Source organism: Microbacterium sp. MYb45 (assembly GCF_002979655.1).
Classification (GTDB): domain Bacteria; phylum Actinomycetota; class Actinomycetes; order Actinomycetales; family Microbacteriaceae; genus Microbacterium.
Window position 1 is genome coordinate 797,263 of record NZ_PCPG01000001.1, and the last position, 55,216, is coordinate 852,478.

56 protein-coding genes and 4 tRNA genes (2 of these 60 running past the window's edge) are annotated in these 55,216 nt (G+C 68.2%); 32 read left to right on the plus strand and 28 right to left on the minus strand.

The annotated features are described in order from the left end of the window. From ruvA to CQ034_RS03800, 4 genes are all read right to left on the minus strand, one after another. Positions 1-165, minus strand: the 5' end (the start) of a protein-coding gene (gene ruvA / locus CQ034_RS03785) for a Holliday junction branch migration protein RuvA (RefSeq protein WP_105709975.1). 456 nt of this gene lie to the left of the window's left edge; only the first 165 of its 621 coding nucleotides appear in the window; its start codon is at positions 163-165; its stop codon lies beyond the left edge, outside the window. 27 nt (positions 166-192) lie between these two features. Beyond that, positions 193-759, minus strand: a complete 567-nt coding sequence (gene ruvC, locus CQ034_RS03790) for a crossover junction endodeoxyribonuclease RuvC (protein WP_105709976.1) — start codon at positions 757-759, stop codon at positions 193-195. A 45-nt stretch (positions 760-804) separates the two neighbouring features. Further along, positions 805-1,566 carry a YebC/PmpR family DNA-binding transcriptional regulator gene (locus CQ034_RS03795; RefSeq protein WP_029263315.1) on the minus strand — a complete coding sequence of 254 codons (762 nt, stop codon included), beginning with the start codon at positions 1,564-1,566 and terminating at the stop codon, positions 805-807. 108 nt (positions 1,567-1,674) lie between these two features. Further along, a complete protein-coding gene (locus CQ034_RS03800) occupies positions 1,675-2,277 on the minus strand; it encodes a hypothetical protein (protein WP_105709977.1) in 603 nt (200 codons plus the stop codon). A 68-nt stretch (positions 2,278-2,345) separates the two neighbouring features. On the opposite strand from CQ034_RS03800, the gene CQ034_RS03805 reads away from it, so the two are divergent. Both CQ034_RS03805 and CQ034_RS03810 read left to right on the plus strand, forming a co-directional pair. Beyond that, entirely contained in the window at positions 2,346-3,740 is a 1,395-nt protein-coding gene (locus tag CQ034_RS03805; protein WP_308737170.1) for an aminotransferase class V-fold PLP-dependent enzyme, read from the plus strand. A gap of 93 nt (positions 3,741-3,833) precedes the next feature. Continuing rightward, positions 3,834-4,781 carry an aminoglycoside phosphotransferase family protein gene (locus CQ034_RS03810; RefSeq protein WP_105709978.1) on the plus strand — a complete coding sequence of 316 codons (948 nt, stop codon included), beginning with the start codon at positions 3,834-3,836 and terminating at the stop codon, positions 4,779-4,781. Here the strand turns inward: CQ034_RS03810 and CQ034_RS03815 are convergent. Then, the gene (locus tag CQ034_RS03815) at positions 4,757-5,419 is read right to left on the minus strand and encodes a response regulator transcription factor (RefSeq protein ID WP_105709979.1); all 663 of its coding nucleotides are present in this window, start codon (positions 5,417-5,419) and stop codon (positions 4,757-4,759) included. The two genes, CQ034_RS03810 and CQ034_RS03815, sit on opposite strands and share 25 nt — an antisense overlap. After that, a complete protein-coding gene (locus CQ034_RS03820; RefSeq protein ID WP_105709980.1) occupies positions 5,400-6,683 on the minus strand; it encodes a histidine kinase in 1,284 nt (427 codons plus the stop codon). The genes CQ034_RS03815 and CQ034_RS03820 overlap by 20 nt, the downstream gene beginning before the upstream one ends. Before the next feature lie 123 nt (positions 6,684-6,806). Here CQ034_RS03820 and CQ034_RS03825 point away from each other — a divergent pair, with 123 nt between their 5' ends. The 4 genes from CQ034_RS03825 (at position 6,807) to CQ034_RS03840 (ending at position 11,314) form a co-directional block, all read left to right on the plus strand. Beyond that, positions 6,807-7,547 carry an ABC transporter ATP-binding protein gene (locus CQ034_RS03825; RefSeq protein WP_219860756.1) on the plus strand — a complete coding sequence of 247 codons (741 nt, stop codon included), beginning with the start codon at positions 6,807-6,809 and terminating at the stop codon, positions 7,545-7,547. After that, positions 7,544-8,887 (plus strand): FtsX-like permease family protein, encoded by a 1,344-nt coding sequence (locus CQ034_RS03830; protein WP_105709981.1) that lies wholly within the window; start codon positions 7,544-7,546, stop codon positions 8,885-8,887. The genes CQ034_RS03825 and CQ034_RS03830 overlap by 4 nt, the downstream gene beginning before the upstream one ends. 301 nt (positions 8,888-9,188) lie before the next feature. After that, complete coding sequence (locus CQ034_RS03835) at positions 9,189-10,559, plus strand: reverse transcriptase family protein (protein ID WP_105709982.1); 1,371 nt, start codon at positions 9,189-9,191, stop codon at positions 10,557-10,559. A gap of 74 nt (positions 10,560-10,633) precedes the next feature. Next, positions 10,634-11,314: an alpha/beta fold hydrolase gene (locus CQ034_RS03840; RefSeq protein ID WP_105709983.1), complete on the plus strand. Its 681-nt coding sequence runs from the start codon at positions 10,634-10,636 to the stop codon at positions 11,312-11,314. On the opposite strand, the gene pdxT is transcribed toward CQ034_RS03840, so the two are convergent. Further along, positions 11,311-11,922 (minus strand): pyridoxal 5'-phosphate synthase glutaminase subunit PdxT, encoded by a 612-nt coding sequence (gene pdxT / locus CQ034_RS03845; RefSeq protein ID WP_105710348.1) that lies wholly within the window; start codon positions 11,920-11,922, stop codon positions 11,311-11,313. The genes CQ034_RS03840 and pdxT overlap by 4 nt on opposite strands. Then, positions 11,912-12,805 (minus strand): pyridoxal 5'-phosphate synthase lyase subunit PdxS, encoded by an 894-nt coding sequence (gene pdxS / locus CQ034_RS03850; protein WP_029263308.1) that lies wholly within the window; start codon positions 12,803-12,805, stop codon positions 11,912-11,914. The genes pdxT and pdxS overlap by 11 nt, the downstream gene beginning before the upstream one ends. 90 nt (positions 12,806-12,895) lie before the next feature. Here pdxS and CQ034_RS03855 point away from each other — a divergent pair, with 90 nt between their 5' ends. Further along, positions 12,896-14,203: an aminotransferase class I/II-fold pyridoxal phosphate-dependent enzyme gene (locus CQ034_RS03855; protein ID WP_181156200.1), complete on the plus strand. Its 1,308-nt coding sequence runs from the start codon at positions 12,896-12,898 to the stop codon at positions 14,201-14,203. Positions 14,204-14,248: 45 nt separating this feature from the next. Beyond that, positions 14,249-15,100 carry a pyridoxal kinase PdxY gene (gene pdxY, locus CQ034_RS03860; RefSeq protein ID WP_029263306.1) on the plus strand — a complete coding sequence of 284 codons (852 nt, stop codon included), beginning with the start codon at positions 14,249-14,251 and terminating at the stop codon, positions 15,098-15,100. Position 15,101: 1 nt separating this feature from the next. On the opposite strand, the gene CQ034_RS03865 is transcribed toward pdxY, so the two are convergent. The 4 genes from CQ034_RS03865 to CQ034_RS03880 all read right to left on the minus strand — a co-directional run bounded on the left by CQ034_RS03865 (position 15,102) and on the right by CQ034_RS03880 (position 19,595). Then, positions 15,102-15,665: an HIT domain-containing protein gene (locus tag CQ034_RS03865; protein ID WP_105709985.1), complete on the minus strand. Its 564-nt coding sequence runs from the start codon at positions 15,663-15,665 to the stop codon at positions 15,102-15,104. Then, a complete protein-coding gene (thrS, locus tag CQ034_RS03870) occupies positions 15,662-17,587 on the minus strand; it encodes a threonine--tRNA ligase (protein ID WP_258134102.1) in 1,926 nt (641 codons plus the stop codon). Before thrS ends, CQ034_RS03865 begins: the two co-directional genes overlap by 4 nt. 170 nt (positions 17,588-17,757) lie before the next feature. After that, positions 17,758-18,441: a response regulator transcription factor gene (locus CQ034_RS03875; protein WP_105709987.1), complete on the minus strand. Its 684-nt coding sequence runs from the start codon at positions 18,439-18,441 to the stop codon at positions 17,758-17,760. Further along, positions 18,438-19,595 carry a sensor histidine kinase gene (locus CQ034_RS03880; RefSeq protein WP_105709988.1) on the minus strand — a complete coding sequence of 386 codons (1,158 nt, stop codon included), beginning with the start codon at positions 19,593-19,595 and terminating at the stop codon, positions 18,438-18,440. Before CQ034_RS03880 ends, CQ034_RS03875 begins: the two co-directional genes overlap by 4 nt. Before the next feature lie 165 nt (positions 19,596-19,760). Between CQ034_RS03880 and CQ034_RS03885 the strand changes: the two genes are divergently transcribed. From CQ034_RS03885 to CQ034_RS03895, 3 genes are read left to right on the plus strand one after another with little or no spacing between them, the layout of a single operon-like run. Then, entirely contained in the window at positions 19,761-20,711 is a 951-nt protein-coding gene (locus tag CQ034_RS03885) for an alpha/beta fold hydrolase (RefSeq protein WP_105709989.1), read from the plus strand. Positions 20,712-20,745: 34 nt separating this feature from the next. Then, positions 20,746-21,156, plus strand: coding sequence for a membrane protein (locus CQ034_RS03890; protein WP_029263300.1), 411 nt, complete (start codon positions 20,746-20,748; stop codon positions 21,154-21,156). Positions 21,157-21,195: 39 nt separating this feature from the next. Then, positions 21,196-22,545 (plus strand): deoxyribodipyrimidine photo-lyase, encoded by a 1,350-nt coding sequence (locus tag CQ034_RS03895; protein WP_105709990.1) that lies wholly within the window; start codon positions 21,196-21,198, stop codon positions 22,543-22,545. Between the two features lie 38 nt (positions 22,546-22,583). Here CQ034_RS03895 and CQ034_RS03900 read toward each other — a convergent pair whose 3' ends face one another. The 7 genes from CQ034_RS03900 to CQ034_RS03930 form a co-directional block, all read right to left on the minus strand. Continuing rightward, positions 22,584-23,528 (minus strand): DUF1254 domain-containing protein, encoded by a 945-nt coding sequence (locus CQ034_RS03900; protein ID WP_105709991.1) that lies wholly within the window; start codon positions 23,526-23,528, stop codon positions 22,584-22,586. Between the two features lie 122 nt (positions 23,529-23,650). After that, on the minus strand, positions 23,651-24,685 hold the full coding sequence (locus CQ034_RS03905; protein WP_105710349.1) for a zinc-dependent alcohol dehydrogenase: 1,035 nt from the start codon (positions 24,683-24,685) through the stop codon (positions 23,651-23,653). Between the two features lie 123 nt (positions 24,686-24,808). Next, positions 24,809-25,648 (minus strand): universal stress protein, encoded by an 840-nt coding sequence (locus CQ034_RS03910; RefSeq protein WP_105709992.1) that lies wholly within the window; start codon positions 25,646-25,648, stop codon positions 24,809-24,811. A gap of 56 nt (positions 25,649-25,704) precedes the next feature. Next, positions 25,705-27,087, minus strand: coding sequence for an MBL fold metallo-hydrolase (locus CQ034_RS03915; RefSeq protein ID WP_258134026.1), 1,383 nt, complete (start codon positions 27,085-27,087; stop codon positions 25,705-25,707). After that, a complete protein-coding gene (locus CQ034_RS03920; protein ID WP_258134027.1) occupies positions 27,084-27,665 on the minus strand; it encodes a flavodoxin domain-containing protein in 582 nt (193 codons plus the stop codon). Before CQ034_RS03920 ends, CQ034_RS03915 begins: the two co-directional genes overlap by 4 nt. Positions 27,666-27,871: 206 nt before the next feature. Beyond that, positions 27,872-28,540, minus strand: coding sequence for a response regulator transcription factor (locus CQ034_RS03925; RefSeq protein ID WP_105710351.1), 669 nt, complete (start codon positions 28,538-28,540; stop codon positions 27,872-27,874). Next, a complete protein-coding gene (locus CQ034_RS03930; RefSeq protein WP_105709994.1) occupies positions 28,537-30,234 on the minus strand; it encodes a GAF domain-containing protein in 1,698 nt (565 codons plus the stop codon). Before CQ034_RS03930 ends, CQ034_RS03925 begins: the two co-directional genes overlap by 4 nt. A gap of 127 nt (positions 30,235-30,361) precedes the next feature. Between CQ034_RS03930 and CQ034_RS03935 the strand changes: the two genes are divergently transcribed. The 3 genes from CQ034_RS03935 (at position 30,362) to CQ034_RS03945 (ending at position 32,409) form a co-directional block, all read left to right on the plus strand. Then, entirely contained in the window at positions 30,362-31,120 is a 759-nt protein-coding gene (locus CQ034_RS03935; RefSeq protein ID WP_105709995.1) for a universal stress protein, read from the plus strand. Between the two features lie 64 nt (positions 31,121-31,184). Further along, positions 31,185-31,649 (plus strand): universal stress protein, encoded by a 465-nt coding sequence (locus CQ034_RS03940; protein ID WP_105709996.1) that lies wholly within the window; start codon positions 31,185-31,187, stop codon positions 31,647-31,649. Between the two features lie 100 nt (positions 31,650-31,749). Continuing rightward, positions 31,750-32,409, plus strand: coding sequence for a response regulator transcription factor (locus tag CQ034_RS03945; protein WP_105709997.1), 660 nt, complete (start codon positions 31,750-31,752; stop codon positions 32,407-32,409). 5 nt (positions 32,410-32,414) lie between these two features. Here CQ034_RS03945 and CQ034_RS03950 read toward each other — a convergent pair whose 3' ends face one another. Together CQ034_RS03950 and CQ034_RS03955 are read right to left on the minus strand one after the other, a co-directional pair. After that, positions 32,415-33,083, minus strand: coding sequence for a BON domain-containing protein (locus CQ034_RS03950; RefSeq protein WP_105709998.1), 669 nt, complete (start codon positions 33,081-33,083; stop codon positions 32,415-32,417). Positions 33,084-33,087: 4 nt separating this feature from the next. Beyond that, on the minus strand, positions 33,088-35,574 hold the full coding sequence (locus CQ034_RS03955; RefSeq protein WP_105709999.1) for a phosphoketolase: 2,487 nt from the start codon (positions 35,572-35,574) through the stop codon (positions 33,088-33,090). Positions 35,575-35,856: 282 nt separating this feature from the next. Here CQ034_RS03955 and CQ034_RS19520 point away from each other — a divergent pair, with 282 nt between their 5' ends. Further along, positions 35,857-36,315, plus strand: coding sequence for a pyridoxamine 5'-phosphate oxidase family protein (locus tag CQ034_RS19520; protein WP_181156201.1), 459 nt, complete (start codon positions 35,857-35,859; stop codon positions 36,313-36,315). On the opposite strand, the gene CQ034_RS03965 is transcribed toward CQ034_RS19520, so the two are convergent. Further along, entirely contained in the window at positions 36,309-36,974 is a 666-nt protein-coding gene (locus CQ034_RS03965) for a BON domain-containing protein (RefSeq protein WP_105710001.1), read from the minus strand. The genes CQ034_RS19520 and CQ034_RS03965 overlap by 7 nt on opposite strands. A gap of 153 nt (positions 36,975-37,127) precedes the next feature. Between CQ034_RS03965 and CQ034_RS03970 the strand changes: the two genes are divergently transcribed. From CQ034_RS03970 to CQ034_RS03995, 6 genes are all read left to right on the plus strand, one after another. Further along, positions 37,128-37,598 (plus strand): universal stress protein, encoded by a 471-nt coding sequence (locus CQ034_RS03970; RefSeq protein WP_105710002.1) that lies wholly within the window; start codon positions 37,128-37,130, stop codon positions 37,596-37,598. Between the two features lie 72 nt (positions 37,599-37,670). After that, a complete protein-coding gene (locus CQ034_RS03975) occupies positions 37,671-39,581 on the plus strand; it encodes a heavy metal translocating P-type ATPase (protein ID WP_105710003.1) in 1,911 nt (636 codons plus the stop codon). Between the two features lie 162 nt (positions 39,582-39,743). Next, positions 39,744-40,349: a hypothetical protein gene (locus CQ034_RS03980; protein WP_105710004.1), complete on the plus strand. Its 606-nt coding sequence runs from the start codon at positions 39,744-39,746 to the stop codon at positions 40,347-40,349. Positions 40,350-40,468: 119 nt separating this feature from the next. Continuing rightward, on the plus strand, positions 40,469-41,086 hold the full coding sequence (locus CQ034_RS03985) for a copper resistance CopC family protein (RefSeq protein ID WP_105710005.1): 618 nt from the start codon (positions 40,469-40,471) through the stop codon (positions 41,084-41,086). Positions 41,087-41,097: 11 nt separating this feature from the next. Next, entirely contained in the window at positions 41,098-41,631 is a 534-nt protein-coding gene (locus tag CQ034_RS03990; RefSeq protein ID WP_105710352.1) for a copper chaperone PCu(A)C, read from the plus strand. Beyond that, positions 41,631-42,863, plus strand: coding sequence for a Dyp-type peroxidase (locus CQ034_RS03995; protein ID WP_105710006.1), 1,233 nt, complete (start codon positions 41,631-41,633; stop codon positions 42,861-42,863). Before CQ034_RS03990 ends, CQ034_RS03995 begins: the two co-directional genes overlap by 1 nt. 223 nt (positions 42,864-43,086) lie before the next feature. On the opposite strand, the gene CQ034_RS04000 is transcribed toward CQ034_RS03995, so the two are convergent. The 3 genes from CQ034_RS04000 to CQ034_RS04010 all read right to left on the minus strand — a co-directional run bounded on the left by CQ034_RS04000 (position 43,087) and on the right by CQ034_RS04010 (position 43,383). Then, positions 43,087-43,158: transfer RNA gene (locus tag CQ034_RS04000), tRNA-Val, on the minus strand. 27 nt (positions 43,159-43,185) lie between these two features. After that, positions 43,186-43,256: transfer RNA gene (locus tag CQ034_RS04005), tRNA-Cys, on the minus strand. A 54-nt stretch (positions 43,257-43,310) separates the two neighbouring features. Beyond that, positions 43,311-43,383, minus strand: a tRNA-Gly gene (locus CQ034_RS04010). Between the two features lie 151 nt (positions 43,384-43,534). On the opposite strand from CQ034_RS04010, the gene CQ034_RS04015 reads away from it, so the two are divergent. Next, positions 43,535-43,610, plus strand: a tRNA-Val gene (locus tag CQ034_RS04015). Positions 43,611-43,719: 109 nt separating this feature from the next. Here CQ034_RS04015 and CQ034_RS04020 read toward each other — a convergent pair. Continuing rightward, positions 43,720-44,955: a multidrug effflux MFS transporter gene (locus tag CQ034_RS04020; RefSeq protein ID WP_105710007.1), complete on the minus strand. Its 1,236-nt coding sequence runs from the start codon at positions 44,953-44,955 to the stop codon at positions 43,720-43,722. Between the two features lie 187 nt (positions 44,956-45,142). Here CQ034_RS04020 and CQ034_RS04025 point away from each other — a divergent pair, with 187 nt between their 5' ends. After that, positions 45,143-46,024 carry a helix-turn-helix domain-containing protein gene (locus CQ034_RS04025; protein WP_105710008.1) on the plus strand — a complete coding sequence of 294 codons (882 nt, stop codon included), beginning with the start codon at positions 45,143-45,145 and terminating at the stop codon, positions 46,022-46,024. On the opposite strand, the gene CQ034_RS04030 is transcribed toward CQ034_RS04025, so the two are convergent. Next, the gene (locus CQ034_RS04030) at positions 46,002-47,087 is read right to left on the minus strand and encodes a sorbosone dehydrogenase family protein (RefSeq protein WP_105710009.1); all 1,086 of its coding nucleotides are present in this window, start codon (positions 47,085-47,087) and stop codon (positions 46,002-46,004) included. The two genes, CQ034_RS04025 and CQ034_RS04030, sit on opposite strands and share 23 nt — an antisense overlap. A gap of 137 nt (positions 47,088-47,224) precedes the next feature. On the opposite strand from CQ034_RS04030, the gene CQ034_RS04035 reads away from it, so the two are divergent. Genes CQ034_RS04035 through CQ034_RS04045 form a run of 3 tightly spaced genes read left to right on the plus strand, consistent with a single transcriptional unit; the run spans position 47,225 to position 49,332 of the window. Further along, on the plus strand, positions 47,225-47,776 hold the full coding sequence (locus CQ034_RS04035; protein WP_146114792.1) for a TetR/AcrR family transcriptional regulator: 552 nt from the start codon (positions 47,225-47,227) through the stop codon (positions 47,774-47,776). Between the two features lie 25 nt (positions 47,777-47,801). Then, entirely contained in the window at positions 47,802-48,851 is a 1,050-nt protein-coding gene (locus CQ034_RS04040) for a 2,3-butanediol dehydrogenase (RefSeq protein ID WP_105710011.1), read from the plus strand. 40 nt (positions 48,852-48,891) lie between these two features. Further along, positions 48,892-49,332 (plus strand): GIY-YIG nuclease family protein, encoded by a 441-nt coding sequence (locus CQ034_RS04045; protein WP_308737175.1) that lies wholly within the window; start codon positions 48,892-48,894, stop codon positions 49,330-49,332. 68 nt (positions 49,333-49,400) lie between these two features. On the opposite strand, the gene CQ034_RS04050 is transcribed toward CQ034_RS04045, so the two are convergent. Beyond that, entirely contained in the window at positions 49,401-49,787 is a 387-nt protein-coding gene (locus tag CQ034_RS04050; RefSeq protein WP_105710013.1) for an SPW repeat protein, read from the minus strand. A 190-nt stretch (positions 49,788-49,977) separates the two neighbouring features. On the opposite strand from CQ034_RS04050, the gene CQ034_RS04055 reads away from it, so the two are divergent. The 6 genes in view from CQ034_RS04055 to CQ034_RS04080 are tightly spaced (at most 2 nt apart) and all read left to right on the plus strand, a layout consistent with a single transcriptional unit that may run on beyond the window. After that, positions 49,978-51,036, plus strand: a complete 1,059-nt coding sequence (locus CQ034_RS04055) for an ABC transporter substrate-binding protein (RefSeq protein ID WP_105710014.1) — start codon at positions 49,978-49,980, stop codon at positions 51,034-51,036. After that, positions 51,033-51,797 carry an ABC transporter ATP-binding protein gene (locus CQ034_RS04060; RefSeq protein ID WP_091036603.1) on the plus strand — a complete coding sequence of 255 codons (765 nt, stop codon included), beginning with the start codon at positions 51,033-51,035 and terminating at the stop codon, positions 51,795-51,797. Before CQ034_RS04055 ends, CQ034_RS04060 begins: the two co-directional genes overlap by 4 nt. Next, on the plus strand, positions 51,794-52,609 hold the full coding sequence (locus CQ034_RS04065; RefSeq protein WP_105710015.1) for an ABC transporter permease: 816 nt from the start codon (positions 51,794-51,796) through the stop codon (positions 52,607-52,609). Before CQ034_RS04060 ends, CQ034_RS04065 begins: the two co-directional genes overlap by 4 nt. Next, a complete protein-coding gene (locus CQ034_RS04070) occupies positions 52,594-53,610 on the plus strand; it encodes an Ldh family oxidoreductase (protein ID WP_146114793.1) in 1,017 nt (338 codons plus the stop codon). The genes CQ034_RS04065 and CQ034_RS04070 overlap by 16 nt, the downstream gene beginning before the upstream one ends. Continuing rightward, positions 53,607-54,992 carry an acyl-CoA thioesterase/bile acid-CoA:amino acid N-acyltransferase family protein gene (locus CQ034_RS04075; protein WP_105710017.1) on the plus strand — a complete coding sequence of 462 codons (1,386 nt, stop codon included), beginning with the start codon at positions 53,607-53,609 and terminating at the stop codon, positions 54,990-54,992. Before CQ034_RS04070 ends, CQ034_RS04075 begins: the two co-directional genes overlap by 4 nt. A 2-nt stretch (positions 54,993-54,994) precedes the next feature. Then, positions 54,995-55,216, plus strand: the beginning of a protein-coding gene (locus tag CQ034_RS04080; protein ID WP_105710018.1) for a DUF1684 domain-containing protein. 654 nt of this gene lie beyond the right edge of the window; the window shows 222 of its 876 coding nt (coding positions 1-222); its start codon is at positions 54,995-54,997; its stop codon lies beyond the right edge, outside the window.

Sequence of the window (55,216 nt, forward strand, 5' to 3'; positions counted from 1 at the left end):
GTCCTCACGGACGATGAGGCTCGTGTGCAAGAGGAGCTTCTCCCCCACGGTCGCGGTGTGTGCGACATCGGCAGGGACGGCGACGGCGAACCCGACACCACCCACGTCGATGACGACCTGATCGGACGTCGCATGCTGGACGACGCCGTGCAGTGAGGAGATCATCCCCTCAGCCTAGGGCGTGGTTCGGACCTATGTTCGAGCGACACGCTTCTCGGCGTCCGCCCAGGCCCGTTGCGCGGGAGTGAGCGCCCCCTGCCCGGATGCCGTGGGGCCACCGCGACGCCAGGCATGGCACAGCGCGATCGCCAGAGCGTCCGCGGCGTCAGCCGGCTGCGGAAGCGCATCCAGGCGCAGGATGCGCGCGATCATGGTCTGCACCTGCCGCTTGTCGGCCGCGCCGTAGCCGGTCACGGCCGCCTTGACCTCGCTCGGCGTGTGCGTGGCGGCGGGCAACCCGGACTCGGCCGCGATCAGCAGCGCGACTCCGCTGGCCTGAGCCGTCCCCATCACGGAGTGGGTGTTCTGCTGGGCGAAGACGCGCTCGACGGCGACCGCGTCCGGGCGGTGCTCAGCGATCACGGCGCGGATGCCAGCGGCGACGATCGCGAGACGATCGCCGGTCTCCGCGTCCGGCGATGACCGGATCACTCCCACGTGCACCAGCGTGCCGCGACGCGAAGGATCGACGTCGACGATTCCGACACCACAACGCGTGAGCCCGGGGTCGATGCCGAGCACGCGCAGAGAGGAGGTCACTCCCCCAGGCTAGGCGCGCGAGGAGACACCGGCCGTCCGGCGCGCCTACGCGTCGTCGTTCTCGAGCTCGGCCTGCACCTCGGCCGACAGGTCGAAGTTGGTGAACACGTTCTGCACGTCTTCGCTGTCTTCGAGAGCATCGATCAGGCGGAAGACCTTCCGCGCGGTGTCGGCGTCGATCTCGACCTTGAGGTTCGGGACGAACTCGACGTCCGCCGACTCGTAGTCGATCCCGGCTTCCTGCAGCGCGCTGCGCACGGCCACCAGGTCGGTCGCCTCGGTGATGACCTCGAAGCCCTCGGCATGCGGCTCGATCTCCTCGGCTCCCGCCTCGAGCGCCGCCATCATGACGTCGTCCTCGGTGGTTCCCTCGGAGCCGACGACGATGACGCCCTTGCGGCTGAAGTTGTAGGCGACGCTGCCGGGGTCGGCCAGAGTCCCACCGTTGCGACTGAGGGCAGTGCGGACTTCAGCGGCTGCGCGGTTCTTGTTGTCGGTCAGACACTCGATCATGAGGGCGACGCCGTTGGGTCCGTAGCCCTCGTACATGATCGAGAGATACTCGACGGCTTCGCCACCGATGCCCGCACCGCGCTTCACCGCGCGGTCGATGTTGTCCTTGGGGACGGACGTCTTCTTGGCCTTCTGAACGGCGTCGAAGAGCGTCGGGTTGCCCGCCAGGTCGGGTCCGCCGAGCTTCGCGGCGACCTCGATGTTCTTGATGAGCTTGGCCCAGGACTTCGCGCGCCTGGAGTCGATGATGGCCTTCTTGTGCTTCGTGGTCGCCCACTTGGAATGCCCGGACATAAGTCTCCGCTCGTCGTATCCGCCCCGGAACGTGCCCAGGGCGTCGTCCATTCTATCGAAAAGCCGCGGTCGACCGAGCGGCGTCCACCGCGGCCGTCCGCGCAGCCCTCATTCGCGCGGGTCGCGGCCCTGCAGGGTCACCGGGGCCGCACCGATCTGCAGCAACATGCGCGATTCATCGCCGCGCGCGACGCGCACATGTTCGGTGATGTACCCCGCGACCTCGTCGCTCGGCTCACCCTCGGCACAGGTTCCGACCGCGGTGTTCGCCTGCCGGACGAGCGCCATCATCATGGGGACGCGCTGGAGGAGGCGATCGGCTTCCTCCGGCTTGCCGACCGCTTCGGCGATCGCCCGCTCGCCCTTCGTCTGGTAGTCGCAGGCGAGCACGTGGGCTGCTCCGAACGCGGCCTGATCCCGCAACGGGGCGGTGGGATCGTGCAGGGCGTAGTAGCGGGCGACCTCGTCACGGAGCCACGGCACCAGCGGCAGGAGAGACTCCTGCGTCGCCTGATCGAGTTCTCCGCCCTGCAGCACCGGCTCCATCGCCGCCACGACCGCGTCCATCCATCCGCGCAGCGCAGTGGTGCGCGCCTCGTCTTCGGCGGCCCCGTTGATCATCGCCGACGCGCGATCGTAGACATGCAGTCGCTGCAGATTCATGTAGAGGTTGTTCAGGCCGATGAGTTGCCATTCCCGTGCGCCGATCATGCGCTCAACCCTACCGAGGCGTCGCGCGACCTCTGGCGCGAGAAGACACCCGGGTGTAGGCCTGAGGCATGAACGAGATGGCTCCTGACGACAGGTCGCGCGCACTGGATACCGCGCATCACGCCGCCCTCCGCTTCCTCGACTCGGTCGCCGAGCGACCGGTGTGGCCACGGGCTTCACTCGACGACATGCTGACGACCTTCGGCGGCCCGCTCCCGGAACACGGCATGGATCCCGCGACTGTGGTCGAGGAGATGGCCGTGCTCGCCGATCCCGGCCTCGTCGCGATCCCCGGCGGCCGCTTCTTCGGCTTCGTGATCGGTGGCACCCATCCGGCCGCCCTCGCCGCCGACTGGCTCGTCTCGGCGTGGGATCAGAACTCGGGCTCGTCGACCCTCACACCCGCCACGGTCGCGATGGAACGCGTCGCCGGGCAGTGGATGCTCGACCTCTTCGGCCTCCCCGCGACCGCCAGCGTCGGTTTCGTCACGGGCGGGCAGCTCGCCAACTTCACCTGCCTCGCCACCGCTCGACATGCGGTGCTGGCGCGCGCAGGGTGGGACATCGCCGAGCAGGGATTCCACGGTTCTCCCCCGCTGCGGTTCGTCGTCGGCGCGGACCGGCACGGGTCCATCGACCGTGCCGCACGCTTCCTGGGGATCGGGCGGGCGGAACTGACGGTCGTCCCGTCCGACGATCAAGGGCGTATGAGCCCGGATGCGCTCGAGCAGGCTCTCGCCGGCGGCGACGGCCCCCTCATCGTGTGTCTGCAGGCCGGAGAGGTGCACACGGGCGCCTTCGACGACTTCGCCGCGCTGATCCCCATCGCGCGACGTCACGGCGCCTGGGTGCACATCGACGGCGCGTTCGGGCTGTGGGCGGCGGCGTCTGCCGGGTTGAGCCACCTCACCGCCGGCATGGCGGATGCCGACTCCTGGGCGACGGACGCCCACAAGACGCTGAACGTGCCGTACGACTGCGGCATGGCGATCGTGCGCGACCCGGCGGACGCCATCGCGGCGTTCCGCACCGGAGGTGACTATCTGATCTATTCGGGGCTCGACCCGTGGGATGTGACGCCCGAGCTCTCGCGACGCGCCCGCGGGGTTCCCGCGTGGGCCGCGCTGCGCAGTCTCGGACGCTCGGGCATCGCCGAGCTAATGGACCGTCTGCACGCGAACGCCGTCGCGATGGCTGCGGGGCTCCGATCCGTGGAGACAGTGGAAGTCATCAACGACGTCGTCTATACCCAGGTCATGTTCCACCTCGGCTCCGACCGGGCGACGCGCGCGCTCGGCGCGGCGATCCTCACCGAGGGGACGGCGGCCATGACGGGTGCCGAGTGGGGCGGCCGTGCGGCCCTGCGGTGCTCGATGTCTTCGTGGGCGACCACCCCGGAGGATGTCGACCGCACCGTCGAGGCCATCCGCGGCCTGGTCGCCGCGGGTTCACGCGCCGAATGATCGAGATCGTTGGCCCTGCCGCCGGCTGCTGCTAGCGTCGAGGAACCCGTGCCCCGGGGATGCCGCGACGCTGCGAGCGAAGGGAACGACACGATGAGCGCAGGCGCCGATCGCCTTCGACCGGAGTGGACCGCACTCCCCCTGGTGCTGCGCGCGCGCATCGTCGACAGGATCGGAGGACGATTCGTCCGCGATGAACCGGCCCAGAGCGGATTCAGCGCGTCCTACGCGGGTGTGGTCACCACCACGAAGGGAAAGGCCTTCGTGAAGGCCTGCGCGCGGGACTGGCATCCTGATTCCCTGCACTTCCTCCGTGCCGAGATGCAGGTGCTCGCGACGCTGCCACCGACGGTCGCCCCGGCAGTGCTGGGCGAGGTCGACGAGACTGCCGGTTCCGCGCTCGTGCTCGAAGCGATCGACGGACACCACCCCGGCAGCCCCTGGTCGGCGGATGATCTGCATTCGATCGCTGCGACCCTCCGCATCGTCGCCTCGACGAAAGCGCCGCTCGATCTGCCTGACGCGGCCGACAGCATGTCCGACTTCACCCGATGGGAGGTTATCTCCCTCGATGAGCGTCTGCTCGCAGGTCTCCCGGCCATGGTGCGTGGGCGGATGACCGACCTGCTGCGCATCGAACAGGGCTTCCGTGCTGCGGTCGGCGGAGACGTCATCGCCCACGACGACGTGCGGGCCGACAACATCCTCATCAGTGATGGGCACGCACGATTCGTAGACTGGCCGCACGCCCGCCGCGGAGCCCCCTGGATCGATCTCCCCTGTCTGCTGCCGAGCGTCGAGGCATCGGGCGGTCCCGCGTGCGAAGAGACATGGCCGCTGTTCGAAGAGCACGGAGCCCCGCCCGTTCACGACATGCTGCCGGTCATCTCGGGCTTCGCGTCTTACCTCTGGTTCGCACAGGCACAACCCGAGATTCCGCAGCTTCCCGGACTCCGCGCATTCCAGCGGGCGCAAGCCGGACCCGCGCTGCGGTGGCTCGCCGCCCTGCTGCAGGTTCAGGATCGCGCGGCGTCGAGGTAGGTCAGCACCGCTCGCACTCGGCGGTTCTCCTCGACAGGTCCGAGACCGAGCTTGGTGAAGATGTTGCCGATGTGCTTGCTCACGGCCGCGTCCGTCAGCGTGAGTGAGTCGGCGATGTCGGAGTTCGACTGTCCGTCTGCCATCAGGCCGAGCACCTCACGCTCGCGACCGGTGAGCGCGTCGAGCGGTCCCTGGCGCGAGCTGCTCAGGAGGTGCTGGACCACGTCCGGGTCGATGACGGTGCCACCCGCTGCGACCGTGTCGAGTGCGACCGCGAAGTCGCGGACACGGCTCACCCGATCTTTCAGCAGATAGCCGATGCCGCCACCCGGAAGCGTGAGCAGTTCTCGCGCGTACGTGTCCGCGATGTACTGGGAAAGCACCATGACCGGTTGCGCCGGGTGCAGGGCGCGGATGTCGAGCGCGGCGCGGAGCCCATCGTCCGTGTCGTCCGGCGGCATGCGCACGTCGGTCACGACGAGGTCGGGCGCATCGCCGGCCGCGGCCAAGCGCTCGAACGCCTCCCGTAGCTCGGGCGCCGACTGCGCGGTCGTGACGACGACGTGGCCGAGCCGTTCGAGCAGAGCCGTGAGCGCCTCACGCAGCAGAGCGGAGTCTTCAGCGAGCAGCAGACGCATCCGGCACCGCCCATTCCCTATGCAGCGGCATCGTCATGTGGAGCGTCGTCGGCCCGCCGTCCGGGCTGTCGATCGTGAACCGACCACCGAGGGTGGCGGCGCGTTCGGTGAGTCCTCGCAGGCCCGTTCCGCCATTCGCATCCGCTCCGCCCTGTCCGTCGTCGGTGGCGAGCACGTCGAGGACGTCGTGCCTCACCCCGACACGCACGGTAAGCCTGGTCGCGACAGTGTGCTTGGCCGCGTTGCTGATCGCCTCCGTGACGAAATAGTATGCGGCTGTCTCCACGGGCGCTGGAAGCCTGCCCAGGTCCGAGATCTCGAGCCGGAGCGGGATCGGCGCCCGGTCGGCCAACTCGTCCAGGGCCGCTCGGAGACCGTGATCGGTGAGAACGGCAGGGTGGATGCCGCGCACGGTGTCCCGCAGCGTCGCCATCGCGTGCTCCGCCTGTCCCTGGGCGGCGTCGAGCGCACCGCGGACCAGGGCAGTGTCCGAACCCGTCGCGTCGAGGTCGTCGAGTTCGAGACTCACCATGCCGAGGCGCGCGGCGAGCGTCACGAGCTCTTGCTGGACGCCATCGTGCAGGTCGCGTTCGATGCGCCGCCGCTCCGCCTCGAAGGCTTCGACCAGCGCAGCGCGCGACTGCACGAGACGCTCCACGTTGCGCGTCATCTCGTGCAGTCGAGGACCGCAGAGCGAACGCAGCAATGTGGCCTGGCCTGCGGCGAGCACGGCGTTGGCGTAGGCGAACACGCACAGCGAGAGCGCGGCGATCGGGACGAGCAGCAACCAGGTATGAGGAGTCGCGACGATCCAGACGTCGCCGAAGAGGTTGAGCCGCGTGGGTCCACGCACGCCGGACACGGCGACGTAGACGAGGAGCACGAGCAGCAGGCCTTGGAAGAACAGCACGGCGAGCACGAGCCAGCCGACGACCAGATCGACCAGCAGCGCGACGGTCTCCCTCCAGGTCGCTCCCTCGTTCATCCGCACGGACAGCCAGATATGACGTTGGTCGCGCCGGAGGGGAACGTGACCGGACGGCTGAGCAGGAAAACCCAGGAGCCGGGTACGTCGCCGCTCGAGCGCGCCGATCACGATGCCCCACAGGGGCAGAAACAGCAACGTCAGGATGGCGATCGGCAGCAGCAGAAGACCGATCGCAACGCTCGCCGACAGGTAGCCGAGCGCGCGCCATGGCCACGCGCCGAACAAAAACCGCCAGGGTGCGCGCATCACCGCGTGCCACATGGTCGGCGCTCTCATGCCTCAACCCTACGGATCGCGGAGCCGGGCAGTGGGCGATCGAGCGAAGAGTAGAGCCAGCTCTACCGCGACTGTCCACTCCGGTCTCTCGCGCCGCCTCCCGGTGCGCGCTCGAATGGGGGCGTGATCGAACCATTGATTCGCGCCGCGAACCTCGAGAAGACATTCCCCGGAACCGGTCGGAAGGAGCCGCGCGTCCCCGTCCTGCGCGGGATATCCCTCGATGTGCATCCCGGCGAGATGGTGAGCATCGTCGGTCCGAGCGGTTCCGGCAAGTCGACCCTGCTCTACTGCCTCTCGGGTCTCGAGCCCTACGACACCGGGAGCGTCCACCTCGCAGGACGAGAGCTCTCGTCCCTTCGGCGCGGCGCGCTCGCCGCCCTGCGTCGCCGTCACGTCGGATTCGTGTTCCAGTCCTTCAATCTCATCCCCTCGCTGACGGCGCGGGAGAACATCGCGCTTCCCGCCCGGCTTGCGCGGCAGAGCGTGCAGCGCGCGGACGTTGACCGTGCGCTCGCCGACGTCGGCCTGACGGACCGTGGCGGGCATCGCCCCGGACAGCTCTCGGGCGGCCAACAGCAGCGGATCGCCATCGCCCGCGTGCTCGCCCTGCGGCCGGACATCGTGTTCGCGGATGAACCCACCGGATCGCTCGACACGGCCACGGGCGCCGACGTGCTCCGCCTGCTTCGCGCATCTGCGGGCGATGGCAGATCCGTCGTCATGGTCACCCACGATCTCGAGGCCGCCGGGCTCGCCGATCGCGTCCTCGTGCTCCGCGACGGGAGCATTCATCGAGAACTGCGACGGCCCACTCCGGAACAGGTTCTCGAGGCGATCACTCTCGCCGGGGCTTCGGCATGATCGCCCTGATCGTCTCCGATCTGATGTTGCGGTGGCGCGTCTGGTTCGGAGTGCTCACTGTGACCGTCACCTCCGGATTCGTCGGTGCGCACGCCGCCGGTCTGCTCGAGACCGGTGCCTTCCACGGTGGCGCCGTGCAGGAGGGGCTCGCCAGCACCAGCTCCGCTGTGATCATGTTCGCGGCCATCACAGCGCTCATCGTGCTCGGTTCCACGGCGAACCTCACGATCGCCCTGCAGCTGCGGGACTACGCGCTGTGGCAGCTCGTCGGCGTCCGGCCCGCGCTGGTCGCCGTCGTCGTTCTCACCCAGCTCGGCGTCATCGGCATCATCGGCGCGTTCGTCGGCTGGCTCCTCGCGCTGCTGATGTTCCCGTCCCTCTTCGTCTGGGTGTTCCGGGAGTGGCCCGAGATGCAGGGCGTGAGCCTCCACCTCGGTATCGGCAGCGGCCTCATCGTGATCGCCGCGGTTGCGCTCACCGTGGTTCTCGGAGGACTGCGCAGCGCGCGACGGGCGAGCCGGACCCCGGCCATCGAGGCGCTGCGTGATGCGGAACCCCCGCGGATCCGGATGGGATGGTTCCGCATCATCCTGACCGTGTCCGCGCTCGGAGGCACCACGGCGCTCGCGATGAACCTCGACGGCGACGCGTCGATGTCCGCTTTCTCGGGGCAGGCCATCCTGTTCACGCCGTTGATCGCGGCCGCCCTCGCCGCCGCGGGGCCGGTGGTGTTCCCTCTCGTCCTCCGCGGCTGGACTTCGCTACTGCCGACAACGGTCTCCGCGACGTGGTTCCTCGCCCGGAACTCCGCCCGTTACCGCCTGGCACGCTCGAGCGCGGCGATCGGTCCGCTCATGGTTGCGATCGCCCTCGCGGGCGGGCTCTACACGACCGGCGCCACGATGGCCGCAGCGGAAGCCGCGCGAAACGGCAGCGACGCGGGATTCGATCTCGCCCCCGAGGGAGTCGTGATCCTCCTCGGCGGGCCCCTCCTCCTCGCGGGCGTGGCGGCCGCGGCGACCGTATTCATGTCCGGTCATACCCGCGAGCGGGAATTCGCGCTCATCCAGGCCGTGGGCTCCACGCGCGGTGCGATCGTGCTCACCGCGATCTGGGAAGCTGTGGCCTATGCGGTCACTGCGGCCATGTTGGGGGTGGCCGCCACTGCGGTCGGAGGCCTCGTCATCGCCGGAAAGCTCTCGCTGCCCGGCCCCGTCATCGCGTTCCCGACGATCGGGCTGATCGCCGGCGGTGGACTCGCCCTGCTCCTGGCCGCCACGGTGCTGCCGACGGTCACCGCGCTCGGCACCGAGATTCCCCGCTCCCTCGCCGTGGAGTAGACACAGTCGCGATCCGAGCGCGGCCGCAGGGGCTGACGCGCTCGCATACTCGCGAAGGGCCGCGACGCCATCCGGACGTTGGTGTTCCTTGCTATCGTGGCCGCGTGCGATGGCTTGCGGACGAGGCGAGTGGTTCACGACGTGTTCCGCTCTCTCCGGGGTCACCCCGGGGTACGCAGTCTGACCTGGAACGAACGCCGCAGGCGCCTTACTGCGCTTCGCGCAGACCGGTGCCCGCACTGATGGACGAGTCGTACGCAGGCCATCGCACGCCCGGCGCCCGTTCCGCGGCTGCCCTCTGATGGCGCCCTCCACCGCATCACGCGTGCTGGGGCGCACGCCGCGACCGTTGCCGTCGTTGGTGGCCGCCTCTCTGGCCGACGCTTTCCTCGCCTCACAGGTCTGGGCGAAGGAGCAGCTCGTCGAGGCCGGCGCGTACGTCATGGGAGCGCGTCGCCGTTGGCTCTCTCCGCTCGTCGGCGACGTGTTGACCGCCTTCGTCCGCCCGCCTGTCGATGCCCCGCGACTGCTGACGTCGGTGATCCTCCGTTCGCCCGATTTCGCCGAAGCGGTGCGCAAAGCCGACGAGCGCCGTTCGCCGCTGCGCATCCACCACCACGTAGTCGGTCCGTCGTCGTCGCAGCCGCCCTCGGGCGCTCTTCCCCGCATCGACAGCATCCCGGATCTCGCCGCCATGCTCGATCTGGACGTCGGCCGGCTCCAGTGGTTCGCCGACACCAAAAACTGGAATCGGCGCGCGCGCACAGGGGCCTTGCACCACTACCGGTACGAGTGGCGCACACGGCACGGGCGGATCCCCAGGTTGCTAGAGATCCCGGAGCAACGGATGCGCCGTGTGCAGCGCAGTCTCCTGGAACAGGTGCTCGGCCTCATAGCCGTGAACGATGCCGCCCACGGTTTCATGCCCGGTCGCAGCGCGGCCACCGGGGCGGCGCTCCACACGGGGGCCGACATCGTCATATCCCTCGACCTCACCACGTTCTTCTCACGCGTGACGGGCGGTCGCATCTACGGAACACTTCGGCAGTCGGGACTGTCCGAACCCGTCGCGCACGTCGTGACCGGGCTGTGCACCAACGCCGTTCTTCCGCGCGTGCTTGCTGCCATGCCACCGGGCGGATCATCCGACGAGCGGTTCGCCCTGCGTCGGGCTCTGGCCACGAGTCATCTGCCGCAGGGCGCTCCCTCCTCGCCGATGCTTGCCAACCTCGCCATCCGGCGCCTCGACTCACGGCTGACGGGATGGGCGGATGCCGTCGACGCGACCTACACGCGATACGCCGATGACCTCGCGTTCAGCGGCGGTCCGAGACTCGCGAAGCGACCTGATGCCTTCATCCGTGGTGTGCAGCGGATCATCGAGGACGAGGGGCACGTTGCCAACCCGCGCAAAACGAGGGTCCGACGCCAGGGCGTCAGGCAGAGCGTGACCGGAATCGTCGTCAACCAGCGAACGAATGTCTCACGAGACGACTATGACCGGCTCAAGGCGACGATCCACAACTGCGTCGTGCACGGTCCGCGCAGTCAGAATCACCGCCGACTCGACGATTTCCGCGCACATCTGCTCGGCCGCATCTCGTGGGTCGAGAGCCTGAACCCCCAGCGAGGCGCGAAACTCCGGGCGGAGTTTCTGCGTATCCGTTGGTGACCGGTGCGACCAGGCACGAGTGGCCAAGTGACCCTACCGTCGGACGACCGGCACGGATGGCGCAGGATGGAGGCATGCGCAGATCACGACACATCACTCCTGCCGTTCGCACGTCGGACGTGCGCGACGACGCGCCGACCCCGGCAGACGTACTGCGGTATCTCGTCCACCTTCCGGATGACTACGACTCCGACCCGGGCAGGCTCTGGCCTCTGGTGCTGTTCCTGCACGGTGCGGGCGAACGAGGTTCCGACCTCGACCTCGCCGCGGTGCATGGCCCGCCGAGGCTGGCGGATGACGGGCACGAGTTCCCCTTCGTCCTCGTCACCCCGCAGTGCGGTGAGTCGAGTCAGTGGGTCGCGGAGCTCTCGACCTTGTCCGGGCTGGTCGACGAGGTCGTCTCGACGCACCGCGTCGATCCGGCCCGCATATCGGTGACCGGGCTCAGCATGGGCGGCTTCGGGACCTGGAGCCTGGCGGTGCGCTATCCCGAACGGTTCGCCGCGATCGCACCGATCTGCGGTGGGCTCTGGATGCAGAGTGCTGAGCCGATTCGTCACCTGCCCGTCTGGGCTTTCCACGGCGACGCCGACGATGTCGTGCCGATCTCCGCCACGGAGGAGATCACCACCGAACTTCGGACACTCGGCGCCGACGTGCGGTTCACGCGATACGCCGGCGTCGGCCACGACTCCTGGACCGAGACCTACGACAACCCCGAGCTGTACGACTGGCTGCTCTCCCACCGGCGCTAGCGCGCGTACGTCCCCGCACGGGTCCGGGCCTTGTCGAGGAAGCGCTCATGGAAGCGCGTCTCGCCATCGACCTCCGGGTGGAAGCTCGTGCCGAGCAGGCTGCCCTGCTCGACGGCGACCACCGTGCCGTCCGTGAGCGATGCCAAGACGTCGACACCGGGGCCCACACGCTCGACCACCGGGGCGCGGATGAACGTCGCGCGCACCGGAAGCTCCCCCAGAGCGGGGACGGCGAGTTGCGTCTCGAACGACTCCGTCTGGCGCCCGAAGGCATTGCGACGGACGTCGATGTCCATCCCGCCGAAGGACTCCTGGCCGTCGATCCCGTCGAGCACCGTGTCCGCCAGCAGAATGAGTCCGGCGCACGTGCCGTAGACGGGCAGTCCGGCACCGATCGCGGCGCGGATCGGCTCCTGCATCCCGAAGATGCGGGACAGCTTGTCGATCACGCTGGACTCGCCGCCGGGGATCACGAGGCCGTCGACGGACGAGAGCTCTTCCGGTCGGCGCACCAGCACGACGTCGGCGCCCAGATGCGCGAGCAGGGCGGCGTGCTCGCGCACGTCGCCCTGCAGCGCGAGGACTCCGACGCGGGTGTTACCAGCCACGCTCGGCGAGACGGTGCGGCGCCGGGAGGTCACTCACGTTGATGCCCACCATCGCCTCGCCAAGCCCGCGCGAGACCTCGGCGATCACCTTGGCGTCGTCGAAGAACGTGGTCGCCTTGACGATGGCCTTGGCACGTTCGGCGGGGTTGCCCGACTTGAAGATGCCCGAGCCCACGAACACGCCGTCTGCTCCGAGCTGCATCATCATCGCGGCGTCCGCGGGGGTCGCGACTCCTCCGGCCACGAAGAGCACGACGGGGAGCGTGCCGGTCTCGGCGATCTCGGCGACCAGCTCGTAGGGCGCCTGCAGTTCCTTGGCGGCGACGTACAGCTCGTCCTTGGGGAGAGCCGCGAGGGCCGCGATCTCCCCACGGATCTTGCGGATGTGCTTCATCGCCTCGGAGACGTCACCGGTGCCGGCCTCGCCCTTGGAGCGGATCATCGCGGCGCCCTCGTTGATGCGGCGGAGTGCCTCGCCCAGATTGGTCGCACCGCACACGAACGGCACGGTGAACTCGTACTTGTCGATGTGATTCACGTAGTCGGCCGGCGAGAGCACCTCGGACTCGTCGATGTAGTCGACGCCGAGCTCCTGCAGCACCTGGGCCTCGACGAAGTGTCCGATGCGCGCCTTCGCCATCACCGGGATCGAGACCGCGTCGATGATGCTGTCGATCATGTCGGGATCGCTCATCCGCGAGACCCCACCCTGGGCACGGATGTCGGCCGGCACGCGCTCGAGCGCCATGACGGCCACGGCGCCCGCGTCTTCGGCGATCTTCGCCTGCTCAGCGGTGACGACGTCCATGATGACGCCGCCCTTGAGCATCTCGGCGAGGCCGCGCTTGACGCGCGAGGATCCGGTGGTTGTCTGCTCGGTCATGGGGAACTCCTGTCGGATGCACCGAAGTGGGTTTTGATCTAGATCAAACGTAGCACTGTCCGATTCGACCTAGAATCGCTGAGGAGGATCATGAGCGACCAGATCACAGGTACCACCGCGTCGGAGATCGCCGACAGCGTGCGTTCGCTGCGCGACCGCGGATCCCTGCAGCCCGGTAGCCTCCTCCCCCCGGTGCGCGAGCTGGCCGCCACCCTCGGCGTGAATCGCAACACCGCCGTGGCTGCGTACCGCCAGCTCGCTCAGGCCGGTCTCGTGGTCTCGCGCGGGCGTGCCGGCACCGTGGTCGCCGGCCTCGAAGCCGTGGCTCAGGAGGGTTACGCCCCCGACACGGTTCTCCGCGACATCGGCACCGGCAATCCGGACCCTCGCCTCATCCCCGACCCGGCACCCGCACTGATGACCATCGCCTCGCGCCCCGTCCTCTACGGCGAGCCCGTGATCGATCGTGGTCTCGAGGATTGGGCACGGCGGTGGATCGCCGCCGACCTCGACGACGTCGACTTCCGCATCACCGTCACCAGCGGCGCCGTCGACGCGGTCGAGCGGCTGCTTGCGCAGGCGCTGATGCGCGACGATGCCGTGGCGCTCGAGGACCCGTGCTTCCTGGCGAGCATCCACACAGTGCGACTCGGCGGATACCGGGCGGTTCCGGTGCCGGTCGACGCCGAGGGCATGACCGTCGACGGGTTGCGTGCGGCATTGGACGCCGGAGTCCGCGCGATCATCTGCACCCCGCGCGCGCAGAACCCCACCGGAGCGAGCCTCACCGCGACGCGGGCCGCCGAACTGCGAGCGGTACTGGCCGACCACCCCTACGTGCTGATCATCGAGGACGACCATTTCTCGATGCTCTCGCAGCGCCGGTACGAGTCACTCATCGGTCCCGACCACCGTCGGTTCGCGCTCGTGCGCTCCGTGTCGAAGTTCCTCGGACCCGACATGTGCCTCGCGATCGCGGCGACGGATGCCGAGACAGCGGAACGGCTCGCCATGCGTCTGAGTCCCGGAACCACCTGGGTGAGCCACCTGCTGCAGCGTCTCGCGTTGACGCAGCTGACCGACGACGGCGTGATGACCGAGGTCGCCGCAGCAGCTGCCCACTACGCGGAGCGGAATGCCGCCTTCGCGGAGCGGCTGCGCGCCGGCGGCATCGATGCGACCGCATCCGACGGTATGAGCCTGTGGGTCGAACTGCCGCAACCCGCGCGCCTCGTCGCCGATCGGCTGATGCGCCGAGGGTGGCTGGCCCGCACCGGCGACGACTTCGCGCTCGACGACCGCGCGGACCCATCCCACCATCTGCGCCTGACCGTGCACGACCTGTCCGATGACGAGGCCGAAACCCTCGTCGCCGACCTCGTCGCCGGCGGGCGATGACCATCCTCGCGGGCACCCGCCTGCCCTGAACGAAAGAGCCGGAGAATGAAGATCCTCTCCATCCAGTCAGCCGTCGCCTACGGGCACGTCGGCAACTCCGCCGCGGTGTTCCCCCTGCAGCGCATCGGCGTCGAGGTGCTCCCGGTCTACACCGTGAACTTCTCCAACCACACCGGATACGGCGCCTGGCGCGGACCGATGATCGCTCCGGACGACGTCCGCGAAGTCATCACCGGCATCGAGGAGCGTGGCGTCTTCGGCCAGATCGACGCGATCCTCAGCGGCTACCAGGGCGGCGAAGGCATCGGAGACGTGATCATCGACGCGGTCGCCCGTGTGAAGTCCGCGAACCCGAGCGCCGTCTATGCCTGCGACCCGGTCATGGGCAACGCCAAGTCGGGGTGCTTCGTGGCCCCGGCGATCCCCGTGCTGCTGCGTGAGCGCGTCGTCCCAGTCGCCGACATCATCACGCCGAACCAGTTCGAGCTCGGCTTCCTCACCGACACCGAGCCGGACACGCTCGAGTCCACCCTCGCCTCCGTCGACCTCGCCCACGCGATGGGTCCGAGCACCGTGCTGGTGACGAGCGTCGAGCGGCCCGACCGCGAAGAGGGCACCATCGAGATGCTCGCCGCCGACGCGCAGGGTGCCTGGCTCGTGCAGACCCCGCACCTGCCGATGAAGGCGAACGGCTCCGGGGATGTGACCGCGGCACTGTTCACGGCGCACTACGTCGAGACCGGCAGCGCGAAGATCGCTCTGGAGCGCACGGCATCCAGCGTCTACGACCTGTTGAAAGCCACGCTCGAATCCGGTGAGCGCGAGCTGCAGCTCGTCGAGGCGCAGGAGTTCTACGCGAACCCGCAGATGCAGTTCACCGCCCGTCAGGTGCGCTGAGCTACTCCGCAGTAGGCTCCGACGCCGGCCAGGCGTTCGCCACGGCCTCCCGCACCTCGCCGAGGAGCTGCGGAAGCGCCTTGGTCTTCGCGATGATCGGGAAGAAGTTGGCGTCCGATGTCCACCGCGGCACCACGTGCTGGTGCAGGTGGGCGTCGACGCCGGCGCCCGCCACCGCGCCCTGGTTCATGCCGATGTTGAAGCCGTCGCAGCGTGACACCTCGCGCAGCACACGCATGGCCGTCTGTGTGAGGGCACCGATCTCGGCGACCTCGGCGGGCGTCGCCTGGTCGTACGTGGCGATGTGGCGATACGGGCACACGAGCAGGTGCCCCGAGTTGTACGGGAACAGGTTCAGCAGCACGTAGGCCGTCTCGCCGCGCGCCACGACCAGCCGCTCCTCGTCCGGGAACTTCGGCGCCTCGCAGAACGGGCACTCCTCCCGCAGCGGCTCCGGCCCCGCCTGGATGTACGCCATCCGATGCGGGGTCCACAGCCGCTGGAACTCGTCCGGAACGCCGGCGAGGCGCCCGGCGTCTTCCAGCGGCCGCTCCCCCTCGGTCACGCCAGGTCCCCTGCCTTCAGCACGAGCGCGTGCGAGGCGATGGCGGCGCTGATCCGACGTACCGCATCCGCCACCGGGACGCCGTTCTCCTGCGTCCCGTCTCGGAAGCGGAACGACACCGTGCCCGCGGCTCGATCCTGCTCCCCGACGATGAGGATGACGGGGACCTTCGCCGTCGTGTGGTTGCGGATCTTCTTCTGCATGCGGTCGTCGGAGTGATCGACGTCGGCCCGGACGCCCGCCTCGCGCAGCTGCGCGATGACGTCGTCCAGATAGTCTCCGTACTGCTCCGCGACCGGGACGCCGACAACCTGACTGGGCGCGAGCCAGAGCGGGAAGTCGCCGGCGTAGTGCTCGAGGAGGATCGCGAAGAAGCGCTCGACCGAACCGAGGAGCGCGCGGTGGATCATGACCGGCCGGTGCTTCTGCCCGTCGGGTCCGGTGTACTCCAGCTCGAACCGGTCGGGCTGGTTGAAGTCGAGCTGGATGGTCGACATCTGCCAGGTGCGTCCGATCGCGTCGCGTGCCTGTACGGAGATCTTCGGACCGTAGAAGGCGGCGCCGCCGGGGTCGGCGACGAGTTCGAGTCCGGACTCGATCGCGACCTCACGCAACGTGTCGATCGCGGTGGTCCACTGCTCCGGCTCGCCGAGGAACTTGGGGTTCCCCACCTCGTTCGTCGACAGTTCGAGGTAGAAGTCGTTGAGGCCGTAGTCGCGGAGCAGGTCCAGGACGAGGTTCAGGTTCGTCGTGAGCTCTTCCTTGACCTGGTCCTGAGCGACGTAGATGTGGGCGTCGTCCTGTGTCAGGCCACGCACGCGGGTCAGACCCGACAGCGTCCCACTCTTCTCGTAGCGGTAGACCGTCCCGAACTCGGCCAGACGCAGCGGCAGCTCGCGGTAGGAACGCCCGCGCGAACGGAAGATGAGGTTGTGGAACGGGCAGTTCATCGGCTTCAGGTAGTAGTCCTGCCCTTGACGGGTGACGTTGCCCTCCTCATCGACGACCTCGTCGAGGTGCATCGGGGGGAACATGCCGTCCGCATAGGTCTGCAGGTGACCCGACGTCATGAAGAGGTCCTTCTTCGTGATGTGCGGGCTGTTCACGAGGTCGTATCCGTTGCGCAGCAGGTGCTTGCGCAGGTTCTCCTCGATCTCGTAGCGGATGATGCCACCCTTGGGGTGGAACACCGCGAGTCCGGAGCCGATCTCGTCCGGGAAGGAGAACAGGTCCATCTCGGCACCGAGCTTGCGGTGATCGCGGCGCTCCGCCTCGGCGATGCGCTCCTGGTAGGCACGCAGCTCGTCCTTGGTCGGCCACGCCGTGCCGTAGATGCGCTGCAGCTGCGGGTTCTTCTCGCTGCCGCGCCAGTAGGCGGCGGCGATGCGGGTGAGGTCCCAGCCGTTGCCGATCATGCGCGTGTTGGGCAGGTGCGGCCCGCGGCAGAGGTCCTTCCAGACGACCTCGCCATCGCGGGTGGTGTTGTCGTAGATCGTCAGCTCACCCTCGCCGACCTCGACGGAGGCCCCCTCGGCGGCTTCCTTCCCGCCTTTGAGCCCGATGAGCTCGAGCTTGAACGGCTCGTCCGCGAGCTCGGCGCGCGCCTCGTCGTCGGTCACGACACGGCGGACGAAGCGCTGGCCCTCGCGGACGATGCGCTGCATCTCCTTCGTGATGGCCTTGATGTCGTCAGGCGTGAACGGGGTCTCCACGCCGAAGTCGTAATAGAACCCGTCGGTGATGGGCGGGCCGATGCCGAGGTTCGCCTGCGGGTTGATGCGCTGCACCGCCTGCGCCAGCACGTGGGCAGCCGAGTGGCGGAGGATGTTCAGCCCATCCGCACTGTCGATCGTGACCGGCTCGACCTCGTCGGTGTCGGTCACGGTCGTGGCGAGATCCTTGAGATCGCCGTTGACGCGCATCGCGACGACGTTTCGGTCAGTGAACAGGGCGAAGCCATCGTGCGGCCGGGCGTTTTCAGGCACAGAAACTCTCCATCTGGGTCGGTGTCCAGGTTACTCGCATGATCACGGGGTCCTGACCGCTTCGCGACGGTGTCGGACACCGTGACCGGTGCCGCCGTCGGTCACCCTCAGCCCGGCTGGTCGGCGCCGCGCGAGGGGACGATGATCCCCGACTCGTACGCGTGGATCACGAGCTGCGCACGATCGCGTGCGTGCAGCTTCGACATGATGCGGTTCACATGGGTCTTCGCGGTGTGCGGTGAGATCACGAGGCTGTTCGCGATGTCCTGGTTCGACGCCCCGCCCGCCACGAGGAGCAGCACCTCGCGCTCCCGCTCCGTGAGCTGTCGCAGCGGCTCGGTGTGCCAGGCATCGGCTCGCGGATGCTGCGGCAGCACGGAGCGCTCGATCAGCGACCGTGTTGCCGCCGAGGACAGGAGAGCCTCACCGCGGTGCACCACTCGCACGGCGCTGACGATGTCGTCCGGCTCGGCCCCTTTGCCGATGAAGCCACTCGCACCGGCGCGGAGTGCGGCGACCACGTAGTCGTCCTCCTCGAAGGTCGTCAGGATGAGCACGCGGGTCGCGGTGGACTGCGCCGCGCTCATGATCTGCGCGGTGGCGGCGATGCCGTCGAGCTCCGGCATCCGGATGTCCATCACCACGACGTCCGGCATCGACTCGCGCACCGCGGACACCGCCTCACGCCCGTTCGCTGCTTCGCCCACCACCTCGATGCCGCCGTCGACGAGGATGTCGCGGACCGCCTGCCGCACCAACGGCTGATCGTCGACGACGAGCACCCGGATCATCGTGCACCTCCGTCGAGGGGGATCCGCACCTCGAGGCGGAACGCGCTTCCATCGCGGCCGGTCTGCACATCTCCCCGGACCGCGACCACGCGCTCGCGCAGTCCACGCAGCCCGTGGCCACCCGCACGCGACACCGCCTCGGATTCCGTCGCCACCTGATTGTCGACGACGACACGGAGCGACCCGCCGTCCGCTCGGAGCCGCACGGTCGCCGCGCCATCCGCTCCGTGCTTGTGCGCATTCGTCAATCCTTCGAGGACCACGAGGTAAGCCACATGATCACTGGCCGGCGACAGAGCAGGCCGATCGGGATCGTCCTGGAGATCGACGCGCAGCCCCGCCTCGCGGAACTGCACGACCAGCTCGTCGAGACCGGCGAGGCCGACCTGCGGACGAAGGTCGCGAACATCATCCGGATCGTCGGAGCGCAGCAGCGCCATCAGCCCACCGATGTCGGCGAGCACGGTGCGAGAGGAACGGCGGATGGTGCTCAGTGCCTCCCGCGCACGCTCCGGGCGGGTCTCCAACGCGGATGACGCGACGCCCGCATTGAGACTGATGACCGAGATCTGGTGCGCGACCACGTCGTGCAGATCGCGCGCGATGCGCACCCGTTCTTCGGCGACACGTCGTCGCGCTTCCTCGTCCCTCCCCCGCTCGGCCCGCTCCGCGCGTTCGGTCATGGCGGAGACGAACTCGCGTCGTGACCTGGTCGCGTCCCCCAGTGCTCCGGCGAGGGCGATGATGAAGACGAACTGCAGCGCGCGGGCATCGAAGAGATCCCCGCCGAGCGGGATCGCGTTCGAGAAGAAGACGATCGCCGTCGCCGAGGTCACGGCGATGATCCCGACGAGTCGCCCTCGACGGTCCACGACGGCGTAGGCACTGATCGCCATGGCGATGAGCGCGCTCGGCGACAGGACACCCGCGAATGCCAGGACCACTGCGCACAGCAGGCTGACGACGAGCACGACGAGGGGATGCCGGCGGCGGAACGGCATCGCGGCCGCGGGGACGAGGGCGACGACGAGCAGCCATCCCGTCGCGCGGAACGCCTCGTCCGGGAAGGGTGACACGGCGAACACGACCACCACGACCACAGCGATCAGGTCGGAGAGCGGCGCCGCGATTCCTGGAGGACGAGGTGCCGGCATCACACCAGTATTCACCGCGACGCCGACTCCCGGATCCTCCGCCGGGATGAGCTGTGTGTACTGCGATCGCAGTACACGTTTGTCTGCGGCAGGGCGACGCGGCGGCGGATGCCGCGCGGCACGCTGGGATGAGGGCGCACAGCGCGTGCGCCGAGAGAGGTCGGCATGAAGAAGCCCGTCAAGAGAGTGCTCATCGCACTCACGTCCGTCGTCGCCGTCATCGCGGTCGGACTGGTGGCCACCACGGTCGGCAATGCGGTGGCGACCGCGGTCGAACAGGATCGCATCGAGCCGTACGGGCAGAAGGTCACCGTGGACGGGCACGAGATGAACGTCATGATCACCGGTGAGGGCTCGGAGGACATCGTTCTCCTCCCGGGTTTCGGCACCGCATCCCCGGTGCTCGACTTCGAGCCGCTCGTCACCGAGCTGGCCAAGGACCATCGCGTGATCGTCGTGGAGCCGTTCGGTTACGGGCTGAGCGACGGTACGGATCGCGCCCGCACCACCGACAACATCGTGACCGAGACGCATTCCGCTCTGCAGGAGCTCGGCGTCGACGACTACGTCTTGATGGGGCATTCCATCGCCGGCATATACGGCATCCAGTTCGCGAACCGCTATCCCGATGAGGTGCGGGCGTTCGTCGGAATCGACAGCAGCGTCCCCGGACAGCCCGGCTCGGACACCGAGCTGCCTGTCGGGCTCTTCGGTGCGGCGAAGAACCTGGGGCTGGTGCGACTGATCGCATCGTTCCGTGGCACGGGCTACGACGAGTCCGTCTACTCCGTAGAGGCGCAGGAGCAGTTCGCCCTGCTCACCAACCGGAACACGCTGAGCCCCACCTACCTGAACGCGATGTCTCTGCTCCACGCGAACTTCGAGGATGCGCTCGGCACGAGCTTCCCCGAAGACCTCCCCCTGCTGCTGTTCGTCGTGGCCGACAATCCGACGGTCCCCACCTGGGTGGATCTGCACGAGGAGCAGGCCGCGGCCGTCGACGATGGAACGGTCGTGCCGCTCGATGGGACGCACTACCTCCACCACACGCACACGCCGGAGATCGTCGACGGGTTCCGCTCGTGGGAGCGCACCAGGATGCCCGCCGCGGAGTGACGCCGGAGCTCTGGACATCACGTAGCGTGAACGGATGGACAGAGCAGTCGCACGATGGATCCTGGCGGTCGCGCTCGGCGCGATCGGTGTCGGCCACTTCCTCAGCACCCGCGGGTTCCGGGTCGTGGTGCCCGATTGGGCCACTCGCCTGACCAGGCTCGACAAGGACACGATCGTGATCGCCTCGGGCGCCGCAGAGGTCGCGCTCGCGGCGGGGCTCCTCGCGCTACCGAAGGAGCGCCGCCGCATCGGCTGGGCGACGGCCGCATTCTTCGTCGCCGTGATGCCCGGGAACATCCACCAGTGGCAGACCAAGCGCTCGACGCCGGGACTCGACACGGATGCTCGGCGGTTCGGCCGGCTGTTCCTGCAGCCGGTCCTGGTGCTGTGGGCGCTGTGGTCGACCGGCGGCGAGACGCCCCGCCGAAACCACCGTCGGCGTTGAGAGACAGACCATGCCCGTGAGCTCGAAGAGAATGGTCCCATGACATCCCCCTCGCTGGTGTGGTTCCGCGACGACCTCCGCCTCGCCGACAATCCGGCGTTGCGCGCCGCGATCGATCGAGGTGAACCGGTCATCGCGCTCTATGTGCTCGACGAGGAGTCGCCGGGCATCCGCCCCCTCGGCGGCGCAGCCCGCTGGTGGCTGCACCACTCGCTGGCGTCGCTCGACGCGCGTCTGCGTGAGCGCGGCGGGGCACTCGTGCGGCGGCGCGGCCCCGCCGCGCGCGTCGTGCGCGAGACGGTGGCGGATGTCGGCGCCGGCGCCGTGTTCTGGAACCGACGGTACGGGGGCGCCGAGCGCGAGATCGACTCATCGCTGAAGTCGGCACTCCGGGCCGAGGGGCTCGAGGTCGCGTCCTTCGCAGCATCCCTGCTGCACGAGCCGTGGACCGTGACGACCGGCAGCGGCACGCACTATTCCGTCTTCACCCCGTTCTGGCGCGCGTGTCTCGCGCTGCCGGCACCACGCGCGCCGCTTCCGGAGCCACGGACAGTCGATGGCCCGGATCATGTCCCCGCCTCCGATGCTCTCGACGACTGGGATCTGCTGCCCACCCGGCCGGATTGGGCCGGGGGCCTGCGCGACACCTGGGAGCCTGGGGAACCCGCCGCCCGGCGACGCCTCACGGAGTTCCTCGCTCACGACCTCCCCTCGTATGACCGCGCGCGCGACGAACCCGCTGCCGGTGCGACCTCGCTGCTCTCCCCGCGGCTGCGCTGGGGAGAGATCAGCCCCTTCACGGTCTGGCACGAGGCCGTCGGCGTGGACGGTGCCGGCGGATTCCTCTCCGAGCTCGGTTGGCGGGAGTTCGCTTGGCACACGCTGTACCACTCCCCCGACCTCGCGACCCGGAATCTGCGTCGCGAGTTCGACGCATTCCCCTGGCCGCCCCTCGATCCCACGCATCTGGAAGCCTGGCAGCACGGCGAGACCGGAGTGCCGCTGGTGGATGCGGGAATGCGGGAGCTCTGGCACACGGGCTACATGCACAACCGCGTCCGGATGGTCGTGGCCTCCTTCCTCGTGAAGAACCTGCTGATCGACTGGCGACTCGGCGAGGAGTGGTTCTGGGACACGCTCGTCGACGCCGACGAGGCCAACAACCCGTTCAACTGGCAATGGGTGGCGGGCTCCGGTGCCGATGCGGCCCCGTACTTCCGCGTTTTCAATCCCGAGCTGCAGGCGAAGAAGTTCGACCCGCAGGGGCTCTACATCTCGCAGTGGGCCTCCGAAGCACCGACCGAACCGATCGTCGACCTCGGTGAGACCAGGAAGGCCGCCCTCGCGGCGTACGACGAGGTCAAGCGGGCGCCACGAGCGCCTTCCTGATGCTCGAAGACGGCGAGGTCTGCACCGCCGGGGTGTGGTCAGCCGGCGATGATCTCCGGCAGCTTCCATGAGGCGAGCTCACCGAGCCGCGGCCGGTAGAGCCGGATCAGGAGGTTCCAGCCCTCCGGGAGGGGAATGGAGTTCGCGGCATCGTCGCCGTGGTCGCCGAGGCGCACGGTGGTCGATCCGTCCTCGTTCTTGGTGGCGAACACCGAGTTGACGTTCGTGGCGCCGATCGGCCCGGGTTCGAAGTAGCCGGCCGCGTTGTAGACGCTGACCGACCAGAACGCGTCGGCGGGCACGTCTCGGAAGGTCATGGTGTAGCGGCCGACGGGAAGCTTGGGGTCGATGTTGATGTACGACGCCTCCGCATCGGGAAGGCCACCCCAGCCGAGCGCCGTGCCGACCAGGTGACGCACGGGGTCGACGTCTTCCTTCGCTCCGAAGCATCCCGACAGTCCACCCATCGTCTTGCCCAGCACGAGCAGGGCTTCGCGAACCTCGACGTAGCTGTCGTGGTCGTATTCGGGGTGAGAGAACTCCTGCGTACCGCTCGCGGTGAGAGTGATCTGGTCCTGGATCGCATTCACCGCTTCGAGGTCGCTCGGACTTGCCGGGTCGAAGAGGATGCGTGCCGCGGCGATGACGTGCGGGGTCTCGAACTCCTCGATCGTGAGGGGATAGGAGCCGGCCCGATGGAAGACACGGTTGATGTAGTGGTCCTGGTTGATGATCATGACCGAGACGTACCGGTCTCCGACCTCCGGCAGCGTGAGGGTGACGGGGCCCCCACTGAGATCGATGATCGCGACCGAATAGAGCGTGTCGCGGTTCTGTCGAATCACCGGTTGCTGCTCCAGGGGCGGGAGCGCACGGTCGTGGTGGAACACGCCCACCCCGCCGATGATCGGCAGCATCCGGTCGATCATCGTGTCGGTTTCTACCCGCGTGAAGTTGTCGACATCGACGATCTGGGCACTCATCCGGGGCTCCTCGCTGCTCTGTTGCCCACACACTATCGGGTGGGACAGTCGCCCGCGGTCATCGGCGAGGCGCGCGGATCGTCGGTGCGTGGGCGGGATCGTCGAGCAAGGGCAGCGGCGCCTCAGACGGGCACGATGTCGGCGGTGTGGTACTGGAACACGAGGCGCGCGGGAACCGCACCGGCGAGTACCTCGTCGACGGACGAGTTCACCTGCTGCAGCTCGCGGGCCTCTGTGACGACTCTGGTGCGCCCGGCGGCATGCAGAGCGAACACCTCAGCGAGGTCCTGTCGCGTGCCGACGATCGAACCGATGATGCTGATGCCTTTCAGGACGGTGTCGAAGATCGGAACAGTCAGTTCCCCGCCGGCCGGCAGCGATACGAGGACCAGACGACCCCCGCGATTCAGAGAGGAGAACGCCTGATCGAAGACCGCGGGAGCGACGGCGAGCACCACGACGACGTCAGCTCCACCGAGGCTGCGGATCGCGGTGATCGGGTCGGTGTCGTGGGCGTTGATGACGTGGTCCGCTCCCAGCTCCGTCGCCAGCTCCAGCTTCTCGTCGGTGACGTCGACGGCGATGACCTTCGCACCGACCAGGCGAGCGTATTGGACGGCGAGATGCCCGAGCCCGCCCACGCCGAAGATCACCACGGTCTCCCCCGGCGTGACCCGTGCATTCTTGATGGCGGCATAGGTCGTCACGCCGGCGCATGTGAGCGGCGCGGCGTCCATGGCGGTGATGCCTTCGGGAACGGCGACGGCGAAGCGGGAGTCCGCGAGCATGTATTCGCCGTAGCCGCCATCGACCGCATAGCCGTTGTTGTACTGGCTCTCGCAGAGGTTCTCTCGCCCGTCGACGCAGTACCGACACTCACCGCAGGCGTGACCGAGCCAGGGCATCGCGACACGCTGCCCGACAGCACGGTTGGTGACGCCCGTGCCGAGTTGCTCGACGATTCCGACGCCTTCGTGCCCCGGGATCAGCGGGAGGGTGGGCTTCACCGGCCAGTCTCCTCGCATCGCATGGATATCCGTGTGACATAGTCCGCACGTCTCCAGGCGGACCAGTACCTGTCCCGGACCGGGCTCCGGCACCGGGCGCTCCTCCACCTGCGCCGGCGCACCGAACTCTGTGACGACTGCTGCTCGCATCATTCCTCCTTGACGAAATCGTGGGTGTCTGAAGCCTGAAGCCTGAAGCCTGCGGCGCCTCCCGCACGGACCGAAGGTCCTGCTGCGACGGACCGACGGGCGCAGAGACCGAACTCACGTCGGTCACCGGACGATCACTGTCACTGTGGATGGTCGCGAGACGATCGCCTGGCTGGTCGACCCGAGAAGGAAGCGAGCGATCGCTCCGCGCCCGTGCGAGCCGATGACGGCGAGGCGAGCGTCGCTTGCGAGCCGATTGATGATGACCTCGGCGTAGCCTCGCTCGACGACTCGACGCACTTCCAGCTGCGGGTGGAGTCGGGGAATCGCCGCCAAGGACTCCGCGAGAGCATCCTCCGTCAGCTTCTGCATGCCCCTGAGGTAGTCCGCCGGATAAGCGGACATGTTGAGCGGCAACGGAACCGTCACCCAAGCATTGACGACCGTGAGCGGATCCCCGGTGATCGCCGCTTCGGCCGCGGCGAAGTCGATCAGCTTCCGAGAGATCGAGGAACCGTCGACCCCCACCACTACCCCTCTCCGACCGGAGAGGTCGATGTCCGGCACGACGACCACCGGGCAGTGCGCACCGGCGGCCACTCGGATACCGTGGGGGCCACGCCGTGATTCCGTATCCGATCCCTGGAAGTCACTCCCGATGACCAGAAGATCGAACACCATGGACGCGTCGATCAGCTCCTCCACGGGGTTTCCGCGTGCGACTCTGATGTCCGCCTTCACACCGTGGGCTCGGACCCGCTCTGCTTCGCGCGCGAGCAGTGCGCGCGTCAGTCCGATCGCCTCTGCGACGACGTTCCCTTCGCCCACCGCACCGATCGCGCCCCCCACGACTGAGATCAGTTCGACCCTGCTGAGCCGCTCCTCGGCGCGGCGCGCCGCCCATTCGACAGCCCGCTGGGATGCGCGGCTGTCGACGACTCCGACGAGGATGCTCTCTTCCATGTGCGGTTCCTTTCAGTGGAGGCGCCCCTGCGGGAACGACCGGGGGCCGACCGGGGCTAGATCCGAACTTCTTCACCGTGGTCGGGTACGCGCGCCGGCCACCCGAGCTCGCGCTCGATCCGCAGCCGCAGTGTGTCCGCGGAGGCGGGCTCGCCGTGCGTCACGTACACCGCATCGGGCGCCCGTTCCGCCGCGCGCATCCAGCGGACGATCCCGTCGGCATCGGCATGTGCAGACATCGAATCGATCGAGACGACTTCGGCCCCGACGGCGATGTCCCTGCCGAAAACGCGCAGTGTGCGCTCCCCGGCGAGCAACCGCGCCCCGCGTGTGCCGCCGGCCTGGAAGCCGGTCAGGACGATCGCGTTGCGCTTATCGGGGGCGTAGGCCAGAAGATGGTGCAGGATCCGCCCTCCGGCGAGCATCCCGCTGGCGGAGATGATGATCATCGGGCCCCCGCGCAGATTGAGGAGCTTCGAGTCGTCGACGCTGTGGACCGGAGTCGCAAGGTCGTACAGGCGTTCGACCTCATCCGCGGAGAGACGATGCTCCTCGGGGTGCCGGCGATACACGTCGGCGACGCTGATCGCCATCGGACTGTTCACGTAGATCGGCACGTCGGGGATCTCGCCGCGCTCGCGCAATCGAGAAAGGTGGAGCAGCACGGTCTCGGTGCGGCCGACCGCGAACGCGGGGATGAGGACGACACCGTTGCGACGAACCGTGCGCCGGACGACATCTCCCAACTGCGATTCGGGATCGACCGGGCTGTGCGCTCGGTTTCCGTAGGTCGATTCGGTGACGAGGATGTCCGCACCTTCGAAGGGATGCGGAGGTCGCATGAGTGGATCGTCGCTCCGCCCCAGGTCACCCGTGAAGCACACGAGCCGCTCGCCGACATCGATGTACGCACTCATCGCTCCCAGGATGTGACCGGCCGGATGCAGGACCGCGGTGGTCGCACCGGCGATGTGCGTCTCCTCCCCCTCCGGCACCACGACGAACCGTTCCAGAGCACGCTCTGCATCCTTCACCGTGTACAGCGGTGTCGGATTCTCATGTCGAGACCATCTGTGCTTCGCCGCATGCCGTGCTTCTTCTTCCAGCAGATGTGCGCTGTCGATGAGCATGATCCGGCAGAGGGAGGCCGTGCCTTCGCTTGCATACACAGAGCCTCGGTAGCCCTCTCTGACGAGGGCCGGCAGGTAGCCGGAGTGATCCAGGTGTGCGTGCGTGAGGACGACGGCGTCGATGGTGCGTGGGGGAACGGCGAGCGGAGCGCGGTTGCGCTCTCGGAGCACCTTGTATCCCTGGAACAGCCCGCAATCGACGAGTATCCGTGCGGACGGCGTGCTGAGCATGTAGCGCGACCCCGTCACCGTGTCTGCGGCACCGAGAAACCTCAACGTCGCCGCGCTCATACTCGTGGCCGCGGTCATGGTCGTTGCTGGCCACTCGCGGCGAGCTGTGTCGACAGTACGGCGACTGCGATCGTGGCTCCCCAGGCGTGTGCCCGCTCGAGCTCACCGGGGAGGAGATGGCTGTCCTTGTCGACCAGGAAGCTCTCGGGGCGGACCAGCTCCCGCCTTCCCGTCTTCTGAAGTCGCTTCGCGATCGCGGCCGCTGCCGACCCTGTGAAGATCCTCGGCATGTCGACGCGCGTGTCGAACGCGGCGTATCCGAAGGTCGCCGTGGGGCCGGTCTCGATCCACTCCCGGATCCCCGTCTCCTGGCTGCCGTGCTCGAGCACCAGGTGCTTGCCGGGGTCTCTGGCCCAGATCTCCGCTTCTCGCCGCGAGGCGGGTCTGCTCAACGAATGGGCATGAGTGGGCGCTCCGACCACCAGAACCTGGTGGTGCCCCGCGGGCTTCGCCTGTCGCACGTCGACGAGTCCGGCGGAGAGATGCTCCTGCATGCCGTCGGCGATCGCCTCGGCCACGCGGCGGGTGTTGCCGAAGAACGACTCGAAGACGATCTCCGCGTTCGGGGCACGATTCGGCACGGGTTCCGTCATCATGGTCGTGGTCCCGCCTGCATGAGATCACTGATGTCGATCGGCTGCGTCGGTGGGAGATGAAGGTCAGCTGGTCCGATGGTGAGTGGACGTGACTGCGCGAAGGTCGAGTCGGCCATGATGCTCCTTTGTCGGCGGCGAGGTCCCCCGATACGGGGAGCTTCCCTGGCGCCGGCGGCGCGGCGAGGGTCGAACGTCCCGTGGAACGCTCACGACCGATCGGAGCGATCCCCTGTCGCTCGAGCGGAGAAGCGCTCTGCGGCGCCGTAGACAGCCGCTTGTGTCCGTCGCTGCATGCCGAGTTTCGCGAGCAGCGCCGAGACGTAGTTCTTGACGGTCTTCTCGGCGAGACCGAGATGCTCGCCGATCTGACGGTTCGTCAGCCCTTCCGCTATGAGCCGCAGGATCTGGCGCTCCCGCAGACTCAAGGGCATGTCGGCGGCAGGAGGGGCGGACGCTCGTGACGCGAGCCGGGCACGGACGCGCTCAGCGACTGCGGGGGGCGTCAGATCCTCTCCGTTCGCGACCCGGCGAATCGAGTCGACGAGCGAGGATCCACGAATCGTCTTCAACACATATCCCGAGGCGCCGGCGACCACAGAGGCGGCGCTCGCAGTGTCGTCGTCGAATGCGGTGAGCATGAGGCACCGGATGCCGGGGTGTTCCGATCGGATGCTGCGACAGAGGTCGACCCCGCTCCCGTCCGGGAGCCGTACGTCGAGGACGACGATGTCCGGCACGGTCGCGGCCACGCGCCCGAGAGTTCCGCGGACCGAACCAGATTCTCCGACGACTTCGAGCCCGTGCTCGGCGTCCAGGATCTGCGAGATCCCACGACGGACCACGCTGTGGTCGTCGACGAGGAACACCCGGATCATCGGGCCTCCGTCGAATCCGCCGGCAGCGGTGCCCGCCAATGCACCCGCGTGCCGCCCGTGTCTCGAACCCCGATACTGCACGTGCCGAGGTGAGCACGCGCGCGCATCTCGAGATTCGCCGTGCCGCTGACACGCGCCGGATTCTCGGGTATACCGATCCCGTCATCATCGACATCGACGGTCACATGGGATGCCGTGACGGAGACGCTGACCTCCGATGTCGTGGCCCGCGCGTGACGCGCGATGTTGCTGAGCGACTCGCGCACGACGGCGATGACATCCTCAGCGAGCACGCCTGTGACGAGCAGATCGACGGGTCCGGCGAATACGACCCGCGGCGCACTCTGCAGGATCGGCGTGAACTCGCTCACCACACCCAGCAGACGATGACGGACCGACTCGGCATCCGCAGCCTGGAGGGCGAAGATCGCCGTGCGGAAATCGGAGATGGCCGCATCGATGTCTCCGGCGTGAGCGGAGAGGGTCGCGGCGTGCGCGGGCAGGGCGGCGGCCAGGGCCTGCAAGCCGAGCCCCGTTCCGAAGAGCCGCTGTATGACTTTGTCATGAAGGTCGCGCGCGATGCGCGAACGGTCCTCGATCAGATCCAGCCGCTGACGGTCGGCGCGAGCCTGAGCCAGCGCGACAGCGAGGCCGGCCTGCGCGGCGAACTCGGAGAGCATCGACAGGTCTTCGGGAGAGAACCGCGGTCCTTTCGCGTTACGCACCACGCACAGGACTCCTGCGGGCGCGCCCGCGACCAGAAGGGGCACAGCGATCGTCGCCCCTCCTGAGACATGCGAGTCGAAGGACGGAGACTCGGCCGGGTCGGCATTGGAGACGACGCTTGCCCCGCTCATCGCGCGTGCGATCAAGGAGTCGCCGTCGGGGACATCCGTCCCCTGGATCTTCTCGGCGCCGAGCCCCCGAGCAGTCGTCACCCGGCTGCGCCCGCCACCGGGCCCCGGAGCCACGAACAGCACCAGATCGGCATCGATCACCGCGGCGACCTTCTCTGCGACCACACCGAAGACATCGCCGGAATCCGGGGCGAGCAGGGCCGCGGAGATCTCTGCGAGGGCGCGGCTCAGTCGCTGAAGCCGCTGCGACTCCTCGTAGCGGCGGGCGTTGTCGATCGCGATCCCGGCCGTCGTCGCGAGCGCGAGCACCAGCTCCTCGTCCTCATCGGTGAACTCACCGCCGACGCGATTGGTGAGGTACAGATTCCCGTAGATCTCGCCACGCACCCGGATCGGCACCCCGAGAAAAGTGCGCATCGCCGGGTGATGTGCGGGAAAGCCCACCGATCGCGGATCCGTGCCGAGGTCTTCCAACCGGATCGGATGCTCGCTCTCGATGACCGCGCCCAGAATGCCGCGCCCCTCCGGGAGATGATCCATCATCACGGCGACCTCGTGCGGCATCCCCACGTGGATGAACTGCTCCAGTCGCCCTGCGCGATCGATCACACCGAGCGCACCGTACTGCGCGTCCACCAGGGTCAGAGCCGCTTCGGCGATGTGGCGGAGCACCTGTTCGAGCTCGAGGTCCTCCACGACGATCTGACTCGCGCGCAGCAGGCTGCGCAATCGCCCCTGGGCGGTGAGTACCCGTTGAGCGCGCTCGACCAGCTCACCGATCGTGCTCTCCAGCTCGGAGCGGCGCTGGTCAGGGAACTGAAGAGATTCGTCGTCCATCACCCCCACTTTCCGCGGCAGTTGTTGCTGACACTACTCCCGAACGCGGCGCGCAGGACCTTCGACTCTTCTAACGTGAGGTCCCCCGTCGGACGATGAGTTTCCACCGGAGAGAGGGCGGCACCGAATGCCTGCGCGATATGTCCTGGGGCTCAAACGAAACAGCGCCGAGGAGGCTGCGACCGCGTGGGCGGAATCGCATGCTTCGGCCGCGGGCGTCCCACTCGTCCGAGTGCATGTGTCGTCCAAGAGGGATGCCGTCGCCGCCCGATCCGACCCGCCGACATCGACAGACGTCGTGCTCCCCCCGGGTCCGGTGCCGCAAGCGCTGGCCGGTATCGTGGAGGACGATGACGTTCTCGTGATCGGCACGGGAAAGACGGGATTCATCCACGGCCGCGTGTTCGGCACGATGGCGTTTCGCATCGCTTCGTCGGTGCGGTGCACCGTCGCCGTCATACCGCAGGTCGATCTGCGCTTCCGGTCGGGGATCATCGCCGGGGTCAAAGACGACGACCTGCTCGAGCGCATCGTCCAAGCCGCGTCAGCCGAAGCCGTCCAGAGCGGGGAGCCCTTGCAGATCCTCCACTCGTCCTTCGCCGGGATCGTTCCGGCTCCCGTGGAGACCGCGGGATCCGCGATCGAGCAGGCGGCTTCCCTTGTGAGCCGTCTGGCGCCGCGGGCCATGCGGGGAACACGCGAGACGGCGCGTCCACCCGCGGAAGCACTGCTCGATGCATCGAGGAACGCGGCGCTGATCGTGATCGGCGCAGGCCATGTCCACGACGGGGAACGTTCCGTCGGCCCCGTCGTCCAGGACATCCTGGTGAACATCAACGCGCCGGTCCTCATCGTGCCCGCACGCCCGGCCGACCCCACAGCGTGAATCCGGACGACCGCGCGGGACGTTCGACTCTGTGCCATTCTGCGTGGGCGAGCAGCATGGGCGGATGACACCTGACACCGAACACCTCCCCATCGTCGTCGGGGTCGATGGATCTTCGGCATCCGTCGAAGCGCTGACCTTCGGCGCGCGACTCGCTGCCGCACTCGACACCCCCCTCGTCGCCGTCACGACCTGGACGTATCCCGTGATGGTCGATCCTTTCGACCCGGGCACGGAGTGGTCCCCGAAGAGGGAGGCCGAAACGTGTCTCGCCGACGCCGTGCTCGAAGCCTTCCAAGGGTCGCCACCGGAACGATTGACCCGCACGGTCCTACCGGGCCGGGCCGCGGAGGTGCTGATCGAGCAGAGCGAGCACGCCTCGATGCTCGTCGTCGGCAGTCGAGGCCATGGCGGCTTCGCCGGGCTGCTGCTCGGCTCGGTCAGCGCGGCGTGTGCTGCGCACGCCCACTGTCCGACGCTCGTCATCCACGCCCCCACGCAACGGCCCGTGCCCGCTCCCGCGCCGTGACCCCGCCGATGCTCGCCGTCGGCCGCGCCTGTACTGTGTAATCCACGCGCAGGCGTGCGCGTGGCTCTGTCCCGCTGACCGACAGCGAAGAGAGGGACGAATGCACCGAGTGTTCCTGGTCGACGACCATGAAGTGGTGCGCCGCGGCATCGCGGGAATCCTCGCGCTCGACCCCGAGCTGACGGTGGTCGGGGAAGCCACGACCTACAGCGAGGCTGTCGTCCGGATCGCCGAGACGCTCCCGGACGTCGCTGTCCTGGACGTGCATCTCCCCGACGGCAGTGGAATCGACCTGTGTCGTCAGATCCGCCAATCCCATCCGAGCGTGCGCTGCCTGATCCTGACGGCATTCGACGATGACGACGCGCTCGTCGCTGCTGTCATCGGCGATGCGGCCGGCTACCTGCTGAAGACGCTGCACACCGACGAGCTCGTCCGTTCTGTGCGTGATGTCGCCTCAGGGAGGTCTCTCCTGAATCCTTCGATGGTGCGGCAGGTCGCCCATCGAGTGCGCGATGCCCGCGCCGAGGACCCTCGGTACGGATCGTTGAACCTCCGTGAGAAGCAGACGCTCGCACTGATCGCCGAGGGGCTGACCAACAGCCAGATCGGCGCTCGTCTGGGACTCGCGGAGAAGACCGTGAAGAACTACGTCTCCTCCGTGCTCAGCAAGCTGGGTCTCGAACGCCGCACACAGGCAGCCGTGCTCGAGACGGAGCGGATGGCCCGACTCGGCTCACCGGGGGCGCCGTCCGTGTGACCGCATCAATAGGGATGAACGACGATGCGGTTGTCGACCTCCGTCACGTGCGGCGAGGCCCACGCCGCCTCAGCGGCCTGATTCTTCTCCGCCCATGATCGGACGGTTCCGGTGAGCGTGACGGAAGTGCCGGACACGACGACCTCTATCGTGTGCGCGTCGACCAGTGCGTTGCGCCTGATCGCTCCGCGGATCCGCTCTTCTGCGTCCGCCGCCGAGGGCCGCGCAGTCAGGGTGATCATGCTGTTCACGGTTCGCACGCCGGTCAGGTGCTGTACCGCCCGCTTCGCCGCACGACGCTCGTGGTCCCAGTCCACCTCCCCCATCAGGGTCACGTCGCCGCCGTCGATCACTGCCTTCACGCCGGGAGGAACATCGGCGGCAGCACGGAGCGCGTGCTCCACCTCCTCCGCCACCGCCGTGTCTGTCATGGATTCCTCGAGCGACGATGGGACGCTGAGGCGATCGACGACGGCGTTGACGCCGCGGACACGAAGGGCTGCGTGACGCGCCGCGAGGCGCTCGGAATAGCTGTCGACCTCACCGGAGAGTGCGACGGTGCCGTCTTCGACCGCGACACCGATCCCGGCGTCATCGACATCGGGGGTCCATTCCAGCTCGAGTTGGACGGCTCGTTGCAGGTCGCCGTCGTCGGTGTGCGTGGTAGATGTCATGGTGCTACTCCTTCTGGTCGAGGTGCTCATCGTTCAGGGACGGTCCTGCGCTCGCGCGGTGGTCGCCCCGCCGGGAGTGCGCGCGGCTCCAGGTCCACCCCGCGATCTCGGGCGCATCCTCACCGTGCGCACGCGTGTACGCTCGCGCACGGAGGCGCGCATCCTGCATCTCCTGCCGCAGCCCCGCTTGTGCGGATGCGAGGCCCGGCACCCGATCGATGACATCGATGACGAGGTGGAATCGGTCGATGTCGTTCATCATGACCATGTCGAACGGGGTCGTCGTGGTGCCTTCCTCGATGTACCCGCGCACGTGGAGGTTGTCGTGTCCGTGTCGCCGGTAAGTGAGGCGATGGATCAGCCACGGATAGCCGTGGTACGCGAAGATCACCGGCCTGTCCTCGGTGAAGACGGCGTCGTACTCGCGGTCGCTGAGGCCATGCGGATGCTCCCCCTCGCTCTGGAGCCTCATCAAGTCGACGACGTTCACGACGCGCACCTTCAGCCGGGGCATGTGCTCGTGAATGAGGGCTGCCGCCGCGAGGACTTCCAACGTCGGAACGTCGCCCGCAGCGGCGAGGACGACATCCGGCTCCTCACCTGCGCGCTCGCTCCCCGCCCATTCGAGAATCCCCAGGCCCCGGGTGCAGTGTTCGACGGCCTCTCGCATCGTCAACCAGTTCGGAGCCGGTTGCTTCCCCGCCACGACGACGTTGATGTAGTCCACGGAACGCAGACAATGGTCGTAGGTCGACAGCAGAGTGTTCGCATCGAACGGGAGGTAGACGCGCACCACGTCGGCCTTCTTGTTCACGACGTGGTCGATGAAACCCGGGTCCTGGTGCGACAACCCGTTGTGATCCTGACGCCAGACGTGGGAGCTGAGAAGGTAGTTCAGTGAGGCGATGGGACGCCGCCAAGCGATGCCTCGAGAGGTCTTCAACCACTTGGCGTGTTGATTGAACATCGAGTCCACGATGTGCACGAACGCCTCATAGGAGTTGAAGACCCCGTGGCGTCCGGTCAGAAGATAGCCTTCCAGCCACCCCTGGCATTGGTGCTCGCTGAGCATCTCGACGACTCGTCCGGTCCTGGCGAGGTGGTTGTCCTCATCGATCGGCCATACCGCGGCGTTCCATTGTTTGTCCGTGACCTCGAAGACGGCATCGAGACGGTTGGATGCGGTTTCGTCGGGGCCGAAGATGCGGAAGTCCTTCGGATTCGCCGCGATCACATCCCGCAACCAGGTTCCGAGCACGCGAGTCGCCTCGCTGACGGACCCTCCCGGAGACGGGACGTCGACGGCATAGTCGCGGAAGTCGGGGAGCACCAGATCCTTCCGCAGCAGTCCGCCGTTCGCCACGGGGTTGGCGCTCATCCGGGCATCGCCCTCCGGCGCGAGCGCGGTCACCGAGTCCCGCACTCCACCGTCATCATCGAACAGCTCCTCCGGCCGGTATGACCGCATCCAATGCTCGAGCAGCCGCGTGTGCGCTTCGGTGTCGCGAGCGTCGCGGAGCGGCACCTGGTGCGAACGCCAGTTGTCCTCTGCCGGGTGGCCATCGATCTCCTTCGGGCAGGTCCACCCTTTCGGCGTACGCAGGATGATCATCGGCCATGCCGGACGCGTGCGGAGCGCACCTGACGCCGCATCAGCTTTGATCTGCGCGATCTGGTTGAGCACCTCATCCAGGGTGTGTGCGAATCGCCGGTGAACCTCGATCGGGTCCTCGCCGTCGAAACCTCCGGAGACGAGGTGAGGAGTATGCCCGTAGCCCCGCATGAGCTGGAGCAGCTCTTCCTCGGGGATGCGCGCGAGCACCGTCGGATTCGCGATCTTGTAGCCGTTCAGGTGCAGGATCGGCAGTACCACTCCGTCGTGCAGAGGATCGAGGAACTTGTTCGAGTGCCACCCGGTTGCCAGCGGTCCGGTCTCGGCTTCGCCGTCCCCGACGACCGCGGCGACGAGAAGATCCGGGTTGTCGAACGCTGCGCCGTACGCGTGGGAGAGGGAATAGCCGAGCTCGCCGCCCTCGTGGATCGACCCCGGTGTCTGCGGAGCCACATGGCTGGGTATCCCTCCGGGGAACGAGAACTGCCGGAACAGTTCTCGGACGCCGTCCTCGGTGCGTTCGATCGCGTCGTACACCTCGCTGTACGTGCCGTCGAGATAGGCGTTGGCGACCATACCGGGACCACCATGCCCGGGTCCCGCGACGAAGAGGACGTCGAGCGACCGCTCCCGGATCACGCGGTTTAAGTGGGCGTACATGAAGTTCAGGCCAGGGGTGGTCCCCCAGTGCCCCAGAAGACGGGGCTTGATGTGATCACGCGTGAGTGGCTCGCGCAGCAGAGGGTTGTCCAGCAGGTAGATCTGCCCGACCGAGAGATAGTTCGCCGCACGCCACCAGGCATTCACCGTCTCGAGCTTCGCGTGTGACAGTTCCCGCACCTCGGTGCTCGGCCAGCTCGTCGTCCCGGGCGATATCATCGCGCTTCCTTTCGGGGAGGGGTTCTCGTCATGAGCCGACCTCACACCCGTGTGCGTGACATCTCAGTGCCGAAGGTCCTCCCGGGTCAGGAGAGGGGTCGCCGTAGCCTCACCTCGGTCGGAGGGGCGGTGGGACCTTCGACTCTGATCGTGGAGTCGTCGGCGCGCGCACGATGTCACCATGTCCGCATCGAGGAACCCGCGAGTCCACGGAAGCGTGGCCTCTCCAGGTTCGCGACGGAACCCGGATCAGAGGCGACACACATCTGGAGGTGGCTCACCATGGAGGAGATCGAGCGTCCACCGACGCGAATGCTGACGCAGGACGAATGCTGGGAACGCCTGGCCGGGGCTCCCTACGGTCGTATCGCTGCCGCAGCGGCGGGGCAGGTGGACATCTTCCCCGTCAACCACCGGGTCGACGGACACGTCATCGTCTTCAGGACCTCGGCGGGGACGAAGCTCCTGGAGCTGACGATCCACAGCGGCATCGCCTTCGAGGTCGACGGTTTCGATGCCGAGGAAGCGTTCAGCGTGGTCGTGAAAGGTTCCGCGGAGGAGTTCGACCGAGACGGCGATGTGCTCGCCGCTGAGCGCCTCGGAGTCCGTCCCTGGGCGCCCGAGGAGAAGGATCGCTGGGTGCGCATCCTGCCCGACTCCGTCGACGGCCGAGCGTTCACCCTCGCAACCTCGGAATCCTCTCCCGGCGCGGCCGGAAAGACAGCACGACTCCCTCAGTAGCCACCGACTTCGATCTGGTCGTCCACATCCGTCACGTGCGGGGAGGCCCAAGCCGCGTTCGTCGCCTGGCGACGCTCCGCCCACGACCTCACCGTTCCCGTCAACGTGACCGTGCTGCCGTCGACCGTCACGTGAATCCTCTCGGCATCGAGTTGCGCGTTCCGCGTGAGCGCATTCGAGATGCGCTCTTCGGTGTCCTCAGCGGAAGGGCGCTCCCGGAGCGTGATCATGCTGTTCACCGTGAACACACCGCGCAGATATTGCACCGCGCGCTTCGCAGCGACGCGCTGGAAATCCCAGTCGACCTCTCCGAGGAGGGTGACATCGTGCCCGCTGATCTCCGCCTTCACCGTATCCGGGACGTTCGACGACGACGCCAACGCCCGCTCGACTTCTTTCGCGATGTCGGTCTCGGTCACCGGCAACGCCGACCGCGGGTGCACCGTCAGGTCGTCGACGATCGCGCGCACGCCACGGACCCGGAGCGCTGCCTTCTTCGCTGCCAAGCGTTCCGCATAGCTTCCGACCTCGCCCGACAGCGTCACAGTCCCCGCTGCCACGGCGACACCGATGCCGGCGGCGTCCACGTCCGGTGTCCATTCGAGTTCATCGCTCACGAGGAGCTTCAGGTCCATATCTCTGTCTGTCTCAAGGGCCATGGCCTTTCCTTCCGTTCGGTGTGTAGTCGCTGCACACCGTCAGGGTCTTCCCCCGGATCGATGGAGAGCAGAGTCGTTGGTCCCACGGCCCAGCGCTCCCTCGATATGACCTTCGTCCCGAGGGCGACGGTCCGTACAAGCGATCGTGGCCGTATGGAGAACACACAGACCGACCGGATCGTCGTCGGCGTCGATGGATCCGTCTCGTCCATCGACGCATTGCGCTACGCCGCGCGCATCGCCGCAGCGCTGCACACACCGTTGGAGGCCGTGACGACGTGGACCGCACCGCCCATCGATCCCTATCTGGCCATCGAATGGTCGCCGGAGAACGACGCCGAAGAGGTCCTCGACGAGAGCATCCGCGAAGCGTTCGGAGAGAGCCCGCCTGACGGCTTGATGCGTCGGACGCTGCTCGGTTCTGCGGCGCGCACCCTCATCGGACTGAGCGAGAACTGCAGCATGCTCGTTCTCGGCAGCCGCGGGCACGGCGGGTTCGTCGGAATGCTCCTGGGATCCGTCAGCGCCGCCTGCGCGGAACATGCGCACTGTCCCGTTCTCATCGTCCATGCACGCCAGGGCATCACGCCCACGGACGCCCGCCGCAACTCGGCCGACGTCTGACGCGTCTCGCGCTGCATCCGCGAGTCGTTCCGCCGCGGTGGACGTGCGCACCGATACGCGGGAAGCTGGGGCATGAGGTTTCTCCGCGTGCTCTGGCGATATCCGGCGATCACGACGACCGTCCTCGTGTTCGTGAGCGTGCTGGTCCTCAACGCGGTCGATGCCCCGGCCCTCGGACGTTGGGTCGCCACCGGTTACGTGGCGGTGTTCGTCGTCTGGACCCTCGTCGGAATGGTGCGCGACGTACTCCGCGGCCATGTCGGCCTCGACATCCTGGCGGTGGTCGCGATGGTGGCGACGCTGGCCGTCGGCGAGTACATCGCCTCGCTCATCATCGTGCTCATGCTCTCCGGCGGAGAGGCCCTCGAGGACTTCGCCGGCCGTCGAGCGAAGCGTGACCTCTCGGCTCTGCTGGATCGGTCTCCGCGCATCGCACACGTGCTCGTGCACGCGGAGTCCGCGGAGTCGGATGAGGTCAGGGATGTGCCCGTCGACGAGGTCGCCGTCGGCGCCATACTCCTCGTGCGCCCGTCCGAGATCGTCCCGGTCGACGGCGAGCTCCTCACGTCATCAGGCACGTTCGATGAGTCTTCGTTGACCGGTGAGAGCATGCCCGTGTCACGTGAATCCGGAGACGAGGTGCTGTCCGGGTCCATCAACGGAAGCCGTGCCGTGCGGATCCGGGCCGTCCGCAGCAGCGCGGACAGCCAGTATCAGCAGATCGTGGCGCTCGTGCACGCCGCGGAAGACTCCCACGCGCCGGTGGTCCGCCTGGCCGACCGCTTCGCGATTCCATTCACCGCGGTGTCACTCGTCCTGGCAGGGACGGCCTGGGCCGTATCGGGCGAGGCATCCCGATTCGCCGAAGTCCTCGTGCTCGCGACTCCCTGCCCGCTCCTGATCGCTGCCCCGGTCGCGTTCCTCGGCGGCCTCTCGCGTGCGGCGAAGACAGGCGTGATCATGAAGGGAGGGGCCGTCATCGAGCTGATCGCCCGTGTGCGGTCGGCCGCGTTCGACAAGACGGGCACGCTCACTCAGGGCCGACCGGAGCTCGTCGACGTCCGGCCCGCGAACGGCTTCGGCGCGAATGAGGTCCTGCAGCTCGCCGCCTCGGCGGAACAGTACTCGACGCACGTGCTCGCCGAGGGGATCCGCCGCGCAGCAGAGGCGCGCGGAATCACGCTCCTCGGCGCCGCCGAAGCTCGCGAGGAGGCCACGAACGGTGTCGTCGCCGAGATCGACGGAAGAGACGTGGTGGTGGGCAAGCCCGCTTACGTGGCGGCTCTCGCGCCCGACACTGCGCGGGCGACGCTCGAGCTGAGCCAGGCCGCAGCATACGTCGCGGTCGACGGTCGCTTCGCCGGGGTGCTCGTCCTCGCCGACCATCCGCGGCCCGAAGCAGCGGCTGTCATCGCGTGGCTGCGCACACACGAGGTGGATCGCATCGTCATGCTCACGGGCGATGTCGGCCCGACGGCGGAGTCGGTGGCTCATCAGGTGGGCATCTCCGAGGTCCACGCTGAACTGCTGCCGCCCGAGAAGGTCGCTCTCGCCGCTGAGCTGCAACCGCGCCCGGTCATGATGGTCGGCGACGGCGTCAACGACGCACCCGTCCTGGCCGCCGCGGACATCGGCGTCGCCATGGGAGCCAAGGGCGCGACGGCAGCTGGCGATGCCGCCGACGTCGTGATCCTCGTCGATTCGCTGGCGAAGCTCGTCGACGCCGTCTCGATCGGTCGTCACACGCTGCGGGTCGCTCTCACCGCGATCTGGATCGGCATCGGGTTGAGCATCGGACTCATGATCGTCGCGATGACCGGGCTCATCCCCGCTGTCGTCGGGGCGCTCGTCCAGGAACTCGTCGACCTCGCGACCATCCTGTACGCGCTCCGCGCGCTGGGCGGCCCCAGGACAGTGCTCCCGGCCGCCTCCGTCTCCCCCGCACGGGCGCCGAACAGCGCGACGATTCACCTCAACGGATGACGTGAGACGCGGACTCCCGGCTCACTGGTCGAACGCGAATCCTGCCCATTCTTCGGTGGGTGGGGGCACAGTCCAGGAGACGCGGTGACAGCACCGTGGCGATTCCAGGACGATCGGTCGAAGCCGCCGGTGACGTCGCGGAGGTCATGCCAGACTGGAACCGTGACCGAGTCCAGGAAGCCAGCCGTCGTCCGCGGCTTCGCTGCCTCGTCACTCGCGATCTTCATCGCACTGGCCGGTCACGTCTCCGGCGGAGGGCAGATGCCCGGTGCCGTCGGTATCCTCGTCCCCTGGGTCTTCTCGTTCATGATCAGCGTGCTGCTCGCGGGCCGCTCGTTGTCGCTGATCCGCCTCGGCATCTCCGTCGCCGCGAGTCAGTTCCTGTTCCATGTGCTCTTCGTCCTCGGCACGGTCACCCCGTCCGGCGTCTCGACGCCGCACGTGCACGGCACACCCCTCGTGCTGCCGGCGGTGAACGGCATCCCCGAAGTCGCCACCGCTGACGCCTCGATGTGGCTCGGGCACGCGCTCGCCGGTCTGCTGACCGTGGCCGCGCTGTACCGCGGCGAACGCCTGCTGCTCGCGCTGCGCGACCTCGCGGTCCAGCTGGTGCGGTGGGTACGACGTCGTGCCGATCAGTTGCTGACTCTTCCGGCTCTTCGCGTCGCCCACCGACTCCACGGCCGGTTCGATGTCGCGCACGCATCCGATCTGGTTCTCCTCGCGACTCTGCGCGGCCGAGCCCCACCTCTCACCGCGGCGATCTGATCCGCATCCTCGGCCGGTCCCGGCCGAGTGTTGTGTCCCGCCGCGCGCATTCGATGCGCGCGGGCTCTGAACGCATGCACGCTCGTCGCTCCGGCGACGTCCGATGAGAGGCCATTCCCATGTCCCCTGTCCGCAGGATCGCGGCCGGGCTGGCGTTGGCGACGATCGCGACCCTCGCGATCGCGACGCCCGCGTCCGCCCACGACCAGCTGATCTCCAGCACACCCGCTGCCGACGAACGATTGACGACCCCGCCGGAGGACATCACGATGACGTTCTCGGGCGAGCTCCTCGTGCTCGATGAGTCTCTGACCGGGGCCGTCGTCCTGGTCGTCGATGCTTCGGGCGAGGACTGGGTCGCCGGCGACGTCACAGTGGCCGGACGCACGGTCACCGCGTCGCTCGCACCCGGGCTGCCGACCGGCGGCTACCAGGTGCGTTGGCAGGTCGTCTCGGAAGACGGTCACCCCATCGCGGGGGTCATCCCCTTCACCGTGGGAGACGCCGATCCGATGGCACAGACATCAGACACCGGCGATGCGACGGCCGCGACCGCGGACGCGTCGGAGCAGACGGATCAGAACGCAGAATCGGGCGGCGCGCTCAGAGTGCTGCTCATCGGCGCGGGCGGGGCGGCCACAGCGGTCCTGATCCTCGTGCTCATTCGATTCCTCCGCCGTCCTCGGACGGCAGCCGCACCGCCGGAGACCGGCGGCCGTGCGGCAGATGACCTGTGAAAGGCACCATTGTGAACACCACCAGAAACCTCCCCCGTCTCGCGGCCGTGATCGCGGTCTCGCTCCTCGCTCTGACCGGGTGCACTCCGGAGGCGGCACCGGTCGAGACCGAGAGCCGCCCCGCCGGTGACGTCGTCAGGATCGAAGACGCCTGGGTGAAGTCCGCCGACGAAGGCATGTCCGCCGCGTTCGGGACCCTCGTCAACACGGGCGACCACGATGCGACCGTGGTTTCCGTCACCTCTGCGGCCTCGACCATGCTCGAGTTGCACGAGACGGTCGAGAACGACGCCGGCGAGATGGTGATGCGCGAGATCGACGGCGGATTCGTGATCCCCGCCGGCGGGCAGCTCGCGCTGGAGCCGGGGGCGAACCACATCATGATGATGGACCTGACCGGCCCGCTCGCCGCGGGAACCGATATCTCCTTCACCCTCACGTTCGATGACGACTCCACCTACGAGTTCACCGCCCCCGTGAAGGACTACTCGGGCGCGAACGAGAACTACGAGGGCGGCGACGAGCACGACGGTATGGATCACTGATGACGGCGCCCGTTGAGGGCGCCCGCTCCCCCCGCACCGGGTCGACCCGGCGGCAGTTCCTCCTCGGAGGAGCTGTCGCCGGTGTCGGCGCGGTCGCGGCCGTCGGAGCGGACCTCGCCCTGAATCGACCGGACGCCACGCCGGAACCCGCATCCGTGCCGATGAACGGAGACGAGACCGTGCCGTTCTTCGGCGCCCATCAGGCCGGTATCGACACCGCTGCCCAGGCCCACGGCGTCTTCGTCGGCCTGGACCTCCACGACGATGTCGACCGAGATGCCCTCGCCCGACTCATGCGACTCCTGACCGACGACGCGGCGCGCCTCACGCAAGGGCTCCCCGCCCTCGCCGACTCCGAGCCGGAACTCGCCTCGTCGCCGGCGCGCCTCACGATCACGTTCGGCGTCGGCCCGGGCTTCGTCGGGCGAGCGGGAGGTTCGACCCCCGCATGGCTCGCGCCCCTCCCCGCGTTCGGTGTGGATCGGCTGCGCCCGGAGTTCTCGGACGGCGACATCCTGCTGCAGATCGCCGGCGACGATCCCCTGACGGTGGCGCACGCCACGCGAATGCTGCTGAAGGACGCGCGCGGCTTCGCGAGCATCCGCTGGACCCAGCAGGGATTCCGTCGCGCCTATGGGACGGAGCGGCCCGGAACGACCATGCGCAATCTGTTCGGACAGGTGGACGGGACCACCAACCCGCAGCCCGGCACCGAGGACTTCGATCGCGTCGTGTGGATCGACGAGGGAGTGCTCGCCGGCGGCACCGGGATGGTGATCCGCAGAATCCGGATGGGCCTCGACAAGTGGGACCGCCTCGACCGGAGCGGACGCGATGCTTCGGTGGGCAGAACACTCGCCAACGGCGCCCCCCTCACAGGTCGCGAGGAGTTCGACGAACCAGATTTCGAGGCGAAGACCGCGATCGGCTTCCCGGTCATCCCGCAGTTCGCGCACATCCGGCGCGCCCGCGGCGAAGGGGCCGAGCGCATCTTCCGACGCGCGTACAACTACGACGAGCGGCCGGCCGGTGCGGAGGTCTCGGAATCCGGGCTGCTGTTCGTCTCGTTCCAGGCCGACATCGAACGGCAGTTCATCCCGATGCAGCAGCGCCTCGACGAACTCGACCTCCTCAACGAATGGACGACCCCGATCGGGTCCGCCGTGTTCGCGATCCCGCCCGGCTGCACGGAGGGCGGGTTCATCGGGGACACGCTTTTGAGGGGACGATGATCCGGGCGTGAACGGTGCGGACGCCTGGTTCCGGAGACCGAGTCGCCGGGATCAGGTGTCCGCCGGTACGCCCGTAGGGAGCGTGCACACCCGTCGGGAGAAGCGCCGTGCTACGGCCGCCGCCCAGGGAATCCGTCCGACAGGTGAACCGATCCGTCGAGGGCACGCCCGGGCAGCAGCTCCCGGGCACGAAAAAACCCCCGGAAGACCGGGGGTTTGTCTGTGCGCGATACTGGGATCGAACCAGTGACCTCTTCCGTGTCAGGGAAGCGCGCTACCGCTGCGCCAATCGCGCCCGTTGGGGCTATTCAGTTTTACCGTGAGGTGGCGACGGGATTCGAACCCGTGTAAACGGCTTTGCAGGCCGGTGCCTAGCCGCTCGGCCACGCCACCGTGTGGATTGACCCCACGTGCGAAGAGTCTTCCGAAGAAGACCCTCTGCACTCGAGCGGATGACGAGACTCGAACTCGCGACCCCAACCTTGGCAAGGTTGTGCGCTACCAACTGCGCTACATCCGCATTTCGTTCCCGGTTGTCCCGGGCACTCATGAAACATTAGCCGAAGATTCCCCCTCCGCCAAACCCGCAGCGAATCTCGCGCGTGTCTCACAGAGTGGTCCGTACGGCCTCTGAGCGTCGGGTAGTATCGGTTGACGTACCCCACGGGTATGGGCGATTGGCGCAGTTGGTAGCGCGCTTCCTTCACACGGAAGAGGTCATCGGTTCGAGTCCGGTATCGCCCACCAGAGAAGCCCCGCACACCTCCCGGTGTGCGGGGCTTCCGACATTCACAGCCCGGCGTCCCGCTTCCACTCCCCTCCCCGGACGCGGCCTCGCTGATGATCGCAGCGCGGATCAGTGCCTCGCCGCGAGCTCGCTCCCGGATGCAGGCAGAACAGCCGCGCGGCGAGCCCGCGCGAGCATGAGGTACGACAGGCCGGCCAGCGCCGCCGAGACCGTCGTCACGATCCCGAGCGGCAGAATGCTCGACGCACCCGCGATGCCGACGAACGGTGCCGCGATGCCGCCGAACCCGAATCGCGCCACGCCCAGGAGCGACGAGGCCGTCCCCGCCGACTGCGGATACTCGCTGAGCGCGATGGTGGTCGCGGGCGGCGAGGCGATGGCCACTCCGCCGGCGAGTGTGAACAGCGCGGCGAGCACGGCCCACATCGGCAGCGGCGTCAGACCTGCCAGCAGCAGCCCGAGCGCGCCGGCCGCCGTGACGACGACTCCGACCGCGAGAGTGCCCCTCACGCTCCACCGTTCCGCCGCGCGACCGGCGAGGTAGCCGCACACCATGAACCCGGCGGAGTTCGCACCGAAGGCCGCGGCATACCCCTGCGGTGTGAGCCCGTAGACGTCCTGCAGTACGAACGTCGCACCGGCGAGGTAGGCGAACAGGGCCGCATAGAGGAAGCCCTGATTCAGGACGACTCCCAGGAAGACCCGGTCGCTCAGCAGAGTACGGAAGTCGTGCAGCGCGTTGCGGAGGCCCCCTGAGCTGCGCTGCTCGACCGGCAGTGTCTCTCCGAAGAGGAGCACCGTCGCTGCCAGGATCGCGACGCCGGCGATGTCGAGGAAGACGAACAGGCCCCGCCAATCGGTGAAAGCCGTGAGCACGCCACCGAGCAGTGGCCCGATGATCGCCGCCAACCCGCCGACGACCGTGAGGCGCCCGTAGAAGCGGATCAGCTGACCACCCGCGTACACGTCGCGTCCCGCGGCATTGGCGATGACGATGCCGACGCCGCCGGCAAGCCCTTGGACCAGGCGAGCGACGATCAGGAACTCGACCGTCGGGCTGAACGCACAGAGGAGCGATGTCACCGCGTACGCGACGATGCCGACCAGCAGGACGCGACGCCGCCCGAGCCGGTCCGACAGCGGTCCCGCCGTCAGCTGTCCGACCGCGAGTCCGATGAGGCACGCCGTGACCGTGAGCTGCGCGACGGAAGTCGCCGAGCCGAGGTCGCGAGTGAGCGCAGGAAGAGCCGGGAGGTAGAGGTCCATCGAGATCGGACCGAACACGGTCAGGACCAGAAGCAGTGCGGGCAGGAGCCGCCGAGAGAGCGCGACTGGTGGTGTCATGGATTCCAGCGTCCACCGGTCCCCCGAAGGGCGGGAGTCCCGGACGAAGGGTGTACCGACGGGGAACCCGTCGTCACCGCGGGCGGACCGGCGGCCGGAGATCGCGAGGTCGCCGGACCACCCGTGACACCGAGAGGTGCCCTCTCAGGGCGTCCCTTCCCGCGCGCATCGGATCTACGCTGACCTGATGGACAATCGAGCACAGGTCCGGGAGTTCCTGATGACCCGGCGCGCCCGCGTGACCCCGGAGGCAGCCGGTCTCACCGCCGGGAGCAACCGGCGCGTCGACGGATTGCGTCGAAGTGAGGTCGCGCTCCTCGCCGGAGTCTCCGTCGAGTACTACTCCAAGCTCGAACGCGGTGCCATCGCCGGCGCTTCCTCCTCTGTCCTGGAGGCGGTGTCGCGCGCGCTCCAGCTCAACGACGCCGAGCATGCGCACCTGCTGGACCTCGCTCGCGCCGCAGACGGCATTCCCTCTTCCGGACGCGCTCGACGCCGCACGGCGAAGGCGGGAGCTCCGCGACCCAGCCTGCAGTGGGCACTGGATTCCGTGACGGAGGCGGTGGCGTTCGTCCGCGACCAGCGGCAGAACCTCATCGCCACGAATGCGCTCGGCCGCGCCTTCTATTCACCGGTGATCGGCGACGGCGGGCGGGTCCCCAACCTGGCCCGATTCCAGTTCCTCGACCCCGCAGCGCGGGAGTTCTACCCCGACTGGGATCTCTTCGCCGAGATGTGCGTCGCCGTCATCCGCGCCGAGGCGGGCCGCGACCCGCACGACAAGGGCATCCAGGACCTCGTCGGTGAGCTCTCCACCCGCAGTGAGGCATTCCGCACGCTCTGGGCCGCGCACAACGTGCGCACCCACGGTTCGGGCATCAAGCGCTTCACTCATCCGGTCGTCGGCGAGTTGACCCTCGTCTACGAAGAGCTCGCGCTCACGGCCGAACCGGGCCAGGTGATGCTGATCTACAGCGCTGAGCCCGGCTCCCCCTCCGCCGAACGACTCCGACTCCTCGCTTCCTGGGGCGCGGACGCGACCGGGGCTACTCGAGCGGCACACGGATGACGCGGTCGTCGCCGTCTCCGGGATCGCCCCGACCGTCGGTGTTGTTCGTGAGCACCCACAGCGCACCGTCGGGGGCGACCACGACATCACGAAGCCGTCCGTAGGCATCGGTGAAGTGCTCGGCGAACGACGAGAGATCGCCCAACGGCACCTCACGTAGCCGTTCACCCCGCAGATTCGCGATGAACACCGCGCCGTCCGCGATCGCCATGCCGCTCGGGCTGGCGGCATCCGGCGCCCACTGCTGGACGGGATCGATGAACTCCTCGCGATCCTCGATGCCCTCGACGACGGGCCATCCGTAGTTCCCGCCGGGTTCGATGACGTTCAGCTCGTCCCAGGTGTCCTGCCCGAATTCGCTCGCGTACAGCGTGCCGCCCTCGTCCCAGGCCAGCCCCTGGGGATTGCGGTGACCGAGGCTGTAGACGAGCGACCCCTCGATGGGGTTGTCACTTGGGACTTCGCCGTCGGGGGTTATGCGGAGGATCTTGCCCGACAGTGACCCCGGATCCTGGGCACTCTCCCGGTCGCCCGCATCTCCCACCGTCACGTACAGCGTGCCGTCGGGGCCGAAGGCGATGCGACCGCCGTTGTGATTCGACGCGGCGGCCAGGCCGTTGAGGATCGTCTCCGGCGCACCGAGGCCGAGGGAGCCGGGTGCCCCGGTGAGGGGGAAGCGCTGCACGCGGTTCTCGTCCGCGCCGGTGGAGTACGCGTACAGATACCGCTCGTGCACGGCGATTCCGAGCAAGCCGCCTTCGCCACCCGGTTCGACGCCGTCGACCACCGCCACTTCGCGGACATCGCCGTCGTCCGACACCTCGACGATCCGGGCGCTGTCGCGTTCGCTGATCAGCGCCACCCCGTCGTGGAAGGCGATCGACCACGGCGCCGCCAGATTCTCGACGATCGTCGTCTCGGTTCCGGCGGAGACCGATCCCGAGGCGTCGGGAAGCCTCGAGGGCGACGGGGGTGCAGCCCTCGGTGCACACGCCGCAAGAGCGATCGACAGGGCCGACACGACGATCCACGCGATCGGGCCGCGCCGGGACCCGTCCACCATCTCCGCTCCCCTCGCCGCACTGGTCGTCACGGTCGCCTTCGCCGGCAGACGCGAACTCCCGCTTCCTTCGAGACTAGGCGCGTGATCCACAACGCAGAAGAGGTCTTTATCTGACAACTGTCAGATAGACTGGGGGCATGGATGCGAGGTCGCGACGTTCACGGGAGAGCCTCCGTCATGCGGTGCTCGAACTCGCCGGAGCGATGCCGGTCGCCGATGTCACCGTCTCCGCGATCTGTGCAGCGGCGGGTGTCACCAGAGACACCTTCTACCGGCACGCGGAGAGTCCGGTGCAGCTTCTCGCCGACGCGCTTTCCGCCGAGATCGACGCCGCCATGGAGATCCTGCCGCAGACCGATGCCATCGGCGATGGTGAACGAGCCCTCCTGGAGCACATCCGCCGACGGGCCTCGGTGTACCGCGGGGCGATGCAGCCCCTGCTGGCCGCCCCCGTCCGCAGCAACCTGGAGGCATCCATCCGTTCCGGTCTGCTGCTGTGGGCCGAGCTGCACTCGGAGATCGTTCCTCCCGTTTTCGCGGACGATCCGTCCGCGATGCGGATCGCCGTGGCGTACGCCGCAGCGGGCACTGTTGGCGCCATCGAGGAGTGGCTGCGGAGCGACGACGACGACATCGACCGCGCCGTGAGGCTGATCCTCGCGGCGTCACCGGAGTGGTGGCTGCGATGACGGCCACCGGACAAGGAGAGAACCAATGAAGGCCGCACTGTTCCACGCCAAGGAAGATCTGCGCATCGAAGACGTCCCCGAGCCCACGCCCGGGCCCGGACAGGTCAAGCTGCGCAACGCGTATGCGGGGATCTGCGGGTCGGACCTCCACGTCTACTACTCCCCCGAGGCCGCCGGACTCGATCTCGACCACCCGCACCCCGTGACGGGTTCGACATTGCCCCAGATTCTCGGCCACGAGTTCTCCGGCACGGTCGTCGAGCTCGGCGAGGGCGTGACCGGCGTCGCGGTGGGCGACCGGGTGGCCGTCTGGCCCATCTACTACTGCGGCGAATGCCCCGCCTGCCGTCGCGGCATGTTCAACGCCTGCCAGAAGATCGGCTTCCACGGGCTCAGCTCCGACGGTGGCGGCATGGCGGAGTTCACGACCGTCGACGCGACGAAGCTGCACGTACTGCCGGAGAACGTCGATCTGCGCATGGGCGCCCTCGTCGAGCCGATGTCGGTCGCGTGGCATGCGGTCTCCCGCAGTGGCGTCGAGTCGGGCGGTACCGCGCTCATCGCAGGCGCCGGACCGATCGGCATCGGCGTGTGGTTCGCCCTGCGGGCCCGCGGCGTCGAGCGTGTGCTCGTCTCGGAGCCCAGTGCGGAGCGTCGCGCCATCATCGCAGCCCTCGGCGCCACCGTGGTCGACCCGGTGAACGAGGATCTCGCCGCCGCCGTCGCCTCCCTGACCGACGGCGAAGGCGTCGACGTCGCCTTCGACGCGGCGGGAGTGGGCGCAGCCATCAGTTCGTCGCTGGCCAACTTGGTCCCCGGCGGCCGCGTCGTGGTGGTCGCCATCCACGAGCGCACGATGGACTTCCTCCCCACGCAGCTGGTGATGGCCGAGACCGAGATCGCCGGCGCGCTCGCGTATCTTCCCGAGGACTTCGACGCCGTGATCGAGGCCATGTCCCGTGGGGTCTACGACACGACCGGCTGGGTGCAGGAGACCCCACTCGAGAACGTCGTCGACGCGATCCACGCGCTGCGCGGCGGTGCCGGGGCGAAGATCCTCGTGCACGCCGGCTGAGGCCGGGTCGGGTGTCGGAGGGCGCGCGTAGCCTGCTTCCGTGCCGACGAAACGAGCCCTTCCGAGCCCCTGTGCGCTCTGCGGCAGCATGCAGGGAGTGCGGATCGACGGCGCCTGGTGCTGCGCCGATTGCGGATGGCGCTACGGCGATTCCCCCGACACCGACCTCCCTCTCCCCCGCGTCGACGTCGTGTACTACATCCGCTACGACGAGCGAGTGAAGATCGGCACCAGCAGACGCCCGCGGCAGCGCCTCGCGAGCATCCGACACCAGGAGCTGCTCGCATTCGAACGCGGCGACCGCTCCGTCGAGCAGCAGCGCCACCGCGAGTTCGCCGCGGTACGCGAGGGCGGTGAGTGGTTCACCCTCACTGCGGAGTTACGGGCGCATGTCGCCGCGCTCCGACGCGAGGGCGACCCGTGGACGCTCTATGCGCGCTGGCTGAGCCGCGCACTGCAGGGCACCGACGAGCTCCCGTAGGCACGCATGACGATGCCGGGCGACTGCTTCGGGAAGTCCAGTCGCCCGGCATCGCGTCCGGGTGTCGCTCAGGCGGTGGCGACGCGTCCTCGCGTGGTCGCCGGCTGCGGCTGGGAGAAGATCACGACGAGGATCACCGCGGCGCCCACGACGACGTGCGGGAGCCAGACGTTGAGGGCCTCGCCCGCGAAGCCGAAGATCCACGGCGACAGCGCGAGGAACAGGCTCGCGACGATATCGAACACGAGGTGGACCGGCATCGGGATGAAACCGAAGGGGCCCCATTCATACTTCGTGAACAGGCTGTACACGATCAGCCCGACGCCGAGGACGATGGGGATGATGACCGCCGCTCCGCCCACGCTCGCGAAGCCGAACAGCCAGGGCGCGGCGATCAATGCGATGCCGACGATGTAGTCGAGGGCTCCGTGGACCTTGGTGGGGATGAAACGCATGATTCCTCCTTGTATGTCGCCGCTGGATGCGACTCACCACTGGTTCGGCACCCGCACCGGATCGGATTGGCTTGCCCCAGGCCGTCGGTGACGGATTGTGACGGCGCCGAGATATCGGCCATCGCGGGAATCGATAGATTCAGGAGCATGTGCTTCCCGTGCACATCACCCGACCTCCTGGAGCAAGATCATGACTTCTCGTCGCCGCGCCCTCGCGGGCAGCGCTCTCGTCCTCGCCAGCGCACTCCTGGTGACCGCCTGCAGCTCGTCCGGATCGGGTGAAGCGACCGAGACTGCCGCGGACGCCCCCAAGATCACGTTCCTCTACTCGCCGTACGCGGATTACGCGCCCTTCTTCCTCGCAGAGGAGAACGGGTACTTCGAAGACGCCGGTCTCGACGTCGAGCTGGTCGCGAAGGGCGGCAGCTCGGGTGAGACGTACCAGCAGGTCAGCACCGGCAACATCACCGCCGGCGGCGCGACCTGGGGTGCCGGTCTGTTCAACGCCACCAAGGCCGGTGCGTCGCTGTCGGTGATCGCCAGCGTGTCCCGCATCCCCGAGTCCGGCGCGAACCCGTCGCCGCTGATCGCTTCCGACGCCTCGGATGTGCAAGACGCCGCCGACCTGAAGGGCAAGAAGATCGGAATCCCCGGCGACGGCGGATTCGGCATCTACTCCGTCGCGCTCGCACTCGAGTCCGCCGGCCTGAGCGTCGACGACGTGGAGCTCGTGAACCTCAGCCCCGGCGACATCCCCGCCGCCCTCGCGAACGGTTCGGTGGATGCGAGCTGGTCGATCGAGCCGATCTCGTCCGCCGTCATCGCGCAGGGCATCGCGCACGAGCTGCTGCCCATCGACTACCAAGCGGGCGTCGAGCTGGGCGCGATGGTCTTCAACACCGAGTACGTCGAGAAGCACCCCGCCGCGGTCACCGCGTTCACCGCGGCCTACCTCAAGGCGGTCAACGAGCTCGAGGACGGCGGCTGGGACGACCCCGCCACGCAGGAGATCATCGCCGAGTACACCGATCTGCCGGTCGAGACGCTGACCGCCATCGCGCTCACCACGCAGGACCCGAGCGGCGCCATCGACTGGGAGGACGTCGCCCGGCAGGAGCAGTTCTTCCGCGACCGTGATGCGCTCGAGTTCGACGGCGACTCCGGCATCGAGGACATCTACCGCGCAGACATCCTGAAGGACGCGATCGCCCTGCAGGAGAGCGGCGACCTCGCCTCGTCGAAGAAATGAGCGGCCTCCGCGTCCAGGGGCTCTGGAAGGCCTACGCGAACGCCGACCGCAAGGACGAGCTTCTCGTCGCCCTCCAGGACATCGACCTGGAGATCGCCGACAACGAGTTCGTCTGTGTGCTGGGCCCGTCCGGTTGCGGGAAGAGCACTCTGCTCAGGCTCGCGGCGGGCCTCGAGAAGCCGAGTCTCGGCACGATCGAGACCTCGAGCCGTCCGTCGGTGGTGTTCCAGGAGCACGGTGTGTTCCCCTGGCTGACCGTCGCCCAGAACATCGGGTACCCGCTCAAACTGCGCGGTCTCTCTCGTGTGCAGCGCACCGAGCGGGTCGATCAGCTGCTCGACCTCGTCGGGCTCTCCGAGTTCGGCGGGTTCTACCCGGCGCAGATCTCCGGTGGGATGCGCCAGCGCACCTCGGTGGCCCGCGCGCTCGCTGATGACGGCGACCTGCTGCTCATGGACGAACCCTTCGGAGCACTCGACGAGCAGACCAGGGTCACGCTGCAGCAGGAGCTGCTGCAGATCTGGGAGCGCACGTCGAAGTCCGTGATGTTCATCACCCACAGCGTCGACGAGGCGCTGATGCTCGCCGACCGCGTCGTCGTGATGTCTCATCGCCCCGGACGCATCATCGACGACATCGAGGTGCCGTTCGGTCGGCCGCGTGACATCGCCGGTCTTCGGCGCGACCCTCGCTACGGTGAGATCACGGCGCGGCTGTGGTCACTGCTGGAGAACTCGACGGAACAGGAGCTGGCGTCATGACGACCATCGCCGACCCGAAGATCGAGGCGCAGCTGAAGGAGGCCGTTCAGGCCGAACGCGGATCCGCGTGGGTGCGCAGGCTCGGCCCGTACACACCGCTGCTGATCCTCCTCGTCTGGGAGATCGCGAGCCGCACCGGGCTCCTCGATTCGCGCTTCTTCCCCGCGCCGACCTCCATCATCGAGACGTTCTTCGAGCTGCTGGCCTCGGGAGTCCTGCTGGAGAACATCGGGATCACGCTGTCGCGCATCGCCGTGGGCTTCGTGCTGGGCGCGGTGCCCGGCATCATCCTCGGCATCCTGCTGGGTTCGGTGCGCACGCTGCGGTTGCTCCTCGATCCGATCTTCTCGGCCCTGCTGCCGGTGCCCAAGGTCGCGATCTTCCCGCTGCTGCTGCTGATCTTCGGCCTCGGCGAGACGAGCAAGTACGTGATCGTCGCGATCGGCGTGTTCTTCTATCTGCTCTTCAACACGCTGGGTGGAGTCATGCAGACGCCGCCGCTGCTGAACGACGTCGCCAACGCCAACGGCGCGACGCGGCTGCAGCGGTGGATGACCGTCTCGTTCCCCTATGCACTGCCGTCGATCTTCACCGGCATCAAACTCGCCACGGGTGGAGCTTTCGTGATCATCGCGGCTTCAGAGTTCGTCGGTGCGAACAGCGGGCTGGGTTACATGATCTGGAGTTCGTGGGGGACGTTCGCCGTGTCGAAGATGTATGTCGGCATCGTCACGATCTCCGTGCTCGGCTACGGAGCGACCGCGCTCTGGGCTCTGCTCGAGCGGCGCGTCGTGCCGTGGGTCAAGTACTGAACGGCGGGACGTACACGATGGACCTCGATGCTCAAGAGATGCTCTCCGATCTGCGCGCCGTGCTCCGGGCGGCGGCGCCGCACAGCGATCCGGCCGATGTGGAGCTGGCGGCGTTCTGGCTGATCCAGGCTGAGCTGCTCGGCCTTCCCGAGTTCGGCATCCGGATGCTGGCGCGCGACCTCGAGCGGCTCGAAGGGCTCGAATCGGCGTCGGCGCCCGCCACGCCCTCGGGCGCCGATGACGCGCCGATCGGGTCCGTCGACGCGACCGGAGTGCCCGGAGTGGTCGCACTCGCCTCGGCCGTGCGGCGCGCCGCACGGAACGTCGAGGTGCACGGACTCGCCATCGTCGGCCTCCGCGGGGCCGGCGCCCTCGGCATCCTCGGGCTCGCGGCCCGCACGCTCGCCACGCGCGGCGCTGTCGCCCTGCTCGCCGCGCAGTCACCGGCGACGGTCGCACCGTGGCGCGGACAAGCCGCCGCAATCGGCACGAATCCGCTGGCCGTCGGAGTTCCCCGTGCCGATGCTCCCCCGCTCGTGGTCGACTACGCCACGTCGACGCTCACGCTCGCTGCGGTCCGCGAGGCTCGCGGCGCCGGCGTGTCCCTCCCGGAGGGCAGTGCGGTCGACGCGGCCGGTGAGCCCACCACGGATCCCGCCGCCGCCGCCGCTCTCCTCCCCGCGGGTCTCGTCGGGTCGCTCACCGGACTCGTGGTCGAGCTCCTGGCCGGTGTCGCCGTCGGCGGGCGGGTCACAGACCCCGCTGCCCCGTCCAGCAGAGGCGCGGTCCTCATCGCGTTCGACCCCGCTCGCGCGGGAGGCGCCGACATCGCGCAGGGCACGGCCGCACTGGATCGCGAGTGGCGCGGCGCCGGCGGTCACCTCCCCGCGCGCTTCGATGCGCTCGCGAGCAACCCGGCAGACCTTCCAGACGCGATCCGCGTCTCCGAAGAGACAGCATCCTGGCTGCGCGCACGAGCGTCGGAAGCACCCGGTACATGAGCGCCCTTGCATCCTTGACGCTCAGCGTGATTCCGCAGATCGGCCTCCTGACGGAACGTCGAGAGATCCGCATCGGCGGCGCAGTGCCGGGATCTCTGGTCACCGTGCGCGCGGTCACGGCGCGCGACGGTGGCGATTGGGCGGCCCAGGCGACATTCCTCGCCGACGACGACGGGGAGATCGACCTCGGGACGCAGGCTCCGGTGTCCGGCGACTACCGCGTGGCGGACTCGATGGGCCTGTTCTGGTCGCAGCGCCGCGAGGAGGGCACGACGGGATCCGCTGAGCCCATTGACGTCGCGCGCCCTCTCACGACTGTTCTCACCGCCTGGGCCGAACCGGGGACCGGATACCTCGATCAACCCGGCGACGGTGCCGGCGCCGCAGAGATCGCCATCGAGGTGACCCAGCGGCTCAGCGGTGACGGCGTCGAGAGAGCCGAGGTCCGCTCGGGCGGGCTCGTCGGCACGCTGTTCCGCCCGCCACACGACGGTCCTCTTCCCACCGTGATCGTGCTCAACGGTTCTGGCGGGGGCATCAACGAGGCGCGCGCCGCGCAGTATGCTTCCCGCGGCATACAGGCGCTCGCGCTCGGATACTTCCGGGCGCCCGGTCTGCCCGACCACATCTCCCGCACACCGCTGGAGTACTTCGAGCGCGCCCTCCGGTACGTCGTCTCCGAGCTCTCACCGCTCGGCGGGCGCCCGATCGTGAGCGGGCAGTCGCGCGGTGGCGAACTGTCCCTGCTGCTGGCCGCGACCTATCCCGACCTCGTCCTCGGGGTCGCCGCCTTCGTCCCCGCAGCGTTCGCCTTCGGAGCGCAGGGCGCCGCCGACCCCGCCGAAGGATGGAATGGCCCGACCTGGACGCGCGACGACGAACCGCTCGAGCATCTGTGGCACGACAACACCGGCGTGACCTGGCAGCCCTGGAACGACGAGCCCGCACCGACACGCCACCGCGACGTGTACATCGATGGCCTCCACGATCGCGACCTCGCCCGTGCGTCACGCATCCCGATCGAACGGTTTGCCGGCCCCGTCGCATGCATCTCCGGGCTCGACGATCGCGCGTGGCCGTCCAGCATGGCATCGCGCATCGTGCTCGACACGCTGGCGAGACACGGGCATGCCGCGGAGCGCCTGCACCTCGACTACGAGGAGGCCGGGCACGGCATTGCGCTCCCCCACCTCCCCAGCACCGATATCGAACGTCTGCACCCGGTCTCCGGTGTGCGCTATTCGAACGGCGGCACACCACGCGGCATCGCCATCGCCGGCGACGACTCGTTCGAACAGGTCTGCGCATTCATCCACCGCACGGCGGAACGCGCGGCGTCGGCCGCCGACAACGCACCCCACTCCCACGAAGAAGGACGGTAGTCATGCCCGCGAAGGAGCATTTGGAAGGCCAGTGGCGCGAGTGGCGTCATGCCCGCGTCTCGGAGCTCGCGCGCCCGTACGGCTGGACGGCGCTGGTCGCTCAGTACTGGCTCCGCGACGGCGACGACGGCCTCGTCCTCGACGGCCTTCCCGGCACATGGGGCGTGTCGGACGGCAAGGTCCTGTACACGCCGCCGACCGACGGTCCGAACCTCGCGGTCGAC

Excerpts from the sequence above, each read along its gene's own strand:
- CQ034_RS03795 (WP_029263315.1), bottom strand. The coding sequence starts at position 1,566 with ATGTCCGGGCATTCCAAGTGGGCGACCACGAAGCACAAGAAGGCCATC.
- CQ034_RS03800 (WP_105709977.1), bottom strand. The coding sequence starts at position 2,277 with ATGATCGGCGCACGGGAATGGCAACTCATCGGCCTGAACAACCTCTAC.
- CQ034_RS03805 (WP_308737170.1), top strand. The coding sequence starts at position 2,346 with ATGAACGAGATGGCTCCTGACGACAGGTCGCGCGCACTGGATACCGCG.
- CQ034_RS03810 (WP_105709978.1), top strand. The coding sequence starts at position 3,834 with ATGAGCGCAGGCGCCGATCGCCTTCGACCGGAGTGGACCGCACTCCCC.
- CQ034_RS03815 (WP_105709979.1), bottom strand. The coding sequence starts at position 5,419 with ATGCGTCTGCTGCTCGCTGAAGACTCCGCTCTGCTGCGTGAGGCGCTC.
- CQ034_RS03820 (WP_105709980.1), bottom strand. The coding sequence starts at position 6,683 with ATGAGAGCGCCGACCATGTGGCACGCGGTGATGCGCGCACCCTGGCGG.
- CQ034_RS03830 (WP_105709981.1), top strand. The coding sequence starts at position 7,544 with ATGATCGCCCTGATCGTCTCCGATCTGATGTTGCGGTGGCGCGTCTGG.
- CQ034_RS03835 (WP_105709982.1), top strand. The coding sequence starts at position 9,189 with ATGGCGCCCTCCACCGCATCACGCGTGCTGGGGCGCACGCCGCGACCG.
- CQ034_RS03840 (WP_105709983.1), top strand. The coding sequence starts at position 10,634 with ATGCGCAGATCACGACACATCACTCCTGCCGTTCGCACGTCGGACGTG.
- pdxS (WP_029263308.1), bottom strand. The coding sequence starts at position 12,805 with ATGACCGAGCAGACAACCACCGGATCCTCGCGCGTCAAGCGCGGCCTC.
- CQ034_RS03855 (WP_181156200.1), top strand. The coding sequence starts at position 12,896 with ATGAGCGACCAGATCACAGGTACCACCGCGTCGGAGATCGCCGACAGC.
- pdxY (WP_029263306.1), top strand. The coding sequence starts at position 14,249 with ATGAAGATCCTCTCCATCCAGTCAGCCGTCGCCTACGGGCACGTCGGC.
- thrS (WP_258134102.1), bottom strand. The coding sequence starts at position 17,587 with ATGCGCGTCAACGGCGATCTCAAGGATCTCGCCACGACCGTGACCGAC.
- CQ034_RS03875 (WP_105709987.1), bottom strand. The coding sequence starts at position 18,441 with ATGATCCGGGTGCTCGTCGTCGACGATCAGCCGTTGGTGCGGCAGGCG.
- CQ034_RS03880 (WP_105709988.1), bottom strand. The coding sequence starts at position 19,595 with ATGCCGGCACCTCGTCCTCCAGGAATCGCGGCGCCGCTCTCCGACCTG.
- CQ034_RS03885 (WP_105709989.1), top strand. The coding sequence starts at position 19,761 with ATGAAGAAGCCCGTCAAGAGAGTGCTCATCGCACTCACGTCCGTCGTC.
- CQ034_RS03890 (WP_029263300.1), top strand. The coding sequence starts at position 20,746 with ATGGACAGAGCAGTCGCACGATGGATCCTGGCGGTCGCGCTCGGCGCG.
- CQ034_RS03895 (WP_105709990.1), top strand. The coding sequence starts at position 21,196 with ATGACATCCCCCTCGCTGGTGTGGTTCCGCGACGACCTCCGCCTCGCC.
- CQ034_RS03900 (WP_105709991.1), bottom strand. The coding sequence starts at position 23,528 with ATGAGTGCCCAGATCGTCGATGTCGACAACTTCACGCGGGTAGAAACC.
- CQ034_RS03905 (WP_105710349.1), bottom strand. The coding sequence starts at position 24,685 with ATGCGAGCAGCAGTCGTCACAGAGTTCGGTGCGCCGGCGCAGGTGGAG.
- CQ034_RS03910 (WP_105709992.1), bottom strand. The coding sequence starts at position 25,648 with ATGGAAGAGAGCATCCTCGTCGGAGTCGTCGACAGCCGCGCATCCCAG.
- CQ034_RS03915 (WP_258134026.1), bottom strand. The coding sequence starts at position 27,087 with ATGACCGCGGCCACGAGTATGAGCGCGGCGACGTTGAGGTTTCTCGGT.
- CQ034_RS03920 (WP_258134027.1), bottom strand. The coding sequence starts at position 27,665 with ATGATGACGGAACCCGTGCCGAATCGTGCCCCGAACGCGGAGATCGTC.
- CQ034_RS03925 (WP_105710351.1), bottom strand. The coding sequence starts at position 28,540 with ATGATCCGGGTGTTCCTCGTCGACGACCACAGCGTGGTCCGTCGTGGG.
- CQ034_RS03930 (WP_105709994.1), bottom strand. The coding sequence starts at position 30,234 with ATGGACGACGAATCTCTTCAGTTCCCTGACCAGCGCCGCTCCGAGCTG.
- CQ034_RS03935 (WP_105709995.1), top strand. The coding sequence starts at position 30,362 with ATGCCTGCGCGATATGTCCTGGGGCTCAAACGAAACAGCGCCGAGGAG.
- CQ034_RS03940 (WP_105709996.1), top strand. The coding sequence starts at position 31,185 with ATGACACCTGACACCGAACACCTCCCCATCGTCGTCGGGGTCGATGGA.
- CQ034_RS03945 (WP_105709997.1), top strand. The coding sequence starts at position 31,750 with ATGCACCGAGTGTTCCTGGTCGACGACCATGAAGTGGTGCGCCGCGGC.
- CQ034_RS03950 (WP_105709998.1), bottom strand. The coding sequence starts at position 33,083 with ATGACATCTACCACGCACACCGACGACGGCGACCTGCAACGAGCCGTC.
- CQ034_RS03955 (WP_105709999.1), bottom strand. The coding sequence starts at position 35,574 with ATGATATCGCCCGGGACGACGAGCTGGCCGAGCACCGAGGTGCGGGAA.
- CQ034_RS19520 (WP_181156201.1), top strand. The coding sequence starts at position 35,857 with ATGGAGGAGATCGAGCGTCCACCGACGCGAATGCTGACGCAGGACGAA.
- CQ034_RS03965 (WP_105710001.1), bottom strand. The coding sequence starts at position 36,974 with ATGGCCCTTGAGACAGACAGAGATATGGACCTGAAGCTCCTCGTGAGC.
- CQ034_RS03970 (WP_105710002.1), top strand. The coding sequence starts at position 37,128 with ATGGAGAACACACAGACCGACCGGATCGTCGTCGGCGTCGATGGATCC.
- CQ034_RS03975 (WP_105710003.1), top strand. The coding sequence starts at position 37,671 with ATGAGGTTTCTCCGCGTGCTCTGGCGATATCCGGCGATCACGACGACC.
- CQ034_RS03985 (WP_105710005.1), top strand. The coding sequence starts at position 40,469 with ATGTCCCCTGTCCGCAGGATCGCGGCCGGGCTGGCGTTGGCGACGATC.
- CQ034_RS03995 (WP_105710006.1), top strand. The coding sequence starts at position 41,631 with ATGACGGCGCCCGTTGAGGGCGCCCGCTCCCCCCGCACCGGGTCGACC.
- CQ034_RS04020 (WP_105710007.1), bottom strand. The coding sequence starts at position 44,955 with ATGACACCACCAGTCGCGCTCTCTCGGCGGCTCCTGCCCGCACTGCTT.
- CQ034_RS04025 (WP_105710008.1), top strand. The coding sequence starts at position 45,143 with ATGGACAATCGAGCACAGGTCCGGGAGTTCCTGATGACCCGGCGCGCC.
- CQ034_RS04030 (WP_105710009.1), bottom strand. The coding sequence starts at position 47,087 with ATGGTGGACGGGTCCCGGCGCGGCCCGATCGCGTGGATCGTCGTGTCG.
- CQ034_RS04035 (WP_146114792.1), top strand. The coding sequence starts at position 47,225 with ATGGATGCGAGGTCGCGACGTTCACGGGAGAGCCTCCGTCATGCGGTG.
- CQ034_RS04040 (WP_105710011.1), top strand. The coding sequence starts at position 47,802 with ATGAAGGCCGCACTGTTCCACGCCAAGGAAGATCTGCGCATCGAAGAC.
- CQ034_RS04050 (WP_105710013.1), bottom strand. The coding sequence starts at position 49,787 with ATGCGTTTCATCCCCACCAAGGTCCACGGAGCCCTCGACTACATCGTC.
- CQ034_RS04055 (WP_105710014.1), top strand. The coding sequence starts at position 49,978 with ATGACTTCTCGTCGCCGCGCCCTCGCGGGCAGCGCTCTCGTCCTCGCC.
- CQ034_RS04060 (WP_091036603.1), top strand. The coding sequence starts at position 51,033 with ATGAGCGGCCTCCGCGTCCAGGGGCTCTGGAAGGCCTACGCGAACGCC.
- CQ034_RS04065 (WP_105710015.1), top strand. The coding sequence starts at position 51,794 with ATGACGACCATCGCCGACCCGAAGATCGAGGCGCAGCTGAAGGAGGCC.
- CQ034_RS04075 (WP_105710017.1), top strand. The coding sequence starts at position 53,607 with ATGAGCGCCCTTGCATCCTTGACGCTCAGCGTGATTCCGCAGATCGGC.